A 54,380-nucleotide genomic window follows, 5' to 3' on the forward strand; every position below is an offset into this window, starting at 1 on the left:
TCGGCGTCGCCGTCCAGGGCGATGCCGATGTCGGCGCGGAGTTCCCGGACCTTGGCGGCCAGCGCCGCCGGCGCCGTCGAGCCGACATCCTGGTTGATGTTGAATCCGTCCGGCTCGACCCCGATGGCGATGACCTCGGCGCCGAGCTCCCACAGGGTCTCGGGCGCGACGCGGTAGGCCGCGCCGTTGGCGCAATCGACCACGATCCGCAGACCGTCGAGGGTGACGTTGCGGGGCAGCGAGCGCTTGGCGAACTCGATGTAGCGGGCATGCACGCTCTCGATGCGCTTTGCCCGGCCGAGATCGCGCGAGCCCGACAGCCGCTTGTGCATCTCGCCGTCGATGAGCGCCTCGATGGCGCGCTCCACGTCGTCGTTGAGCTTGAACCCGTCCGGACCGAACAGCTTGATGCCGTTGTCCTCGAACGGGTTGTGGGAAGCGGAGATCATCACGCCGAGGTCGGCCCGCATGGAGCGCGTCAGCATGGCGACCGCGGGCGTCGGCATCGGACCGAGCTGGAGCACATCCATGCCGACCGAAGTGAAACCGGCGATCAGGGCCGTCTCGATCATGTAGCCCGACAGGCGGGTATCCTTGCCGATCACCACCCGGTGACGATGGTCGCCGCGCTGGAACAGGAGCCCGGCGGCCTGGCCGACCTTGAGGGCGAGTTCGGGCGTGATCACGCCGTTGGCGCGCCCACGGATGCCGTCGGTGCCGAAATACTTGCGCGACATGGGTTCGCGATCCGTCTGCTGTCTGCTGCGGTGGGCCCGGAATCCGCCTCCGAGGCTATCCCGGCACGGTTAACGCGGCCCGGACATGCGTGAGCCCGCCGGGGGGCGGGCTCACGGGCTTATCCCAGGGGATTCGAGGCGTTCAGGCCTGGGGCTGTGGCTCCAGGCCGCCATCGGTCTCGCGCGGCCGGCCGCGACCGGCGGAGGGAACCGACGAGCCCCGGACGGTGCTTGAGGGACCATCGCCGGAATCGCGCACCGGCGGCTTGCCGGCGATGAGATTCTTGATCTCGTCGCCCGACAGGGTCTCGTATTCCAGTAGTCCCTGAGCGAGGGCTTCGAGGTCGTCCTTGTGCTCGCCGAGGATGCGGCGGGCCTCCTCCAGACCGGTCTCGACGAGGCGGCGGACCTCCGCGTCGATCTTCTGGGCGGTGGCTTCCGAGACCGTCTGCTGACGGCCCATGGACATGCCGAGGAACACTTCGTCGTTGTTCTCGCCGTACGCGACGGTGCCGAGTTCGGGGCTGAAGCCCCAGCGGGTCACCATCATGCGGGCGAGACGCGTCGCCTGCTCGATGTCGGACTGGGCGCCCGAGGTCACCTTGTCGGCGCCGAAGGTCATCTCCTCGGCGATGCGGCCGCCCATCATGATGGCGAGACGCGAGGTCATCTGCTCGAAGCTCATGGACAGCTTGTCGCGCTCGGGCAGCTGCATGACCATGCCGAGGGCCCGGCCGCGCGGGATGATCGTCGCCTTGTGGACGGGGTCGGTGGCCGGCACGTTGAAGGCGACGATGGCGTGGCCGCCCTCGTGGTAGGCGGTGAGACGCTTCTCATCCTCGGTCATGACCAGGGTGCGCCGCTCGGCGCCCATCATCACCTTGTCCTTGGCGTCCTCGAACTCGTGCATCGTGACGATGCGTTTTCCGCGACGCGCCGCCAGGAGCGCCGACTCGTTGACGAGGTTCATGAGGTCGGCGCCCGAGAAGCCCGGGGTTCCGCGCGCGATGACCTTGAGGTCGACGTCCGGTGCCAGCGGCACCTTGCGGACGTGGACGCGCAGGATGCGCTCACGGCCGACGACATCGGGATTCGGCACCATGATCTGGCGATCGAAGCGGCCCGGACGCAGGAGGGCGGGGTCGAGGACGTCGGGCCGGTTGGTGGCCGCGATGATGATCACGCCCTCGTTGGCCTCGAAGCCGTCCATCTCCACGAGGAGCTGGTTCAGGGTCTGCTCGCGCTCGTCGTTGCCGCCCCCCAAGCCGGCGCCGCGATGACGGCCCACCGCGTCGATCTCGTCGATGAAGATGATGCAGGGTGCGTTCTTCTTCGCCTGCTCGAACATGTCGCGGACGCGGCTTGCGCCGACGCCGACGAACATCTCGACGAAGTCAGAGCCCGAGATGGTGAAGAACGGCACGTTGGCCTCGCCCGCGACCGCCCGGGCGATCAGGGTCTTACCCGTGCCGGGAGGGCCGACGAGGAGAACGCCGCGCGGGATGCGGCCGCCGAGGCGCTGGAACTTCTGCGGGTCGCGCAGGAATTCCACGATCTCCTGCAGGTCCTCCTTGGCTTCCTCGACGCCGGCGACATCGTCGAAGCTCACGCGGCCCGACGCCTCGGTGAGGAGCTTGGCCTTCGACTTGCCGAAGCCCATGGCCCGGCCCGCGCCGGACTGCATCTGGCGGCTGAGGAAGATCCAGGCGCCGATGAACACGAGGATCGGCAGCCAGCTCACGAGCAACTGGATGAACCACGGCGTGTTGTCCGACGGCGGCCGCGCGGTGATCTGCACGCCCTTGCTCTGGAGCTTCGAGACCAGGCCGGGGTCGTTCGGCGCGTAGGAGGTGAAGTTGCCGCCGCCGACGTAGGAGCCGCTGACGTCCTGCCCGGAGATCACCACCGTCTGAATCTTGCCGGCATCGGCATCGTTCAAGAGCTGGCTGTAGGCGATCTCGGCGCCGCCGCCGCGATGTCCCGGATTCTGGAACAGCGTCACGAGGGCGAGCACGAGCAGGAAGATGACGACCCACAAGGCGAAATTGCGGAAGTTCGGGTTCATCGATCAATCCCTGGGGGGCATCCGGGCCCGCGACGCGAATGGGGCGGATATCAGTCCGGACACTCCGAGCCAATGTAGGCAGCCCCGCCCCCCTTGCCAAGTAAATCGCGTACTCCTGCGGCAAGGCGGTCCCCAGCCCCGTCGCCGCCGGTCCTGGCCGGTGCCGGCGCGAGGGTGAACCCCCTCCCCCGCGTCAGGGAAACCAGCAGGCCCGCCAGGGTCCGGCGCAGGGGCGCCCGATCCCGAAGAGCCGGGCGCAGGGCGTCGAGCACGAGGGATTCGATTCGCTCCAGGCGCGGCCGTCCCGCCCCGGCCTCCGCGAGGGCCAGGGCGACGACGCGGATGAGGACCGCGTCCGGCAGGTTCGCCAGCCCCGATGCGTCGAGGCGGACCAGGGTGGGAGCATCGGCCGGACGGTGCGCCGTGACGTAGGCGGCGCGGGCGGCCTCGGTGAGAGCTGCGTCGTCGCGGGCGCACCGCGCGGCAAGTCGCGTCAGGCGGGCGTCGCTCAAGCCCGCCTGGGCGAGGTCCGGCAGGAGGCGGCGCAGCCGGGCGCGGGCGAAGCGGGGATCGGCGTTCGACGCATCCTGGATGGGGGTGAGGCCATGGGCGATGCAATACGCCACGAGGCCGGCTTTCGGCAGGTCGAGGAACGGTCGTCCGAGGCGGACCCGACCGACGAGGGGACGCACGGCCCGCATGCCGGCGAGACCCGCCGGGCCGCTCCCGGCCAGCAGGCGCATCAGCACGGTCTCGGCCTGGTCGTCGCGGGTGTGTCCGGTGAGCACCCAATCGAGACCGAGCCGTTGCGCGTGGGCGCCCAGCAAGGCGTAGCGCGCCCCGCGCGCCGCCGCCTGGAGGCCGTGGGCCGGCTTCGGGCCGGTCCAGGCGAGGATGCGGTGCGGCAGTCCGAAGTCCCGCGCCAGGGTGGCGACGCCCTCCGCCTCGACGGCCGAGGCGGACCGCAACCCGTGATCGACGGTGGCGACGTGGAGCGGGATCGTGGGACCGACCCGCTCGAGGGCCTGCTTGGCGGCCTGCATCAGGGCCGTCGAATCGGGACCGCCCGAAACGGCGAGCAGCACGCCGCCATGCGGGATCGCGGGCGCGACGTAGGGAGCGAGCGCCGCCTCGATGGCGGCAGGGTCGAAGTCCGGCGCGGTCACGCCGCGCAGCGGGCGCGCTTCTGCTCGCGGGCCACACCCTGCCGCACGGAGGGGGCGGCACCGGGGAACTTGCGCTCGAGTTCGGCCAGCGTCGCGCAGGCCTGCTCACGGGCGCCGAGGGCGTTGAGCGAGGTCCCGAGCTTCAGCATCGCGTCCGGCGCCTGGGCCGAGCGGGCGTAATCCGTCGACACCTTCAGGAACTGCTCGGCCGCCTCGCGATTGCGATTGCGCTGGAGGTAGCTCTCTCCGAGCCAGTAGGTCGCCGCCGGCACCAGCCCGTCGCGCGGGTGGGATTGGATGAACTGGCGCAGGCCCATCTCGGCCTGCTCGTACTGCCGCTGCAGGATGTAGGCGTAGGCCGATTCGTAATCGGCGCGGGCGTCACCCGTGGCGGTGGCGGCGACGCCCGGGCGGGCCGGCGCCGCGATGGCGCCCGTGGTCGGTACACGCGACGGCGGCGTGAGATCGACGGGGCCGCCGAAGCCGGGCGGCGACAGGCCGGGCTCCTCGTCGTCGGCCTCCACCACCGTCGGCGGCACCGTGCGGGCGCGGGGCGCCTCGGCCAAAGGCGCCGCGGACATGGCGTTCGACGACATGGCGTTTGACGACATGGCGTTCGAGGGCGTCGTGGTGCCGAGCTGCATCGGTGCGCCCGGTCGGCCGGGGTTCTGGTCGGGATCGAAGGCGTCGCTGCGTTTGGCCGGCTTCTGCGGCGCCGGATTGCCGCTCGGGGATGCCGCACCGCGACCGCCCTTGGCCTCCTGCAGGCGGAACTCGACATCCTCCTGGAACTTGCGAAGCTGTTCCTTGAGCTGGCGGTTCTCGTGTTGGAGCGTCTCGATCTGCCCCGCCTGCTGGCGCGACTGGTTCTCCAGCCGGTTCAGGCGCACGACGAAATCGGACCCGTCCTGGGCCGCCGCGGGCGACAGGGCCGCGAGCGCGAGGCAGGTGACGACGAGGAGGCGACGGAGCATGGCGATCGGCACCGGTGAACGTGTCCCGCGAAGGCCATCGACTGGCCTCCCGCCCCATAACAGGTGTGCCGCATTGCGGCAAAACGCGGGCGCCCCGTTTCCGAAAGCGCCCGCCTCTCGCGTGATCAGGAACCGGCCCCGCGGTCGAGCACGGTGACAGCCCGCCGGTTCTGCGACCAGCACGAGATGTCGTTGCACACGGCGACCGGCCGCTCCTTGCCGTACGATACCGTGCGGATGCGGCCCGAGGCGATTCCGCGCGCGGCGAGGTAGTCGTTCACCGTCTGGGCGCGGCGGGCGCCGAGGGAGAAGTTGTACTCGCGGGTGCCGCGCTCGTCGGCATGGCCTTCGACGAGGAAGGTGTAGCGCGGGTAGCGCTGGAGCCAGGCCGCCTGTTTGTCGAGGGTGGCCGTCGCCGTGGACGTCAGGTCCGTCGAATCGGATTCGAAGAACACCCGGTCGCCGATGTTGACCACGAAGTCCTGGGCGCTGCCGGGCGTGCCCGCCCCGGCCCCGTAGGCCCCACCCGCGCCGGCGCCGAAGCCAGAGGCGTCGGCGAGATCCTTGTCGTTGCTGCAGGCGGCGACGCTGAGCGCGGCGCAGAGCGCCGTCGCGAGGCTGAACACGCGGGAGCGCGCGATCGTGGTCATGGTCCTGTTCTCCTCGAACGGCGCCGGCGCGCGGCGCGGCCCGATATCCGGGGCTGGTGCGGTGTCTTCAGCCCCGTTGTCTAAGCCGGGCAGGTTAAGCGAAGGTTCCGTCAACCTTGACGGAGCGTTTCCACCATCGATTCGCGGCAGATGACGTGCGAGCCCGCACGCCGATGCCGATGGGACTATCGTCATCCGACAATACGGCGGCGTCGGGACGGTTCGACCGAGCCCGATCTTTCGCGCAGTCGTGTCGCTTCACCGCAACGGTCGGCCTCGCGGCCGTGCGATCGCCCGGTCCGGATCTGCCGCGTTCGGTCAGGCGGCGCAGGCCGCCAACGGGGTCTCGGGCCGCGCGCCGGCTTCCATCGCGCAGATGGCCGCAATCGCCCCTTCAGCCGCGGCGCGGGCCGCCTTCAGAGGGGTGGCCAGATCGGCTCCAAGGAGGCAGGCCTGCTCCATCTCCAGGCAGCACCGCGACAGGTCGAAGAACCCGAGCGAACCGCTGACCGAGAGCAGCGTGTGAGCATCGTGGCGCAGGGCCAGGCGGTCGGTATCGGGCCAGCCAAGCCGCTGCGAGATCTCGATCCTGAGATGACCCAGGAGGTCCATCAGCCGCGCCTGGCCGAACACTCCTTCGAGCTCGGCCAGGGTCGCCGGATCGTAGACCGGCACCACGCCGGCGACCCGCGACGCGATGCCCGCTGCGAACGGAACATCGAGGGCCTGCGTGCTGTCGATCGGAGGCGCGGATGCGGGCACGGTCAAGCCACCGCTGGAGTTGAAAGAGGCTTAACCATTATCAGGATAGACGCGTCGTTGCAAAGAGTTGGGGCGAAGAGTTGGGACGGGTGATGGATTCCCACTGCCGGGTTCTGATCGTCGAGGATAACTACCTGCTGCTCGACATGCTCAGCCGTGTCTTCGATCAGGGTGGCCTGAGCGTCGTCGCGGTATCGAGCGGCGAAGCGGCGCTGACATCCATCCGCGAGACCGGCCCGACCATCGACTGGCTGTTCACCGACATCAACCTGCCCGGCCTCGTCGACGGCTGGAGCGTGGCCGACGCGTTCCGGGCGCTGCATCCCCGCCGTCCCGTGGTCTATGCCTCCAGCGGCACGTATCCGCGCAATCGCGCCGTCAGCGACAGCCTGTTCGTCGCCAAGCCGTTCCGGATGCAGCCCATCGCCGAACTCGCCCGGGGCATCGCCGCCGCATCGGGTCTGCGCGCCGCCGGATAGCCCGGGGCCGGGGATTCAGGTGAACAGAGCCCGCACCGCCGGGTCTGCCCGCCAGGCCGCGACGCGCGGACATACGAGGCGGTCCGCCGGATGCCGGGCGTAGGCGGAAAAGCTGCCGGCGACGAAGGCGGAGCGATCGAACAGAATCGGGGCCGCGCCCCATTTCCGCTCCCTGGGCTTGTAGTGCGTGGTTCCCGGGAGGCCGTAGCGCCGCGCGATCTCCGGATAGAGCGGCCAGACCGCATCCGACACGAGGTCGTCGGCGAGATAGTCCTCCGCCGCGACGGACAGGGGCGCGAGACCCGCCTCGCGGGCGAGGCGGTGGGCGATGTCGGCGAGCACGAACAGCTTCGGATGGTTGAGGACGTGCATGAAGCAGCCCCGCCGCGACCAGCGCGCGAGTTCCGCGTCCAGGGGAAACGCGAGGTCGCGCGCGCTGCCGAGGAGGTAGGTGCTGGCGTGGTCCCAGGCGTCGTAGTAGCCGAGCCGCGCGTAGACGTCGTCGCGGAACAGGCGGACGGTCTCCGCCACGGTGCGCCCTTCGAGGTACGCGCAGAGGGCGATGGCCGAGTGATACGGCCCCATGGGCGAACGCACGAGGTGGGTCGCCGACAGCGCGCCGACATCGCCGACATGGACCATGTCCGGGTGGAAGGCCGGAAACAGGATCGTGGGGAACAGGCGTAGGCGTGCATCCCCCTGTGCCAGGGCGTGAACGTTGCCGCCCGTGACGAAGCCCTCCGGGAAGAACTGAGAGAACACGTGGTCGAAGGGCGCGAGGTGGTCGCGCAGGTGCGTCAGGGTCGCATGGTCCCGCCGCAGGGTCGCCAGGGGGACGAGGCTGACGCGGGCCTCGGGCAGGAGCAGGCTGAGGGCGCGTGCGATGCCGTCGGCCTGGCAATTGCCCAGCACGGCGATACGGCGACCCGTTCGGTCCGGCTCTCCCGAAGCGACGGCCCGGCGCCATGGTCCCGCCCAGGATGGCGACCAAGAGCAGACGCGAGATCTGAACGATGAGACGGATCGCGCGAGGGTCTCGACCCGTGCGACGGCCCGGTGCGGCCAGCCTGTGAGCGAACGGATGAGAGGTGCCGCCGTGGTGATGAACCCTTACGCCGATCTACCGGCCGAGCGATTCTGGCGCAAGGCCGTGGCCGGAGTGCCGCCCTTCGCCCTGACGCCGGGGCCGAGCGGGGTGTTTCTCATCCCGCCGGGGGCCCGGGTCGCCACCGCGGGAAGCTGCTTCGCGCAGCACGTGGCGCGGGCGCTCACGGAGGCCGGCTTGGGCCGCTACCTCGCCGAGCCGGCGCCCCCCGGCCTGTCCGAGGCGGAGGCGGAGGCGCGCCAGTACGGCACCTATTGCGCCCGCACCGGCAACGTCTACACCGCGCGCCAACTGCTCCAGCTCTTCGACCGGGCCTACGGCACCTATCGCCCCGAGGTGACCGCGTGGACCCGGCCGGACGGACGCCTCGTCGATCCGTTCCGCCCCGCCGTCGAGCCCGATGGCTTCGCGGACGAAGTGGCCCTCCTGGCGTCGCGCGAAACGCACCTCGCGGCCGTGCGAACCATGTTCGCGGACCTCGACGTGTTCGTGTTCACCCTCGGGCTGACGGAGGGCTGGGAGCATCGCGCCGACGGGGCGGCCCTGCCCGTGGCGCCGGGCGTGATCGGCGACGCCTTCGATCCGGCGCGCTACGCCTTCGTCAACGCCCGTGCGGGCGCCGTGCGGGACGACATGCTGGCGTTCCTCGACCGGCTGTTCGCGGTGAATCCGGGCGCCCGGGTGATCCTCACGGTCTCGCCGGTGCCGCTTATCGCGTCCTACGCCGACCGGCACGTGCTCGTGTCCAACGCCTACAGCAAGGCGGCCCTGCGAGTGGCGGCGGAGGAGGTGGTCGAGGCCGCGCCGCGCGCGGTGTATTTCCCCGCCTACGAGATCGTCACCAGCACGGCCAATGCCGGCCGGTACTACGCCGAGGATCTGCGCTCGGTGACGCCCGAGGCCGTCGCCCACGTCATGCGGGTGTTCCTCGGCGCCTTCACGGATGCGGCGCCTGTGGCCCGGGTGCCCCACCCGCTCGGCCTCGAATACGCCCGCGCGGCCGGCGTGATCTGCGACGAGGAAGCCATCGAACGCAGCCTCGCCTGAGGCCGTCCGGCCCCTACTGCAGGTGCTTGAAATAGGTGTCGCCGGCCGCGCGCTTCAGTTCGGCGCCGGCCTCGGCGCCTATACGGGCGGCATCGGCGACGGAGCCCGCGCGCTGGACCGCCCAGTGCGCGCTGCCGTCGGGCAGGAACAGCAGGCCGTCGAGGGACAGGCTGTCGCCGTCGATGCGAGCCAGCGCCGCGATGGGGGTGCGGCACGAGCCGTCGAGTTCGGCGAGCAGGCCGCGCTCGGCGGCGAGTTCGGCCGTCGCCCGTGCGCTGACGAGGGGGGCGAGGAGGGCCCGCACGTCGGAATCATCCGCGCGGCACTCGATGCCGAGCGCGCCCTGCGCCACCGCCGGCAGCATCTCCTCGACGGCGAGCACGGAGCGGGCCATGTCGGCCATGCCGAGGCGCTCCAGCCCACACAGGGCCAGGAGGGTGGCGTCGCAAGTGCCCTCCTCCAGCTTGCGCATCCGGGTGTTGGCGTTGCCGCGTAGGGGGACGATGCGGAGATCCGGCCGCCGCATGAGCACCTGGGCGGCCCGGCGCAGGGACGAGGTGCCGATGCGGGCGCCGGACGGCAGGTCGGCGAAGCCGGATGCGCGCGGCGACAGGAACGCGTCGCGCGGGTCGTCGCGCTCGAGGATGCAGGCGATCACGAGCCCTTCGGGCAGCCAGGTCTCCACATCCTTCATGGAATGCACGGCGACGTCGACCACGTCGGCGAACAGCGCCTGTTCGAGTTCTTTGGTGAACAGCCCCTTGCCGCCGATCTCCGAGAGCGGCCGGTCCAGGATGCGATCGGCCACGGTGTTGACCACCACGATCTCGGTCTCGAGCCCCGGATTGGCGGCCACGATCTTGTCCCGCACCATCCCGGTCTGAGCGAGGGCCATAGGGCTGCCGCGCGTGCCGATGCGGAGGGGGCGCTGGGTCTTGGGCGAAGTCATCGGCGCGGATCGCTCCGGGTGGGTGTCCTGACACCGTGGTACGCAGTCCGCACGGCCCTGTCACCGGGCATCCGGGGGCCGCACGGCGCATGCGAAGCGGGTTTCGCACAAGCGGCCCCGGTTCCGCCTCGAACCCCGCTGGGGCGCGCGTGAGCAGGTCCGCTCGCGACGAGTCGATCGGTTGCGTTATCGCAAACTTAGCGATTCATGACGCCTCCTGGTTGCAAAGCTTGGCGGGGATGCGGCCGGATGAGAGTGAGCAAGCTGGAGCGCTACTATCAGGCCGAGTTCGGCCCGCGCGACGATCCCGGCGCGCCGGAGCCGGCGCCCGTGCGATCCCGCGCGCCCGAGCGGATGCGCGGTCGCCGCCGCGGGCCCGGCCCGGTCAAGCTCGTGCTGCTCCTCGGCGGGGTCGGCTTCCTCGGGGCGTCCCTGCTGATGCCCTGCGGCTCCGGCGCCAGGCCGGTTTTCCTGCCGCAGGGCCTCGTCGCCGCCGTCTGTGCCCGACAGGCGGTCATGGGCCACATCCGCGGACTGGACGATCGTTTCCGCTCCATCGCCGGCGCCCTGCGCTAGGGCTGCGCCCGACCACATTGGGTCGGGACACATGGTTAGGTCTTTGTTTTGCTGCGTTCTTTTCTACCGAACCGGTATCGGATCCGGCGGTGAGCGCTCCTGGGCCGTTCCGGCCGCTTGCCCGAATTCCATCGCGAGATCCCAGCCATGACACCCACGTCCGACGCCTCACGCCCACCCGGGCTCGCCGACCCGGCCCCGTTGCGACGCACCGACCGCGACGGAGCCGCGGCCTTCGCCGCGGAGCGCCGGCGCCTGCGGGAGGCGCACGCGACGGAGCCGAAACGGGGCGGGATCGGCTGGAAGTTCGGCCTCGCCGTCGATCTCGCCCTGCTGTCCCTGCCGATTCCGGCGGTGATCGTGGTGCCCCCGCTCCTCGAATGCCGGCACCGGTCGGTCCATGTCGGCTTCTTCGCGGGCGATTCGTTCGAGGCCTGCGCCAGGCGCCGGATCGCCGCCCGCTGGAACCACCTCGATGCGCGCATCAAGATGATCGTCCGCAACTCCGGGCAGTGAGGTCTCGCGTCAGCGGTCTCGCGTCAGAAGGCCTGAAGCGTCAGTTCCGTGTGCTCAACGCTCGGCGGCGCCTCGAAGAACGGCGAGACCATGGCGCGGTAATCCTGCCAGGCCTGGGAGCCGGTGAAATCCTTGGTGTGGTTCTCCAGGGTGTCCCACTCGATGAGGAGGCGATAGCGCTGCGGCTTCTCGATGGAGCGGCGCACGGCGAAGCTGCGGCAGCCCTTGGCGTCGCGAAAAATCTCGGCGGCCCGGGCGATGCCGGCCTCGAAGTCGGATTCCGTGCCGGGCTTGAGGTCGATCTGCGCGATTTCGAGGATCATGGCGGGTCCTTTGTTCGGGGAGGGGTCAGCGCAGGGGGCGGCCGAGGGTGCGGGCGAGGATGCGCTGCGGGCTGCGCTCGGGGTCGGCCTGGTCGGCGACCCGGAGGTAGGCGGTCTGTTCCAGCATGTAGCGGCCGCCCATTGCGCCGTGCATCACCAGGTCGGAGAACGTCACCCAGGTCTGGCCCGGCGCGAAGCGCACGTCGGCCTGCGGGGCATCGGCCTGATAGGCCATGTCCTGCTTCAAAGCGTCGTGCAGATGCAGCATCAGGTGGTCGTATTCCGAGCGCCGCGCCTTGGTGATCTTCAGAGCCGCGAGCAGCCGCGCCGAGAGCGGCGAATAACCCGGAAGCTTCGGCGCGAACTTCTGGGCCATCGAGGCGAAGTCTTCGCCCACCCGCCACAGGCGCGGCTGACCTTCGGGGTTGATGTTGCGGAAGATCCGAAGAATGCGCTTCTCGCCGATGGGGTTCGACGGGAACGCGTCGACGTGCAGGCGGGTGTCGTCGCGCCGCCAGCTCAGCTTGCGCTGGTCCACCTCGAACGGGCGGTAGGAGGTGCCGGCCAGGGCGATCTTGCCCGCATAGGTCGGGAGATACCGGGCGATGAGGGCGTCCGCGAAGTCGCGGTAGCGGATGAGAAGCTGGCGCAGTGCCTCCTGTTCCTCAGGGGTGCCGGCCGCGCCCCGCAGGCTCGCGGCCTCGCCCCGGATGTTCACGTTCTTCGCCTTGCCGTCGGCGAAGGGCCGTTCGACGAAGCGCTCCTCGAACGGGCTGAACGGAAAGTCGAGATCGGGGAACATCAGGACCGCCCCGCCCTCCAGGGCATCGACCAGGGATGGCGCACCGGGGGCCGAACCTTCTCGGGAGACGGAAACGATCGGGCTGATCATCGCGGGCGGCGTCCTGGGTTTCCGGCGGGTGGAGACGGGGTTTATCCGAAGGTGACGCCCGAGACCAACCCGGCCGTCGGGCGCGCGAATACCGGTGGATGACGGCTCTGGCCGGTTGTCAGGGTGCGGCAGGAGGCTCAACCATGCGGTTCCCGTTGCGCGCAACTTCACGGCGCGCGGCACGTTTGTATGGCGGTCCGAGATCCGAGCGCGGATCCGGCACCGGCAAGGAAGCCAGCATGGCGACGTTGAAGGAATTCGAGGAGTCGCTGCGCGAGCACGGGATGCTCATGGCGCTCGCCCTGCTGGAGCGCCTGCGCGAGCGTGACCGCGCCACCCGCACCATCAAGCCGGCGCGCCGCCTCACGGGGCAGAAGATGACGCCCGAACTCGCCCGCGTCATCCTCGACCTTCACGCCTCCACGGGCATGACCCAACAGGAGATCGCCTTCAAGGTCGGGGTCAACCAGGGCCGGGTCAACGAGGTGATCAAGCGCGGCAAGTGGCTCGATGACGATCCGAACGCCCCAGAGGCCATCGCCCGTGACAAGGCCAAGGCCCGCCTGCGGGCCGAGCCCGTGGCGAAACGTCCGCCAATCAAGCGCAGCGTGAAGCCTGCCGCGCGGCCGGGGGCCCCGGCGCGGCGTCCGAGCCCCCAGGGCCAGCTCATCTTCGGGGATCTCTAGGACGGCGCGGTGTCCCGCCGCAGGATCACGGGGCACGGCGAAGCGTTTTCCCATGTGCCGTGGACGGGTCCACGGCGTGAGGGATCGATCATGACGCGCATACTTCTCGCGCTGATCTGCGTCGGCGCGGTCAGCCCGGCTTTCGCACAGCGGCCGTCCACCACCACCATGAGCTGCGCCCAGGCGAAAGGCATCGTCGGGCGGGAGGGCGGCATCGTCCTTGGCACCGGCGGCCCGACCTACGACCGCTTCGTCCGAGACCGCAGCTTCTGCGAGATCACCGAGATCACGATTCCGGCTTTCGTCCCTGCGGGCGACACGCCGCGCTGTTTCGTCGGCTATCGCTGCAAGGAGCCGGGCCGCGGCGACCGCTTCGACGACGAATCCTGACGGTTCGAAATGAAAGCGCCCCGGCCCTTCGGCCGGGGCGCCCCGCTGGCTTTGAGAGCGGAGCGGCGTTTACGCCGCCTGCTGTACCGAACCCTCGATGGTCGGGGTCGCGGACGCGCGACCCGTTGCGATCTGGATCTGGCGCGGTTTCTTCGCCTCCGGGATCTCGCGGACGAGATCGATGTGGAGGAGGCCGTTCTCCAGCACCGCACCCGTCACCTGGACGTAGTCGGCGAGCTGAAAGCGGCGCTCGAAGGCGCGCGCGGCGATGCCCTGGTGCAGGAACGTAACCGGCTTGTCGGGATCGGTCGCACGCTCGCCCTTCAGCGTCAGCGCGTTCTCCTTGACCTCGATGGCGAGATCGGAGTCCGTGAACCCTGCGACCGCCACCGTGATCCGGTAGGCGTTCTCGCCGGTGCGTTCGATGTTGTAGGGCGGATAGGTCGGGGCCGGATCGGCGGCGACGTACTGGTCGAGGGCCGAGAACAGGCGGTCGAAGCCGACGGTTGAGCGATAGAGGGGAGCAAGATCGAACTGGCGCATGACATATTCTCCATAAGAAGCAACATGCTTAGATCGGGTCCGCCCGAGGGCCGGACCTGTCGCACCGCCGTAACGGCCGGTGCCTCCGTGATATTGGCGGAGTCGTTTGTCTTCGCAAGAGCCTGAAACCCGCGCGTCGCGGTGTTTTTCGCAATTTTTTCGATGTGGTGACAGGCCGGAAGGGATGGCATGGCACAAGAGGCGCACCGGTGGGGTAAGGCCTGCCGCACGAGGATCGGCCGATGCTGACGCTGGGTTCAACACCCGACAATCCTGTCCCGCCCGGCGGCGCCCTGAAGGCGGTCCGCACCGAGGACGGCGTCGAGCTGCGGGTCGCGCATTGGCGCCCCACCACCCGTCTCGTGAAGGGCACCGTGTGCCTGCTGCAGGGCCGGGCCGAGTTCATCGAGAAATACTACGAGACGGTCGGTGATCTGCGCGGACGCGGCTTCGCCGTCGTGGCGTTCGATTGGCGCGGCCAGGGCGAATCGCAGCGCCAGGTCGCCAACGCGCACAAGGGCCACGTCGCCCGGTTCGACGATTATCGACGCGACCTCAAGGCCGTCGAGGAGGCGGTCCTGCGGCCCCTGATGCCGCATCCGCATATCGGTCTCGCGCATTCCATGGGCGGCGCCGTGGCCTTTACCGGGGCCTACGAGGGCTGGCTGCCGTTCAGCCGGATCGTCACCGTGGCGCCGATGCTCGCCCTGCGCATGGTGCGCTGGCCGGCCGGCGCCTCGGCGCTCGCGCGCATCCTCCACCGCCTCGGCCTCGGCCGGCGCTACATCCCGTTCGGAACGCCGACCTCCATCGCCACGAAGCCGTTCGCCCGCAACCGCCTCTCGAGCGACCCGGTGCGCTATGCCCGCAACGCCGCGGCGGCGCGGGCCGTCGGGGCCGGGGCCGTGGGCGATCCGACCATCGCGTGGCTCGCGGGCGCCTTCCGCACCATGCGGCGCCTGCGCGACCGTCGGGTGGCCGCATCCATCGCGATCCCGGCCCTCGTCGTCGGCGCGGGGGCGGACCCTGTCTGCGAGACGCGGGCGACGGAGCGGTTCGCCCGGCTGGTGCGCGGGGCGCACATCCTGGTCCTACCCGGCGCCCGCCACGAGATCCTGTCGGAGACCGACGCGATCCGGGACGATTTCTGGGCGGCGTTCGACGCGTTCGTGCCTGGCACCGTCGTCGAGTCGACCATGACCGCCGGGGCCTACACCGATGCCTGAGACTGTTTCCGGATGATCCATTCGGAGACAGTCTCAGGCAGCCCGCGCGGCGCCTGAGCGAAGCTCAAATCCGCATCGCGAAGCGATCAGCCGGATTTGATATGAGCCCTACGGGTTGAGGAGACGAAGGGCCTCGGCGTGCAGTGCCCGGTCGCCAGCGGCGACGATGCGGCCGCCGGCGGCGGCCGGTCCGCCGTCCCAGGCGGTGATGACGCCGCCCGCCCCCTCGACGATGGGGATGAGGGCGACGATGTCGTAGGGCTTGAGCCCGGCTTCCACCACGAGATCGACCTGGCCCGCCGCCAGCATGCAATAGGCGTAGCAATCCGTGCCGTAGCGCGACATCCGCACGGCCGCCTCGATGGCTGTGAAGCCATCGCGCTCGGGGCCGTCGGCGAACAGGCGCGGATCGGTGGTGGCCAGCAGCGCGTGCTTCAGGACCGTACCGCGCCGGGCGCGCAGGATCCGCTCGCCCCGGGAAGAGCGCATCCGCGCCGTGGCGCCGTCGCCGGAGAAGCGTTCCCCGAGGAACGGCTGGTGCATCAGGCCGCGGACAGGCACGCCGTGCCGGGTGAGGCCGATGAGGGTGCCCCAGGTCGGCAGGCCGGCGATGAACGCACGGGTGCCGTCGATGGGGTCGAGCACCCAGACGCATTCGGCGTCGAGGTTCTCCGAACCGAACTCCTCCCCCAGGATGCCGTGGGTCGGGAAGCTGCGGCGGATCAGGCCGCGCAGGATCACCTCCGCCGCGCGGTCGGCCTCCGTCACGGGGTCGAAGGTCCCGCCATGGCCCTTGTCGTCCATGCCGAAGGCGGCGCGGAAGAACGGCAGGATCGCCTGCCCGGACTCGGTGGCGAGATCGTCCATGAACCGCGCGAGATCGACGACGCTCATCGAAACTTCCTGTCCGGGACCCTGACGGCAGCGAAGCGGACGCGACGCCTCGCCGTCAAGTCCCGACGGACACGCGACCCGCGATCGGACGGGCGCCCGGCACCTAGACGGGCACGGGCGCACCGACGGGATGCGCGGCCGGACGCTCCGCCGCCACGGGGTCCGGGGTGGCCGGATCGGCGGCGGCCACGATGGCGTCGATGGCCCCGCGCAGGGAGGTGACGTGCATGTCCGCCGGGATCGCCCGGCGCTGGGCCGCCTCGTCGAGACCGTTCTCGTCCGCCTGCCACAGGCCGACGACCAGGCGGGCCCGGGGCAGCTTGCGCCGCAGGCGTTCGGCCAGCCGCCGGAGGTGGGTCGGCTCGCCGCTGATCGCCGTCGAGACGATGCAGGCGAGGCGCGCCGGGCCTGGATCGAAGGTGTCGATCCGCGCCCGTGCCAGCTCGGCGAACGGTACCGTGCGGGCGCCGATCCCGCGCGTCCGCAGGAGCTGGGCCAGGATCGCGCAGGCGGATTCGTCGACGAAGCTGCGCCCCGACACGCACAGGACGGTTCCGGGCTCGGCCCAGGCCGCGGTGATGCCGGTCCGGGCCTCCTCGGCGTCAGAAGGCTCGGCCCCCTCGTCCTCGCGCTCCGCGAGATCCTCCACGAGGCCGGCCAGACTCTGGCGGATGTCGGCTTTCTGCTCGGTGGTGAGCACGCCGCGCGCCGCGTCGCGGGCGGCGAGTTCGAGGCCCCGGATCACCACCTCGTCGTAATAGGCCGCGAGCGAGCAGGACTTGAGGATGAGTTCGGCGTGCTCTTGCACCTCGTCGGCATCGCCCGCGAGGATGCGCTGGTAGAAGTTCTCCACCGGCGTCAGGGCGGGCCGGTCGCCGAACAGCACGTCGAGGAATTCGAGCTTGTCGACGTGGCGCCCTAGCACCACGAGGCAGACGGTGAGCGGCGTCGACAGCAGCAGGCCGACGGGCCCCCACAGCCAGGTCCAGAACAGGGCCGAGACGAGGACGGCGAACGGCGACATGCCGGTGGAGTGGCCGTACAGCATCGGCTCGATGAAGTGGCCGACGAGGGGCTCGAGGATCGCGAACAGGATCAGCGTCTCGACCACCATGGTCCAGCCCGGATCGACGGCCGCGGCCAGGGCCAGGGGAAACACCGCCGACAGCACGGCGCCGATATAGGGCACGAACCGCATCAGGGCCGAGAAGATGCCCCACAGCACCGGGCTCGGCACGCCGATGACGTAGAGGCCGACGCCGACCACGAGGCCGAACGAGGCGTTGAGGGCGAGCTGCACGAGGAAGTAGCGGCTGAGCCGCTTGGCGGCGTCGTCCATGGCGACGGTGGTGCGGTGCAGGTCGCTCGATCCGGCGAGGCGGATCATGCGGTCGCGCAGGTCCTCGCGTTGCATCAGCAGGAACAGCAGCACCACGAAGACGATGCCGATGGTGGCGAGGGGATGCAGGATCGGCGACAGCAGGGTGCCCGCCATGGTCAGCGCGTCGGGTGCGCGGTCCTTTACCTCGACGAGGATCGCTTTCTCGGGCGGCGGGGCGGCCGGGGCCGCGTCGGGCTTGGGTTCGGGTTTCGGCTCCGGCTTCGGGCCGTCCTGATGCATGGTCCGGCCGATGCCGGCGACATACTCGGCCATGCGGCCGGCCGGGGTGTCCTTGAGGCCCTCGACCTTGCGCTCGATGGTGGTGCGGTAGCGCGGGACATCGCCGGCGATGTCGGCGAGCTGGACCCCGATGAGGGCGCCGAGGGCACCCACGACGCTGAGCGTCATCAGCACCGAGGCGGCCACCGACAGGAAGCGCCCGAGGTGCCAGCGCCGCAGCAGGTTCACCAGGGGGCCGAGGACGAAGGACAGCAGGATCGCGATGGCGATGGGAATCAGCACGTCGCGGCCGAGATAGAGGCCGGTCACGATGAGCGCGGCGACGATGAGGGGCGAGCTCATGGTCGGGGCCGGCGTCTCGGCAGCGGCGATCCGGGTCGGGCGCGGCGGAATCAGCGGGGGTTTCGTGGTGGGTCTCGTCGCCATGCCGGTTCCGTCTCGACGCTACGCCGGCCGCCCTCGGATCGGGCGCCGCGTCTGGGGAACGGTGCGGCGCCGCAAAACGATCCCTCCGCGGGATGCTCTGGATCGCGGCTCCGTGATCAGGCGACGAACGGCGCCAGGGTGAAGCCGGCCTCCTCCAGGGTCCGGCGCACGGCGCCGGCGGTCGCCACCGCATGCGGATCGTCGCCGTGGACGCAGACCGTGTCGATGGCGACGGGAATGCGGCGGCCGGACAGGGTGAGGAGCGCGCCCTCCTCCACCATGCGGCGGGTTCGCTCGGCCACCTCGACCGGGTCGGTGATGACGGCGCCGGCCTGGCTGCGGGGCGCGAGCTGCCCGTCCTCCGCATAGGCGCGATCGGCGTAGATCTCGCGCGCCACGGTCAAGCCCGCCGCCTCGGCCGCCCGTTCGGCTTCGAGGCCCGGCATCACCATCACGACGAGGCCGGGATCGACGCCGCGCACCGCCCGGACGATGGCTTGCGCGACGCCGGCTTCGGCGTTGGACAGGTTGGCGAGCGCCCCGTGCGCCTTCACGTGTGTGACGCGATGGCCGGCGAGCGCGGCGCAGGCCTGCAGCGCACCGATCTGATAGGCGACATCCGCTTCGATCTCGCCGGGCGTGGCGCGGATCACCCGCCGTCCGAAGCCGCGCAGGTCGTCGAAGCCCGGATGGGCGCCGAGCGCCACCCCGCGCGCCTTCGCGGCCCTAGCGGTGGCGACCATGATGGACGGATCGCCGGCGTGGAAGCCGCAGGCGACGTTGGCCGAGGTGACGATGTCGAGGAGCGCGGGATCGTCGCCCAGGGTGTAGGCGCCGTAACCCTCGCCGAGATCCGCGTTGAGATCGATCCGCATGCAGGTCTCCGTTCGAGGGCTGCCCTGGAATGCTCGGGGCGACGCGGGGTTGCGGATGCCCGAACCCTCATTCGCACCGGCGCTCGCGAGACTCTGTCTTCGGGATTTTTCACGGAAGTATCGTCCCGTTCTATAAGACCTTCGGACGCCGAGAATACAAATACAAGTCGCCGCGAGCGGCGGATTTAACACGATCTTAGGCGTTTTCCCGCAACCTGACGCTGCGTGTCGAAGACCAGCGAGAGATGGATGTCGGGTTTGAGCCTCCTGCACGGAGCCGTGGCGTCCCCCTCCGGGACCGGGCTGCGCGGCGTCGCGGCGGAGATCGCGGAACTCAAGCGCATCTCGTCGGAGAAGAGTCGCCGCATCCAGGGCATCACCGGCCAGGTCAAGATCCTGGCCCTCAACGCCCTCATCGAGGCGGCGCGGGCGGGCGAGATGGGACGCGGGTTCGCCGTGGTCGCCCAGGAAGTCCGGGCCATCGGCGGCGAGGTCGAGGGCATCGCCCGAGCACTCGAGGCCGAGCTGTCCGACCGGATCGCCGGGCTGCAGGCCCAGGTCGAGGATCTGTCGACCCGCACCCGCGACGACCGCCTCATCGATCTCGCCCTGAACGCCGTCGAACTCATCGACCGCAACCTCTACGAGCGCACCTGCGACGTGCGCTGGTGGGCCACCGATGCGGCCATGGTGGCGTGCGCCACTGCCCCGACGCCCGACAGGGTGGCGCACGCGACGGCGCGCCTCGGCGTGATCCTCGACGCCTACACGGTCTACCTCGACCTGTGGCTGTGCTCGCCGGAGGGTATCGTCGTCGCCCATGGCCGCCCGGAGCGGTTCCACGACGTGGTCGGCCGGGACGTCTCGGCCGAGTCGTGGTTCCGCGAGGCCGCCGGCCTGCGGGACTGCGATTCCTACGTCGCCGCCGATGTCGCGCGGCAGCCGCGTCTCGGCAACGCCCAGGTGGCGACCTACTGCGCCGGTATTCGGGCGGGCGGCGTGAGCGATGGGCGGCCCGTCGGCGTGCTGGCCATCCATTTCGACTGGGAGGCGCAGGCGCGCGCCATCGTCGAGGGTGTGCGGGTGGCGCCGGAGGATCGGGGCCGGACCCGGGTGCTCCTCGTCGATGCCCGGTGCCGGGTTCTTGCGGCCTCCGACGGGCGCGGCGTCCTCGAAGAAGTCCTGCCCCTCCAGAAGGCGGGCCGTGCGAGCGGCGCGGACCGTGATCCGCGCTCGGGCGCCGTCACGGCGTTTCACCGGACGCCTGGCTACGAAACCTATGCGGGCCTCGGCTGGTACGGCGTCATCGTCCAGGGGGCGGAGCCGTGAACCCGGCTCATACAAGAACAGGCATCGCCGGCCCGTCCGCGACCGCGAACACCCGGCGATAGCGCGCGATCTGGTCCGCCGGCCCGATGGCCTTCGATGGGTTGTCGGAGATCTTCACCGTGGGCCGCCCATCCGCCGTGATGACCTTGCAGACGATGGAGATCGGATCGAGGCGCCCATCCGGCACGAGGCCGCGGAAGTCGTTGGTCAGCAGGGTGCCCCAGCCGTAGCCGATGCGCATCCGCCCGTGGAAATGCGCGTGGATGGCCTCGATGGTCTCGACGTCGAGGCCGTCGGAGAAGATCGCCAGCTTCTCGCGGGGGTCGCAGCCCCGCGACCGCCACCACGCGATGGCCTCCTCTCCGCCCGCGATGGGCTCCTTCGAATCGATTCGGATGCCCGTCCAGGCGTTCATCCATTCGGGGGCGTGCGCGAGGAAGCCGCTGGTGCCGTAGGTGTCCGGCAACATGACCAGGAGATTGCCGGCGTAATCCTGCTGCCAGTCCGCCAGCACGTCGTAGGGGGCCCGCGCCAGGGCCTCGTCGCCGTCGGCCAGCGCCGAATACACCATGGGCAGTTCGTGGGCGTTGGTGCCCACGGCCTCGACCTCGCGGCGAAGCGCGATGAGGCAGTTCGAGGTTCCGAGGAACCGGTCGCCGAGGCCGGCCCGCATGGCCTCGACGCACCAGTCCTGCCACAGGAAGCCGTGGCGGCGGCGCGTGCCGAAATCGGCGATGGACAGGTCCGGCAGGGCGCGGAGGCGCTCGATCTTCTCCCACACCCGGGTCATCGCCCGGGCGTAGAGCACCTGGAGTTCGAGCTTGCCCATGTGGCGTACGACGCCCCGGCTCCGCAGCTCGTTGAGGATGGAGAGGGCCGGTACCTCCCACATCGACGTTTCGATCCACGGGCCGTGGAAGGTAAGCACGTACTGCCCGTCGCGGGCCTCGAGTTCGTATTCGGGCAGCCGGAACGTCTCGAGCCAGTCCATGAAGTCGGGGGCGAACATCTGGCGCTGGCCGTAGAAGGTGTTGCCGCGCAGCCAGGTCGATTCCCCCCGGCTCAGCGTGAGGGTGCGGGCGTGATCGAGCTGCTCGCGCAGTTCCCCGGCATCGAGGAAGTCGGCGAGCCGCACGCTCTTCGACCGGTTCTGGATGCCGAAGGTGACCCGGGCGTCGCGACGGCGGCGGAAGATCGATTGCGCCATCAGTAGCTTATAGAAATCGGTGTCGAGCAGCGACCGGACGATGGGATCGATCTGGAAGTTGTGGTTGTACACCCGCGTCGCGAGGTCGATCATGGTCGGGCACCGTCCGGCGCGGGACCGAGACGCCCGCTCAGCCGCGAAAGGCGCATAGGCCTCGCCTCCGAGTCAATCGGCCGACCGGATGCCGGAACGCGAAAGGGCGGCCCACCCTCCGGTAAGCCGCCCCTCGCAAAACGCGACGTGTGAGACGATCAGGCCAGATCGACCTTCTTGGTCTCGGTCTTGGGCGACTCGCCGGTCAACGCGGCCTTCACGTAGCCGTAGATGTGCAGGGCGGTGGCGTTGGGGCTGTCCCAGTACTCGCCATTCTCCGGGTGGACGCGGATCAGCGCGACCTCGGGGTCGTCCTTGCCGTTGGGGAACCAAGTCTTCAGGCTCTCGGTCCACTTGTCGTCGATGACCTTCTGGTCGGTCACGATCTCGGCCTTGCCCGCCACGGACACATAGGTCTGGCTCGACGGGTCGGAATAGGCGAGGTTGATCTGGTTGTCCTTGCTGATCTCGGCGGTCTTGGGCGAGTGCAGCTTGGAGAAGAACCACAGGTCGCCGTTCTCGTCCGCCTCCTGGCACCACATCGGGCGGCTGTAGAGCTTCCCGTCGGGGTCCGCGGTGGTCATCATCGCGACCTTGATGTCCTTGATGAGGGCGAAGAGCTTCTTGGCGCCCTCGTGATCGCGGTGGTTGCCCTGGTGCATGGGGTTGGAATCTCCGACTCGGTCTCGACGCATCCGGACGCCGCACCTCGAAGGGCGCCGGCGATCGGTTCGAGGGCACAACGGGCGAGCTTCGCTTTTGTTTCGGCCCTTCACCGTTTCGCCAAGCCTCGTTTCCGGCGGTCGTCCGCGTCCCGATTCGAGCCCGCGATTCACGGATTCGCGATAAAGGGCCGCGCGGCCCGGGGTTGCGCTCGCCGCGTCCCCATGCTGTCCCCTTGCGGGCATCCGCGCGCGAAACCCCAGTCCGGGGCGGAGGGCGCCGCCCGTTTCTGCGTCCGGCCCGGGCCCGCCCGCCCGTAGCGCCAAGGAGCCCGAGTGTTGGCGATCACCCGCGACGATGTCCTGAAGATCCTGTCGGCCGTCACCATCGACGCCGGGGGCACCACCCTGCCCGCGTCCGGGCGCCTGTCGCAGGTGATCGTCGATCCGACGGGCCGGGTGATGTTCTCGATCCTCATCGATCCGAGCGAGGCCGAGCGCTTCGAACCGATCCGCCGCCAAGCCGAGGGCGCGATCCTGGCAACGCCGGGCGTCTCGGGCGTGTTCGCCAGCCTGACCTCGGAGCGCGGCCCCAATCATTCGGCGCAAGGCCCGCACCCGGCGCAAGGCTCGCATCCGGCGCAAGGTCAGGCCGCGCCGCAGCCGCCCGCCCCCGGTCGGCCCCCCGCCCCGCAGCCGCCCCGCACCGGGCCGGCCCTGCCGGGGGTCCGCCACATCGTCGCCGTGGCCTCGGGCAAGGGCGGCGTCGGCAAGTCCACCACCGCCTGCAACCTCGCCCTCGCGCTCTCCGCCCAGGGCCTCAAGGTCGGGCTGCTCGATGCCGACATCTACGGCCCATCGGTGCCGAAGCTGTTCGGCCTGTCGGGCAAGCCCAAGGTGATCGAGGAGCGTCTGCTCGCTCCCATGGAGGGCTACGGCATCAAGGTGATGTCCATCGGCTTCCTCATCGAGGCCGAGACGGCGATGATCTGGCGCGGACCCATGGTCCAGTCGGCCATCACCCAGATGCTGCGCGAGGTCGCCTGGGGCGATCTCGACATCCTCGTGGTCGACATGCCCCCCGGCACCGGCGACGCCCAGCTGACCATGGCGCAGGCGACACCGCTGTCCGGCGCCGTCATCGTCTCGACCCCGCAGGATCTCGCCCTCATCGATGCCCGGCGCGGCGTCACCATGTTCCGCAAGGTCGCCGTGCCGATCCTCGGCGTCATCGAAAACATGGCGACCTTCGTCTGCCCGAATTGCGGCCACGCCTCGCACATCTTCGGCCATGGCGGCGCCCGCGACGAGGCCGCCCGCCTCGACGTGCCGTTCCTCGGCGAGGTGCCCCTGGACATGACGATCCGCGAGAGCTCGGATGCCGGGCGGCCCGTGGTGGCCGTCGATCCCGACGGGCCGCACGCCAAGGTCTATCGCGCCATCGCCGCCAAGCTTTGGGCGAACCTCAACGGCGCCTCGGCCCCCCGCGCGGCCCCCCGCATCGTCATCGAATGAGGCCCGATCCCGGCGCCGTGCTGGGCGTCGTCCTGGCCGGCGGCCTGTCTCGGCGCATGGGCGGGGGCGACAAGGCCCTGCGCACCCTTTGCGGCCGAACCCTCCTCGACCGGGTGGTGGAGCGGTTCGCGCCCCAATGCGCGGCCGGGCTGATCCTCAACGCCAACGGCGATCCCGCCCGGTTTTCGGAGTTCCCCGGTCCGGTCGTGCCCGACGGCGTGCCGGGCAACCCCGGCCCCCTGGCGGGAATCCTCGCCGCCCTCGATCACGCCGCCCGCCTGCATCCGGGGGTGAGTCACGTGGCGAGCGTCACCGGCGACGCGCCGTTCCTGCCGGTCGATCTCGTCGCCCGCCTGTCGGCGGCTTTGGGCGACGCGTCCATCACTAGCGCCCCGATCGCCGGTTCCCCCATCGCGATGGCGGCCTCGAACGGGCGGGAGCATTTCACCGTGGCGCTCTGGCCCGTCGCCCTGCGGGCGGCGCTTCACGACGCCCTCGTGGTCCGGGAGGAACGCCGGGTCGGCGCCTTCCTGCGCGCCCACGGCGCCGTCCCGGTGGACTGGCCGGCCGAGCCCCTCGATCCGTTCTGGAACATCAACACGCCCGAGGATCTGGCAGCGGCGGAGGCGCGCTTGTCGGATCGGCCGTCGATCTAGGGCTGCCGCCAGCGCGGATACAGCACGCCGATGGCAAGCCCCGTCATGACGAGGGCGGCGGCGCCGATCTTCCAGGCCGGCAGGGGCTCGCCGAGCCAGAGGGCGGAGGCGCCCATGCCGAAGATCGGGACCAGCAGGGCCATGGGGGTGATCAGGGCGGCGGGGTGCCGCGCCAGGAGCCAGCCCCACACGGCGTAGCCGAACAGGGCGTTGCCGACGGATTGCCACAGCACGGCGGCCCAGGTGGCGGCATCGGCCCGCACAAGGCCATCCCGGATGGCGTCCCAGCCTTCGAGGACGAGGGAGAGGGCAAGCAGCGGCGGCGCCGAGAACAGGCCGCCCCAGATCACGTAGGGCAGCATGTTGCGCACCCCGCTCGCCCGCGCCACCATGTTGCCGCCGGCCCAGCTCAGGCCCGCGAGGATCACGAGGCCGAGGCCCAGCGGCGTGGTGGTAGCGTCGGTGTGGCCGGCGATGACCCCGATGCCGGCGACGGCGAGGGCCAGGGCGGCCCATTGGTAGCCGCGCACCCGCTCGCCGGTCAGCCAGATGGACAGGCCGATGGTGAAGAACACCTGCACCTGCACCACCAGGGAGGCGAGACCCGGCGCGATCTCGCTCTGCAGGGCGATGAACAGCAGGCCGAATTGCCCGGCGCCGATGAGCAGGCCGTAGGCGGCGAGATTCTTCAAGGACGCCGTGGGCCGGGCCACGAGGAACACGCCCGGCAGGGCGGCGAGCACGAAGCGCAGGCCGGCGAACAGCAGGGGCGGCAGGTGATCGAGCCCGATGCGGATGACCACGAAGTTCGTGCCCCACACCGCCACGACGGCGAGGGCCAGCAGCAGGTCGCGCGGGGGAAGCGTGGCGGCGTGCATGATCGACTCGCTTCCGACGCGCCGGAATACCCGGACGGCGCGCGACTCCGAAACGCGAAGGAGGGCCCGCACGCCTGGCGCGCGGACCCTCCCCGATGCGGAACCCGTCGGGTTCAGGCGGCCGAGACGGTCGCCTTGACGATCTTGTCGGGGGAACGCGGCGGCTCGCCCTTGTTGAGGGTATCGACGATGTCCATGCCCTCCGTCACCTTGCCCCAGACGGTGTACTGCTTGTCGAGGAAGCGGGCGTCGCCGAAGCAGATGAAGAACTGCGAATTGGCCGAGTGCGGGAAGTTGGTGCGGGCCATGGAGCAGGTGCCGCGCACGTGCGGCTCGGCGTTGAACTCGGCGTTGAGGTCCGGGAGGTCCGAGCCGCCCGAGCCCGTGCCCGTGGGATCGCCGGTCTGGGCCATGAAGCCGTCGATGACGCGGTGGAACGGCACGCCGTCGTAGAAGCCCTGGGCCGCGAGGGTCTTGAGGCGCTCGACGTGGTTGGGGGCGAGGTCGGGGCGGAGCCCGATGACGACGCGGCCCTTGGTGGTCTCGAGGGTGAGGGTCTCGGTGTCTGCCATGGGTCTAGATTCCTTGTCCTCTGGGTCCGTGATGGATGAAGCGGAGCGCGATGGGGCGCCCCGCGATGGCCGCCCCGAGGGCGGCCGTGACCCGCGCGGGCGTGCAGCGCCGGATCGCCGAAACGGCGGCCTCCGCCAGCAGGGCACGCGCCCGCCCGTCGCCAGCTTCCGTCGCGAAGGTGACGCGCGGGGTTCCGATGACCGATCCGTCCCGGCGAAGGGCGAACCGGGCGGTGATCTCCGTGCGCTCGAAGCGGGCGAGGCCTTCCGGCACGATCCAGCAGGCGGCGAGCGCGGGATAGAGATCCTTGAGAGTGTCGAGGCGCTTGCCGCCGGGGGCCTGCGCCATTCCATTCTCGGTCATGCCGTTCGAGGTTGTGCCGTGCCGGGACGGGACCTGCACGGTGCCCCGCAGGGTCTCGGGCAGGGTGAGCGGGCCCATCGAGGGCGCCGATTCCGCCCCGACAGTGCCGAGCGGCAGCGCGAACGCGAGGCTACAGAACCCCCAGGCCCGGCCGACGCCCGCCATGCCCCGCGCCCCCCGGATTACTTCGCGCCCTGGGCCAACTGCATCTTCACGATCTTGTCGGGATCCTGCACGGCGCCGCCGGCGGCACCGGGGGCCGCCTTCTTGATCTTGTCGACGGCGTCCATGCCGGACGAGACGAGGCCCACGACGGTGTACTGGCCGTTGAGGAACGGCGCATCGCCGAGGCAGATGAAGAACTGCGAATTGGCCGAATTCGGCTCGGACGAACGCGCCATGCCGAGGGTGCCGCGGCGGAACGGGGTCTGCGAGAACTCTGCCGGGATGTTGGGCAGGCTCGAACCGCCGGTGCCGTTGCCCTTCGGGTCGCCGGTCTGGGCCATGAAGCCGTCCATGACGCGGTGGAACTTGAGGCCGTTGTAGAAGCCCTGCTTGATCAGGGTCTTGATCTGCGCGACGTGCTTCGGCGCCAGATCCGGGCGCAACTCGATGGTGACGCGACCGTCCTTGGTGTCGAGGAACACGGTGTTCTCGTCCGCCGCCAGCGCCGCGGGCGCCGTGCCGAGGAGGGCGGCGACGGCCAGGAGGGCGATCCGGCGATTGATTCCGAAGTTCATGAGCGGGTGTTCTCTCTTCAGGCGAAACAGGATCAGGATCCGGCGAAACGTCGTGCCAGGCGCTCGGCCACCAGGGCCGGTACGAAGGGCGAGACGTCGCCGCCCATGGCGGCGATCTGGCGGACCAGGGTCGCGGTGATGGGGCGGACGCCGGTGGAGGCCGGCAGGAACACCGTCTGGACTTCCGGCGCCATCGCGCCGTTCATGCCGGCGAGCTGCATCTCGTAGTCGAGGTCGGTGCCATCGCGCAGGCCCCGGATGAACAGGGTGGCGCCGTGGCGCCGGGCGGCGGTGACGGCGAGGTCGTCGAAGGCGACGATCTCCAGGCGCGCATTCTCCGCCTCCGCCAGCGGCGTGCAGGTGTCGCGCAGGAGGTCGGCCCGCTCTTCGGCGGTGAACATCGGGGCCTTGCCCGGATGCACCCCGATGGCGATGACGAGGTGCTGCACGAGCCGGCACGCCTGACGAATCACGTCGAGGTGTCCGTTGGTGACCGGGTCGAAGGAGCCGGCGTAGAGCGCGGTGCGGATCATCGCGGCCCGGGGTAGAGCATTTTTCGCCCGAACGGAACCGGGGCCCGGTCGATCGGTGGGCGAGGCCGTCCAAGCGGGTGCGGTTCAACCGGATCGGCCGTGACCAAGACCTCGTCGGATGTTCGCGAACCGCCGATGGATGTCGGATGGCTATCGGGTGCGACCCGGTCGCGGATCAGCCTATTGCCCCATGCCGGTGCGCCGGTCTCGCATGCGAACGGCATGATCAGGCCGCCGCATTCGTCTTCGCAGACGTTCCGACGCGCGGGATCGACTGCCGAGGGTGCGAATCCGCACGATCGTCTATACCTCGTGGTGTGAATGTTAACCCAACGCATGCGAGCGGTCGAAGGGCGGCCAGCACCCGGTGAGCCGCAGGAGAGTCGTGGACGGCGAACCCCGGTTTCGCCGCCCGCGGGCCGTCCCACCGCCGCCGAGTCGCTCCATGCGCAACGATCTCCTGCTGTTCAGCCTGCCCCGTTGGCGCGTCACGCGGTGGCTCACCGATGCGGGGCGCGACGTTCCGGACGAGATCCGCGCCGCCCTCATCGCGAGCCTGTTCGGCACGCTTCCGATCTTCGCCGGGGGCGTCCTGAACACCCTGACGGTGTCGATGCTGGTCGCCGTCCGGATCCCGCAGCCGCACTTCGTGGTCTGGTGCGTTCTCGAATGCGTCATCTGCCTCGTGCGGCTCGTCGTGTTGGTTCAGGCCCGGCGGGCGGCGGCCAGGGGGGGCGAAACCCCCACGGACCTCTACATCCTCCTCGGCCTCGCCTGGGCGGCGAGCGTCGGCTACGGCACCCTGATCAGCCTCACCAGCGGGGATTGGGTGGTGGCGACCCTCGCGTGCCTCTCGGCCGCCGCCATGGTCGGCGGCATCTCGTTCCGCAACTTCGGCGCGCCCCGCCTCGCCGGCGCGATGATTGTGCTGACCCTCGGCTCGTGCTGCCTCGGCGCGCCGTTCACCGGCGAGCCGGTCCTGCTGATCACCTTCCTGCAGATTCCGTTCTATCTCGCCAGCATGAGTGCGGCCGGCTTCCGGCTCAACAAGATGCTGGTCGCCACCATGCGGGCCGAACGCGAGAACGCGTTCCGGGCGCAGCACGACAGCCTGACGGGGTTGGCGAACCGGTTCGGCCTCGCGGACGCCATGGCGGGGCGGCAGGATCGCCCGACGGCCCTGTTCTACCTCGACCTCGACGGGTTCAAGGCCGTCAACGACACCTACGGCCACGGCATGGGCGACCAGCTCCTGCAAGCCGTCGCCGATCGCCTGCGACAAGCGGTGGGACCGCACGACGTCATCGCGCGGCTCGGCGGCGACGAGTTCGTGGTCCTCGCCGATGCGCTCGCCCCGGAGGCGCTGATCACGTTCGGCGAGCGGCTCGCGGCGCGCATCTCGGTGCCGTACGGCCTCGGGCGCGACCGCACGGCGACCATCGGGGTCAGCATCGGCATCGCCGCGTCGCCCCAGGACGGCGCCGGTCTCGCGAGCCTGGTCTCCGCCGCCGACGCGGCGCTCTACGAGGCGAAGGCGCGGGGCAAGGCCCGCTGCACCCTCGCCTCCCCGCGCAGGGCGGCTTGAACCGGCGCGGATGACGGCTCTCCCGCAAGCGAGGCCGCATCCCCGCCATCCCGACGGGGCCCGAACCCGTCCCGGACCCCCGTCGCCGTGACGACGGGGGTCCGGGCGATCACAGTGCGGCTTCGCCCGTGATCTCGCCGGGGGCGTCGCCCGCCTCGTCCTCGCCCTCGATGTGCTCCACCGAGACCACGCGCTCGGTCTTCTCGGTGTTGAACACCGTGACGCCCTGCGAGGCGCGCCCGACGATGCGGATGTCGTCCACGGGCACGCGGATGAGCTGGCCCGCATCGGTGACCAGCATGATCTGGTCCGAGGGCTGCACCGGGAAGGAGGCCACCAGGGTGCCGTTGCGGGCGTTGACCCGCATGGCCGTGATGCCTTTGCCGCCGCGTCCGGAGGTACGGTACTCGAACGACGAGCTACGCTTGCCGAAGCCGCGCTCGGACAGTGTCAGCACGAACTGCTCGTGGGCGCCCATCTCGTTGTAGCGCTCGAGGGAGATCGCACTCGCCTCCTGGACGCCTTCTTCTGCCTCCGTGCTCGCCTCTTCCCCTTCCGTGCCGTCGCCGATGACGGCCCGGCGCATCTTGAGGTAGCCGGCTCGCTCCTCGGGGCTGGCCTCGAAGGAGTTGAGGATCGTCATGGAGATGACGCGATCGTCCTTGGCGAGGCTGATGCCGCGCACGCCGGTGGAATCGCGCCCCTTGAACACCCGCACGTCCTCCACGGGGAAGCGGATGCACTGCCCGTCCTTGGAGGTGAGGAGCACGTTCTGGTCGGCCCGGCAGATCTCCACGTGGACGATGTGGTCGCCCTCATCGAGCTTCATGGCGATCTTGCCGGCGCGGTTCACCTGCACGAAGTCCGAGAGCTTGTTGCGCCGCACTCCGCCGCTGGCGGTGGCGAACATCACGTCGAGGGTCTCCCACGACGCCTCGTCCTCGGGCAGCGGCATGATGGTGGTGATGCGCTCGGTGCCCGCATCCATGGCGAGGATGTTGACGAGGGCCTTGCCGCGGGCGTTCGGCGCCGCCATGGGCAGGCGCCAGACCTTTTCCTTGTAGACCTGACCCATGTTCGAGAAGAACAGGATCGGCGTGTGGGTGTTGGCGACGAACAGGCGGGTGACGAAATCTTCGTCGCGGGTCGCCATCCCTGAGCGTCCCTTGCCGCCCCGACGCTGGGCCCGGTAGGTCGAGAGCGGCACGCGCTTGACGTAGCCCGCATGGGACACGGTCACCACCATGTCCTCGCGCTGGATCAGGTCCTCGTCCTCGACGTTGGAATCCCAATCGAGGATCACCGTCCGGCGCGGCGTGGCGAAGGATTCGCGGACCTCGGCGAGCTCGTCCTTGACGATGCCCATGATGCGCGGGCGCGAGCGCAGGATGTCGAGGTAGTCGGCGATCTCGTCGGCGAGCTTCTGCAACTCGTCGCCGATCTCGTCGCGGCCGAGCGCCGTGAGGCGCTGCAGGCGCAGGTCGAGGATGGCGCGGGCCTGCACGTCGGACAGGCGGTAGCTGTCGTCGTCGTTGATGCGATGGCGCGGGTCGTCCACCAGCGCGATGAGGGGCGCGATGTCCTTCGCCGGCCAGTCGCGGCCCATGAGGGCCTCGCGGGCGGAGTTCGGATCGGGCGAGGTCCGGATGAGGCGGATCACCTCGTCGATGTTGGCGACCGCGATGGCGAGGCCGCACAGGACGTGGGCGCGCTCGCGGGCCTTATTGAGCAGGAACTTGGTCCGCCGGGACACCACCTCTTCGCGAAAGTCCACGAAGGCCTGGAGCAGGTCCTTGAGGTTCATCAGCTCGGGGCGGCCGCCGTTGAGGGCGACCATGTTGCAGCCGAACGACGATTGCAGGGGCGTGAACCGGTAGAGCTGGTTCAGCACCACGTCCGCCATGGCATCGCGCTTGATCTCGACGACGATGCGCATGCCGTCGCGGTCGGACTCGTCGCGCAGATCCGAGATGCCCTCGACGCGCTTCTCCTTCACCAGTTCGGCGATCTTCTCCATCAAGGTCGCCTTGTTCACCTGATACGGGATCTCGGTGAAGATCAGCGCCTCGCGCTCCTTGCGCAGCTCCTCGACGTGGGATTTCGCCCGCATGATGATGGAGCCGCGCCCCGTGGCGTAGGCCTGACGCGTGCCGGCCCGGCCGAGGATCGAGCCGCCGGTGGGGAAGTCGGGGCCGGGGACGATCTCGGTCAGTCCCTCGATGGACAGGCCCGGATCGTCGATGAGGGCGACGCAGGCGTCGATGAGTTCGCCGAGGTTGTGCGGCGGGATGTTGGTGGCCATGCCCACGGCGATGCCGCCCGCGCCGTTGGCGAGCAGGTTCGGGAAGCGGGCGGGAAGAACCGTCGGCTCTTCACGCGACTCGTCGTAGTTCGGCTGGAAATCGACGGTGTTCTTGTCGATATCGGCCAGGAGCGCGTTGGCGGGCTTGGCGAGACGCGATTCGGTGTAGCGCATGGCCGCCGGCGGATCGCCGTCGACGGAGCCGAAATTGCCCTGCCCGTCGATGAGCATGAGCCGCATCGAGAAGTCCTGCGCCATGCGCACCAGGGCGTCGTAGATCGATTGGTCGCCGTGCGGGTGATAGAGACCGATGACGTCGCCGACGATGCGGGCCGACTTGACGTATTTGCGCTCGGGCAAGTGCCCGCTCTCGTAGGCCGAGTACAGGATGCGCCGGTGCACGGGCTTGAGCCCGTCGCGGGCATCGGGCAGCGCCCGGCTCACGATCACGCTCATGGCGTAATCGAGATAGGACCGGCGCATCTCGTCGACGATGGATACGGGCTTGATGTCGGAGGCGGGGGGCGCTCCGGCGCCGGGAATGTCGTTCTCTGCCAAGGCTCTGGATCTCTGCCGGGTGGGCGCCCGAAGCGCGGGGCGTCGATGGACGACGACCCCTCACGGGGAACTTTTGGGGTGCCGGATCGTCGTCTCGGCTCGCCTGGGCGAACCGGCCTCGACCGGCCTCACCGTCCCGTATACCCGATCCACCCGGCCCTCGCCACAGAGCGTCGCCTTGCGCGCACGGGAAAGCCGAAGACCCGCAACGGCTTGTGGTGCACGGGCGCGGCCTCGTCCCGGGCCCCGACGGTGTCGCCCGGGCGAAGGGGTTTCCACCCGTGGAATCGAAGACAGCGCGGCCCCGTTCGGTGCCGCGCCCTCTTCGTAAAGGACCTAGAACGGGATGTCGTCGTCGAGGTCGTAGTTCGGCTTGGAGCCGCCACCGCCGCTCGACGGGGCCGGGCGGCGGTCGCCGCCGCCGGAGGGACGAGCGCCGCCGGAGGCGCGGCCACCGCCGCCACCGCCGCCGTAATCTCCGCCGCCGCCGCCGTAATCGCCGCCGCGGCTGATCTGGCCGCCGCCCTCCTCGTCGGCGCCCATCTCGCCGCCGGCGCCGCCGGAGCGGCCGTCCAGCAGGGTGAGTTCACCGCGGAAGCGCTGCAGCACCACCTCGGTGGTGTACTTCTCGACGCCGGACTGGTCGGCCCACTTGCGGGTCTGGAGCTGGCCCTCAATGTAGACCTTGGAGCCCTTGCGCAGGTACTGCTCGGCGACGCGGGCGAGGTTCTCGTTGTAGATCACCACCGCGTGCCACTCGGTCTTTTCCTTGCGCTCGCCCGACATCTTGTCCTTCCAGGACTCCGATGTGGCGATGCGCAGGTTGACTACGGGATCGCCGGAAGCGAGGCGTCGCGTCTCGGGATCGCGCCCGAGATTGCCCACCAGAATCACCTTGTTCACGCTGCCGGCCATGCCGCTCTCTCCTCTCGATCGATCTCACCGCGCGCCGAAGCGCTGTCCGGCCCGGTGACGGGCCGACCCGCCATCGACAGCGTCTGTCATGGGCCGTCCCGAAGGCCCCGGCAATCATCGCGGGCGGGTTGTCCCCGTGACTCACGGGGGTTCCGCCGCGTCACCGGTGTTCTACATTCGTTCTCAAGCGTCGGCAAGATTCGGAGGGACCGACTCAGGCGATTCGCACCAGCAGCTTACCGAAGTTGCGGCCCTTCAGAAGTCCCGCGAAGGCGGTCGGGGCGTTCTCCAGGCCATCGACGATGTCCTCCCGGTGGACGATGCTCCCCTCGCGGAGCCAGCCGCCGACCTCGCGCAGGAACTCGGCCTCCTGATCGGCGAAGTCCCAGACGATGAAGCCCTGGAGGTGCAGACGCTTCGACAGCACCGCCCGCATGAGGAGCGGGATGCGGTCGGGGCCGGGCGGCAGGTCTGTGGCGCTGTAGCCCGAGACGAGGCCGCAGACGGGAATGCGCGCGAAGGTGTTGAGCAAGGGCAGCACCGCGTCGAACACCGCGCCGCCGACATTCTCGAAATACACGTCGATGCCGTCCGGGCAGGCCGCCGCGAGGGCGTCGGGAAAGTCATCGGCGCGGTGGTCGAGGGCCGCGTCGAAGCCGAGAACGTCGCGCAGGTAGGCGCATTTCTCGGGTCCTCCGGCGATGCCGATGGCGCACGCGCCCTTGCGCTTGGCGATCTGCCCGACGAGGGAGCCGACGGGCCCCGTGGCTGCGGCCACCACCACGGTCTCGCCGGGCTTCGGGGCGCCGACCTTGAGAAGGCCCGTATAGGCGGTCATGCCCGGCATGCCGAGAACGCCGAGCGCGGTGCTCACGGGTGCCGCGGCGGGGGCGAGCTTGCGCAGGCCCCTGCCGTCCGAGGTGGTGAAATCCTGCCAGCCGCCGAAGCCCACCACGGTCTCGCCGACGGAAAAATCGGGATGGTGCGAGGCGACCACCTCCGCCACCGTGGCGCCCACCATGGTGTCGCCGATGGCCACCGGCTCGGCGTAGGATTTGGCCGCGCTCATGCGCCCGCGCATGTACGGATCGAGGGACAGGATACGGTTGGCAAGCAGCACCTCGCCGTCGCACGGCGTCGGCACCCGGCCCTCCTCCAGGCGGAAATGGCTCTCGTTCGGCTCGCCGTGCGGACGGGCGGCCAGGACGATGCGGCGGTTGACGGTGCCGGCGGTCGGGTTCGTCGCTTGGGTCATGGGCAATCTCCGATCGTGAACGCTGTCCCGAGGTTCGGCAGATGGGGCCCCGGGCGGGGAAGGCAAATCGGGTCCTCGCGCGTTGACGGACGTGCAGGTACGGACGTGCAGACGAGGAACGCGCGATGGTTCGGGGGCTGTTGCTGATAGGAATGGTGCTGATGGGCGGCGGGGCGAGGGCGGCCGAGAATCCCCTGGCGGCCCATCGCTGGAAAGCCCGCGTGGTGGTGATGTCGGCCCCCGGGCCGGACGATCCGCACCTCCTGCGCCAGCGCGCGCTCCTGGCGGCGGTGCCGGACGGGGTGCGCGACCGCGATCTCGTGGTGCTGGAGGCGGTCGGCACCACCGCCGAGGCACGGGGCCTGCGCGCCCGTCTGAGCCTCCCCGATGCGTCGTTCCGGGTGGTGCTCGTCGGCAAGGACGGGGGGACGAAGCTCGACGCCGCCGCGCCGCTGCCCGCCGAGACCCTGTTCTCTACCATCGACGCCATGCCGATGCGGCGGGACGAGATGGGGCGCTGAAACGAAGAAGGGGACTGCCCGCAGGCAGCCCCCCTGAGTCGCGACCGGGTCTCTGTGCTCAGTAGCAGCGTTCGACCAGCACCCGGCGGTAGCCGTAGGGCGTCCAGCGCACGCGCGGGACCGTGTAGCAGCCGCCGCCGTAGCCGACGTCGTAGGCACCGTAGCCCACCGGGGCGTATCCGCCACCGTAGCCGTAACCCGGGCCGTAGCCGCCGTAGAGACCGCCCGCCGCGAGGCCGAGGCCCACACCGAGGCCAAGGCCCCCGAGCCCGTAGCCGTAGCCGCGTCCGAACCCGCGACCGCCGTAGAAGCCGCCGCGATGCCCGTAGAACCCGCCGCGATAACCGCCGAAGCCACCGCGGTAGCCGCCGAAACCGACGCCGCGATACCCACCGAACCCGCCCCGGAAGCCACCGCCTCCGAAACCGCCGCGGAAGCCACCGCCGCCGAAACCGCCACCGTGGAACCCGCCGCCGTGGAAGCCGCGCGCCTCCGCCGTCGCCGGGATCATCGCGAGGGCGCCGATCATCGCCGCCGAGGCCAGAACAACTCGTTTCATCTCACACTCTCCGAGAGATACCGTTGCGTCCCCCAACGGCACAGGAACGCGGAACGCCCTGCAACGGTTCAGCGAGCGATCCGTTTTGCCGCAATCGTGAAGGCGCACGCCCCGCCTGGCCAATCGGCGCGCCGGGCGACTTGAAAACCGTGCCGCTTTCGGGCGAGGAAGCGCGTCCCGGCTCTCCTCCCGGCCGCAAGGGTTTCGCGATGCACGGTCTCGCCCTTCAGGATGCCGCCGTCCGGACGCGGCGATGGCTCGCCCCGGCACTCGCCGCATTCCTGGCCTGCACGGCTCCGGTCTCCGCCGCCCCTGCCCCCGCTTCGACCCCCGCCGCCGCACCGTGCAGGCCGGTCCAGGCCGAGGGCGAGACCTACACGGTCTGCACCGTTGATCTGCGCCGCGAGAAGGTTCGGCTGTTCTGGCGCGGCGCCGACGGCCAGCCCTACTCGTCGCTCTCGACCCTCGGCGACAGACAGGGCCCGTCCCTGCGCTTCGCCATGAATGCCGGCATGTACGACAAGGATCAGGCCCCGGTCGGCCTCTACGTCGAGGAGGGGCGCGAGCTGAAGGGCGTGTCCACCGCCAATGGCCCGGGCAACTTCCACCTCAAGCCCAACGGCATCTTCTACGTGAAGGGTGACCGCGCCGGCGTCCTCGACACCACCCGCTATCTGCGCGTCAACCCGAAGCCCGATTTCGCCACGCAATCGGGGCCGATGCTGGTGGTGGACGGCCACATCCACCCCAAGATCTCCAGCGACGGGCCGAGTCAGAAGATCCGCAACGGCGTCGGCGTGCGGGACGACGGCCGCACTGCCGTGTTCGCCATCTCCGAGCGCCCCGTGAGCTTCGGCGCCTTCGCGCGCCTGTTCAAGGATGCGCTCGGCTGCCGCAACGCCCTGTTCCTCGACGGCAGCGTGTCGAGCCTCTACGCGCCGTCCATGAACCGCTCCGACCTCAGCCGGCCCCTCGGGCCGATGGTCGGCGCCGTGACGCGGTAGGCGGGCGGAGACGCGATCCGTCGTGCCGAGCCTCGCCGCCCACGCCCTCGCGCTGCTCATCCGTCTCACGGGCGGGCGCCGCAAGTTCGCCCGCGCCGACGTGACGCCGCGGGAATTCCTCGGCCCCGATCCGAAGCCCGCCCTCCCCCCGCGCGCCCTGCGCCGCCGCCTCGACGTCGGGCAGACGCTGCAGGACGGCCACGCCGTCTACACCGTCATGCCGCGCGGGCGGGCGCCGTCCTGCACGGTGATCTACTTCCACGGCGGCGCCTACGCCGCGCCGATCACCCGAATTCATTGGTGGTTCGTCGCCCGCCTCGCCGAGCGCCTCGGAGTGCGGGTGGTGGTGCCGCTCTATCCCCTCGCGCCCGCCCACACCTGCGCCGAGACGATCCCGTTCGCCCTCGCACTCTACCGCAACCTGGTCGCCGGTGACTCTATGGGCCGGGTGATCGTCATGGGGGATTCGGCCGGCGGCGGCCTGGCCCTGGCGCTAGCCCAGCAGGCGGTGGCGGCGGGCCTGCCCGCGCCGGGCGGCCTCGTCCTCATCTCACCATGGCTCGACGTCACCCTGAGCGATCCGGAGCAGGCCGCGATCGAACCCCGCGACGTGATGCTGATGCGCCCCGGCGCCCGCGCGGCCGGCCTCTGGTACGCCGGCGCCCTGCCCGTCACCGACCCCCGCGTCAGCCCGCTCTTCGGCTCCTTTGCGGGCGTGCCGCCGATCCTGATGTTCTGCGGCGGTCACGACATCCTCGTCACCGACGCCCGCCGCCTCGCCGCACGCACGGGCTGCGAGGTGATCTATCACGAGGAGCCGGGGTTGATGCACGTGTACCCGATCCTCAGCGTTCTGCCGGAAGCGCGGGCGGCGCAGGATTGGATCGCCGGCTTCGTCGAGCGGGTGCTGTGGGATTGAGCGCCGGCCGGGTCCAGTCGGCCTCAGGCTTCTCTCTCGGCCACGGCGAGCCGCACCTGGAGGAACGCGCTGATCTTCTTCAGGTAGGAGGCGAGCCCCTGCTCCCGAAGTTCGGCGTCGACGGCCCGGGCTTCGGCGTCGACGGCCCGGGTCTCGGCCTCCCGCGCCGCCACCTGGGCTTCCCGCCGCCCGAGTTCGGCTTCCCGCAGGCGCAGGTTCGCCCGCGCCAGGGCTTGCTCGGCGTCCCGCATCTGCCGCTCGACGGCCGCCTTGTCCTCGCGCACCTTGCGCAATTCGGTCTCGACCTGTGCCCGTTCGAGGTTCGTCAGCCGGATCAGATCGTGGGCCTGGGCCGTGATGTAGTCCGCCCGCTCACGCAGGGCCTGCATGGATTCGACGGCCTGCTCGACCAGGCGCAGGGTTCTGGCCCCGTCGCACTCGGCCTCTTGCGCGGGCTCGTAGAGGACCAGCGCATGGGACACACATCGGCCGCCCACGGGGAACGGCTGGGAATGCGGTGCGGGTTCGATCAGCCGCGAGGAGGACGCCATGGCACGGGCTACGCGACGGACGAGCGTTGGACATCGGGCTGCGCGGATTCCGACGACGCCCGGGTGAATCCGCTGACCACCGCCTCGTGAAGCCGGTTCAGCCACTCCTCGGCCTCTTTCGCCCGACCTTCGGCGAGTTCGGCGCGCGCCTCCGTGGCGGCGATCTTCTGCTCGAGGAAGCGCTCGCGCTCGATGGCCTGCGTCACGGTGCGCTGCAGTTCGAGTTCCAGCTCCGTCGCACGCTCCTCGCTGATGCGGATCGCCGTGGTCGCCTCGTGGATGAGGTCGAGGGTCGACGACCAGTTGCGCTTGTCCGGCTTCGCCACCTCGTCCATCGGTACTGCCTCGTGGGTCGGATGCGACGGGATGAAGTTCTGCGGGACCACGTCCTGAACCAGGACGGGCATGCTCTCCGCCCGTCCCCGCATGAGCCAGGCGGCGGCAGCGGCGGACGAGGTCTCTCGGTCGCGCAGGGCGTTCTCGGTCATCGTCCGCTTTCCACCGAATGTCGTGTCGTTGTCCGCCGCACGGTGACGGCACCGATCGTTCCGATTCGCAGGGGGGTCAGGTCGACTTCTCGACCGGCATGAACGGCCGGACGTTGTTCGCTTCCTGCGGTGCCGCCGGCGCCGTCTCGGCCCGTGATCCCGTTTCGTCCGCCCCATACGAACGCGTCGCGCGCTTCAGCATGTCGTGCTGTTTCTGAAGGGAGACGCGGCTTTCGCGGGCGATGTCGAGGGCCCCCTGCGCCATCTTGCGCTCGGAGCGCTCGTGCTGGAGTTCCTCGACGAGGCGGTGATTGACGGTCTCGAAATCCGCACGCTCGGCCTCCTGGCGATGCACGAGCTGCTCGATGCGCTCCATGAGGCTCGCGACCCGACCGGTCGCCTGATCGAGGGCCGCGTCCTTCGCCGCGATGGCCTTGGCGAACATCTCGCACCGGTGATCGAGTTCGGAGCGCAGGCGCTGCATCTCCAGGAAGCGCTCGGTCTGTCGTGCGAGGTCGGCCTGCGTACTCTCCAGGCGGCGCTCCAGGGTCAGCCGCTCGATGGACGATTCCTTGAGACCCCGCTCCGCCACCCGGCCGGTCTCGTCACGGTCGCGCAATTGATTGCGGACCTGCTGAAGCATCTGGTCCGTGGTTCCGAGGCGGCTCGTGGCGGCTTCGAGCCGCATCGCCAGGGTGGTGCGCTCGGTCCGGTGGGCGGCGATCTCGGTCTCGTACTGGACATCGGCCTTCTGCGCCGCCGCGACGGCATTCGACAGCTGCTGTTCGAGGTTTCGAAGCCCCGTCCGCGACAGTTCGAGCTGCGTTTCGGAGTCCTGGGCGCGAACCGCGAGCTCCTCGATGCGAACGACTTGGTTCTCGCTCAGGGCCTGCAGGCGCTGATTGTCCTGCTCCAGCAGGCTGCGCGTCTCGCGGATATCCTGGAGTTCGCTCTCGGAACGGGCCAGTGCCTGATCGAGAGCCTTCGCCTCGCTCCGCAGGGCCTTGCTTTCACCCTGGAGCGCCCGGGTCTGCTCGGTTTCGGCATGGAGTTGCCGCTCGAGATTCTCGGCGACGAGCGTCTTGTCGCGCAAGCCGACGCGCAATTCCTCGCCCGTCGTATCCCGGTCCCGCAGGCTGACCTCGAGGTGCTGCAACTGGATGGTGGCCGCGGAGAAGTTGTTGGTGACATCGACGAGCCGTTCCGCCCTGTCGGCCAACTCGCGCCGCATCCCGGAGGTGTTCGCCTGTTCGAGGGCGAGAAGCGCTTCGATCTCGGAGATTCGAATCTTCGCCTTGGGCAGTTCATCCGTGATCTCGATGATCGGCTCGAGGATCGAGGCGAAATCGTCCTTCAGGGACCGGAGATCTTCGAGGCGGTCCGACATCTCGGAAATCCGGAACCGAATGATTTCCGATTTCTGTCCGACGGAGTCGATGGAAAATTCTTTATCGTTCTTCATCAGAAAAGGGATGGGCTGAGCCGATCGCTGCGAAGTCTCGTGCGAGGCGTCCTCGACATCCTCTATCTCGGAATCGCTGGCGCTACGAAAATCGATGGTTCTGCCATCGTTCTTCAAAGCTTTGGATTTTCCAAAGAGCGACCAGTTCATTTTCGATGGTCCGTCGTCATGTCTGTGTGCAGATGCATACAACTCGAAGGTGCCGTCAACGTGATATCGGCGTTTGAATTAACGAAATTTTTAGGTGTGTCCTCAGAGCCGACAGTTCACTTCGCGTGTGTTCCTCATTACGGAACATCACGAAAAGTTGTTGGCGATACTTCCTGCCGGCGATGAACTGTTTCGACTCAGCGCGCCACGGATCTGTCGAGGGGGGAGCTCGCGAGGTGAAAGCTCGGCGTCGGGTGCGTGGCCGGAGCGGGGCGCCCACGACGAAGGCATGGTGCCACCCTCACATGGCTGGCCGCAGGGCGCGGGAGGACTGGTCTGCCGCGCGCGAACGCCTTTCGTTCCGAACGTATGACGAACGCTTCCCAGGAATTCGGTTTGGTCGCGGCAACGGACGCCCGTTGCCTGCGCGTTTCAAAATCGCTTGCGGTCTTTCCAATCCTCGATCCTGACGGCGAACCATCCAAATTCGGTCGGTCGCTTGCGGACTGCGCCGCCGAGGACGTACCAGAGGAGACGCGGGCCTCGCCTCGAACGCCCCGCCTGTGCGCCGGCGCGTGGTTTTCTGCCTACAACAAGGACGGTCTCTTCACGCGACCGACGAGCGCGGCCCGGTCCCTGACCGGTGCCATCGCGTTTCTCCTGCGCGGCCGTCTTGCAAAACCGATTCGCCGAAACCCGGCTCACGCCCGCTTGGCGCGCTTGCCGAACGCCACCGCCAACCGCGTCCGCGCCCGTTCGGGAATCTCGGTCTGCGACTCGATACGCACCATCGGCATCTCCGCACCGATGAGGCTTTTCGGGTCGAAGGTGAACTGCAGGGAGCGCAGGCCGATTTCCAAGGCTTCGACGCCGTCCGCCTGGGTCAGGTCCTCGCCGAAGATCTCGATGAGGGGACCGTCGGGGTCGCCCTTCTCGATCTGGATGATGAAGTAGCCCGCCGGCTCCTCCTCGTCGTCGGCGCCGGAGATGAGGCAGATGCCGTTCTCCTCGTCGTAGCGGACGCGCTGGACCGAGAAGGTGGTGATGTCGTCGTCCATGCTCAGCGTTGTCCGTGACGGGTCTCGTGGAACAGGTCTTTGTACTGGCGCGGCTGGGAGCGCCAATATTGCTTGGGCGCCCGCACCTTCGCGCCGAGTTCGGCCGCCGCGTGCCAGGGCCAGCGCGGGTTGTAGAGCAACGCGCGGGCGAGCGAGACGGCGTCGGCCTGGCCCGCGGCGAGGATCGATTCGGCGTGGGCCGCCTCGGTGATCAGGCCGACCGCGATGGTGGTCAGCCCGGTCTCGGCCTTGATCCGCTCGGCGAACGGCACCTGATAGCCAGCCGACAGGGGGATCTTCTGCTCCGTCGAGAGGCCGCCCGTGGAGACGTGGATGGCGGCCGCACCCCGGCGCTTGAGGGCGTGGGTGAGTTCCACGGTCTCCTCCACGGTCCAGCCGCCCTCGACCCAGTCGGTGGCCGAGACGCGCATCCACACGGGTTTGCCCGCCGGCACGGCGTCGCGCACGGCCTCGAAGCATTCCAGTGGAAACCGCATCCGGTTGGCCAGATCGCCGCCGTACTGGTCGGTCCGCCGGTTCGATAGGGGCGAGAGGAACTGGTGCAGCAGGTAGCCGTGCGCCCCGTGCAGCTCGAACCCGTCGATCCCGAGCCTGAGCGCGCGCCGCGCGGTGGCGACGAAGCCGTCGCGGATGCGCTTCAGCCCCTCGGCATCGAGGGCGTGTGGCGGCACCTCGTCGGCGCCGTGGGCCACCGCCGAGGGTGCTTCCGTACGCCAGCCGTCGGGGGCGTCCGGTGCGATCTGGGCGCCGCCCTCCCAGGGGGCGTGGCTCGAGGCCTTGCGGCCGGCGTGGTTGATCTGGATCGCCAGGGGGATCGGCGCGGAGGCCCGGATGGAATCGAGGACGCGTCCCAGCGCCAGTTCCGTCGCATCGGAGTAGAGGCCGAGGTCGGTCGGCGAGATCCTCGCCTCGGGGGAGATTGCCGTCGCCTCCAGGGTCAGGAGCCCGGCGCCGGACTGCGCCATCTGCCCCAGATGCATGAGGTGCCAGTCGCCCGCCTGACCGGCATGGGCCGAGTACTGGCACATGGGCGCCACGATGATGCGGTTCTCGATTTCGAGGTCATCGAGGCGCAGGGGCTCGAACAGGCGGACGGTCATGCGTGGCTCTCCCGGGCGGTCCCGTGCTTTTGGCCGAACCCCGCGGCGCCCGCTAGGGTTCCGCGCCCGGAAGGGCCCCGTATCCCCCGGGGCATCTGCCCGTCAGGGTGTCTGCCCGTCGGACACCAAGCCACGCTCCCGGAGGCTCGCGTCGATCTCGTCGAGGGTGCCGGCGTCGTCGATGGTCGGCGGCAGGGTCCAGGGTTCGCCGTCGGCGATGCGCTTCATGGTGCCGCGCAGGATCTTTCCGGAGCGCGTCTTGGGGAGGCGCGCGACCGTCAGCGCCAGCTTGAAGGCGGCGACGGGGCCTATGCGCTCGCGCACCAGGGCGACGAGCTCCGTCTCGATGACACCGGGGTCGCGGTCGACGCCGGATTTCAGCACCACGAAGCCGCAGGGCTGCTCGCCCTTCAGGGCGTCGCGGATGCCGATGACGGCGCATTCGGCCACATCGGGGTGCGCGGCCAGCACCGCCTCCATCCCGCCCGTGGACAGGCGGTGGCCGGCGACGTTGATGATGTCGTCCGTGCGCCCCAGCACCGTGACGTAGCCGTCGGCATCGACCACGCCCGCGTCCGAGGTGTCGTACCAGCCCGGATAGGTGGTGAGGTAGCTCGTGCGGAAGCGGTCGTCCGCTCCCCACAGGGTCGGCAGGCAGCCGGGCGGCAGGGGGAGCTTCAGCGCGATGGTGCCCATGGTGCCCTCCGGCACCGGACGTCCCGCCTCGTCAAGCACGGCGAGGTCGTAGCCCGGCATCGGCACGCAGGCGCTGCCGTGCTTGACCGGCAGCAGGCCGACACCCAGCGGATTGCCCGCGATGGCCCAGCCCGTCTCCGTCTGCCACCAATGGTCGATGACGGGGCGATCGAGCGCCCGCTCGGCCCAGGCGACGGAATCCGGGTCGGCCCGCTCGCCGGCGAGGAACAGGCTGCGGAAGCGGGAGAGGTCGTGGTCCCGCACGCGCTCGGCCCGCGGATCGTCCTTCTTGATCGCCCGGAGGGCCGTGGGCGCCGTGAACAGGCAGGCGGCGCCGTATTCCGACACCACCCGCCACAGGGCGCCGGCATCGGGGGTGCCGACGGGCTTGCCCTCGTACAGGATCGTGGTGCAGCCGTGCAGCAGCGGGCCGTAGACGATGTAGGAATGCCCCACCACCCAGCCGATGTCGGAGGCGCAGAAATAGGTCTCGCCGGGCGCCACGTCGTAGAGGTTGGGCATGGTCCAGGCCAGCGCCGTGCAGTAGCCGCCGGTGTCCCGCACCACGCCCTTCGGCTTGCCCGTCGTGCCCGAGGTGTAGAGGATGTAGAGCGGGTCCGTGGCCGCCACCGGCATGCAGGCCGCCCGGAGACCCGCCGCCCTGGCGGTCGCGACGGCCTCGGCCCAGTCCCGGTCGCGCCCCGGCACCAGGGTCGCCTCCGCTTGCGGGCGCTGCAGGATCAGGCAGGCATGCGGCGTGTGCGACGACGCCGCGATGGCGGCATCGAGCAGCGGCTTGTAGGCGACGACGCGGTTCGGCTCGATCCCACACGAGGCCGCGAGCACCACCTTGGGCGTGGCGTCGGTGATGCGGATGGCGAGTTCGTTGGCGGCGAATCCCCCGAACACCACGGAATGGACGGCCCCGAGGCGGGCGCAGGCGAGCATACCGAATAGCGCTTCGGGCACCATCGGCATGTAGATCACCACACGGTCGCCGGGGCCCACCCCGCACGCGGCCAGGAGCCCGGCGAGGGTCGCCACCTCGTCGAGCAAGTCCGCGTACGTAATGGTGCGGCGGGTGCCGGTGACGGGCGAGTCGTACCGGATCGCCGCCTGCGTGCCGCGACCGGCCGCGACGTGGCGGTCCACGGCGTTGTGGCAGGCGTTGAGGCGTCCGTCGCGGAACCAACGGCCGCAGGCCCCGGCCGATGCGTCGAAGGCACGGGTCGGCGGGCTCGCCCAGTCGAGGGCCTGCGCCGCAGCGAGCCAGAACGCCTCGGGGTCGGCGAGGGAGGCGGCGTGGATCTCGGAATAGGCGGCGTTGCCGGGCCGGGCGTTGGCGGGGGCGTCCATCGAATCCTCCGGTCGTCGGACCGGTCGTGGTCGCCGGCTTGAGCCGGACCTTATGCGGGACGGCGGGCTTCCCGCAAACGAGAACCGCCGCCCTGGAGACCAGGGGCGGCGGCGAACGCTCAGAGAAAAATTTGGGCCTGTACGGGCTCAGTGCAGCGAATCGGTGTCGCTTCGAAGCCGGTTCATCTCGTCCTTGAGAAGGAGTTTCTTTCTCTTGAGTTCTGCGATGCGCAGGTCGTTCGCCGAGGGACTGTGCTTGGCGTCGTGGATCTCCCGCTCGAGGGCTTCGTGCTTCCGGGCGAGCTGGGTCAGGTGCGTCTGCAGTGACATGAGTGTCTTCTCCTGTCTCGTTTCGACGAATCGGAGACTGACATATGTGAAGCCGGCTGTCGAAGGCTATTGGCGGCCAGGCTTGCGGGTTTTTCCGGACCGGCCTCGGGCGTGGTTAACCGGCTCCTGTGAGACCTTGCCTGTGCAGGCCGCGCCGGGGGTTCTTGCCGTCGGCGGAGCGGTGCCGCATGGTCGGAGCACGGGGATCCCGGGGCTACAGGGTGCGATGGCGAGTGCGTTGAACGACGACGAACCGACGGCGTTCGCCGACGAGCTGGAGCGGCTCAAGCAGGAGCACCGCGACCTCGACGGCGCCATCGACGCCCTCGAACTGAGCGTCGCCGGCGACCAGCTCCAGATCCAGCGCCTCAAGAAGCGCAAGCTCTCCTTGCGCGACCGGATCTCCTACATCGAAGACCAGATCACGCCGGACATCATCGCCTGACCCAGGCCGGCCGGTTTCGCCGAACCGGGATGACGCGAGGGCTATGCAGGGCCCGCGAGATCCACGCGCGGAGAACGGGAAGGCCAAGCGTCGCCGGTTGGACGTGCGCCTCGACCGGCTGCCTCGCAGACTGTTGGCCCCAGAGCGTCGAAGTTTGGAAGCGGACGATCCAAGAAGGCACGCTGCGGACCGAATTTCTCCTGACCGTCCTCTCAACGCAACTGACGATCGCCATCCCCCCGGGCACCCATGGGTGGGTTTCTGGGGACGGACGATCCTAAGACCCGAGGGTTCGCGTGGTCGCCCGAGACGCCGACGCCGAGCTTCGCGATTTCCCAGCAGGGGGACGCGCTCTACACGGATCGCGTTCTCACGACGCTCGCTGATCCGGCCTGAAAGGGACTCGGATCATCGATCACCCATGCCGCAGACCGAGGGTGGGATCGCAGTGCGTTCGCGAGCACCCTGTCACGCTATCTCGCCCGCGAAGTACGCTACCAACGCCAGATACGATTTGTCCGATTGCAAAGGATGATCAGGATCGTCTCGCGCAAGCATCCAGGCACCCTCAAAGCACATCAACCATTCCCCGACCTCGAAGAAGCGTTCCATATTGGAAGTGAGCAGTTCCAGTTCCCGCAATCTCTGCATGACCGCCTCAAGCTCGGCGATCAGTTCGTTGTCGGTTCGGATCATAGCCGCCACCACCTATGACCAAATTCAGTCGCAAATCGTCTAGGCTGACGGTCCGCGCTTGAGCGACATTCTGTTCGAGGCACTAGGCCGTCATCGAGCCGCGAGCCAACGGAGCCGAACGGCGGTGACGGCCACGTCCCTCCGACCGCTCGACCCTTCTATGAAGTCGATCGCGACGACTCCACCCCGGCGGCCTCGCAGACGATCTGGAGGCAGCGCGAGCGGTCCTGCGGGTCCTGGATCCGGCGAAAGGCGTCGACCAAGGCCGCGCATTGCTCGATCAGGACGGCCTGTTCGGTCCTCACGGCCGCGTTTGGCCGCGCGCCGTCCATCGCGGGTTGGCCTGCCCCTGGGAGGGCGGGGGTCTCACCCAGCTGCGCCGTGGTGATCCCGAGCGTGTCCGCGATCCGCGCGAGGTAGTGCTGCCGGATCTGGAGAGGGCCCTGCCGTCGCTCGGCGTCGGGATCCGCGAGGTTGGCCTGGAGTTCTTCGAGGGCATTCAATCTACGGCCCATCGTAGGTCTCCCGGTTGAACGAGCATCCGTCCTGGATGTGCAGCGGCGCATATGATTTTATTGCCATATCTTATCATGGATTAATATGCGAAAATTTACATTTGTTATTCGGAACTCTGTTTGGTATCTCTAGCATCGGCTATGTTGCTTAACGACAACTATCTGAGGGAGCTGCGGGGCGCAGTGGAACAACGCACATCATACGAAGACGCAGCGATGCAGATTTTATTGCAGGATGCCCTCGATGCCTCCGATGTGATCGGCCGTTGGGAGTACGACGTTCCGAACGACCGGGCGTACGCGGACGCGCTCGTGGCCCGGGTGTTCAACCTCGACCCCATCGCGGCCAAGAGCGGTGCTCCCCTGAAGGCCTTCCTGGCCGGCATTCATCCCCATGATCGCGAACGCGCGGCCCAGACCATCGCTCGCAGCGCCGAGGACGGCCTCGTATGTACCTTGGAGTATCGCGTTCGCTCCGCCGATGGGGTGACGCGCCGGGTCCTTGATCGCGGCCGCTTCGCCCATGATCGTGCAGGACGCCCGACCCGGGGCAGCGGTATCCTCGTCGACATCACCCAGACGAAGCCGGATACGGTCTCGGGCCTCTCCGCATCCGATCTGAGAACCTCCGATCTGAGACCCTCCAATCTCAGAGGATCCCTGGAACGCGCGGCCGAGCATGGCCTCGTCGTTCGCGCGGCGATCCATGAACTTCCGCCCTCCGTGCTGCACCAGATGAGCGACATGCTCCTGCTGGAGATCGGACGGCGGCTGGCGCAGATCACGGACGTCCGGCATCAGGGCGGATGATCTGACCCTGGACGCGGCATTCCCGTTCCGAACGGCAAATTCGGTTCGAGGACAGCCCGCCCGCCGATAGGCTCGTGACCAACCGTGAACCGAATCGATCATCCGGCCTCCCACCGTCGGGCCGACCCGCAATCCGCAGGGGACGGCCCCCCGCCGCCACCCGCCTCGTCCCGGGCCCCGCCTTGCGGCTCGGCCACCGCCCGCGTATGCGGCTGGATTGGGGTGCCGCAGGCCCCCGCCCCCTTGAATCAATAGGGATGGGACGACGATGGCGGGAGCCGCTCCGGTCGCGATCATTATGGGCAGCCAGTCCGACTGGGCGACCATGCGGCATGCAGCCGAAACCCTCGATGCCCTCAGGGTCGCCCACAGCGATCGCATCGTCTCGGCCCACCGCACCCCGGACCGCCTCGTCGCCTTCGCCAAGGGCGCCAAGGCCGAAGGCTTCCAGGTGGTGATCGCCGGGGCCGGCGGCGCCGCCCACCTCCCCGGCATGACCGCCGCCATGACCCCCCTCCCCGTGCTCGGCGTTCCGGTGGAATCGAAGGCCCTGTCGGGCCAGGACAGCCTGCTGTCCATCGTCCAGATGCCCGCCGGCATCCCCGTGGGCACCCTCGCCATCGGCCGTGCCGGCGCCGTCAACGCGGCGCTCCTCGCCGCCGCCATCCTGGCCCTGACCGACCCGGACCTCGCCGCCCGCCTCGAAGCCTGGCGCGCCGCGCAGACCGCGAGCGTCGCCGACCATCCGCAAAGCGATCTCCCTTGAGCGTGCCGTTTGTCGTGAACACCTTGCCCGAAGTCCAGCCCGGCTTGCCCGAAGTCCAGCCCGGCTCCACCCTCGGCATCGTCGGGGGCGGCCAGCTCGGCCGCATGATCGCGCTCGCCGCCGCGAATTACGGCCTCAAGGTCCACGTTTTCGCCCCCGATGCCGACAGCCCGGCCTTCGACGTCTGCGCGCACCAGACCGTGGCGGCCTACGACGACGTGGAAGCCCTCGCGCGGTTCGCCGCCAGCGTCGACGTCGTGACCTACGAGTTCGAGAACATCCCGGCCGCCGCCGCCGAGGCGCTGGCCGCCAAGGCCCCCCTGCACCCCAATGCCGGCGCCCTCGCCACGACGCAGGACCGGCTGACGGAAAAGAGCTTCATCAACGGCCTCGGCATCGAGACCGCCCCGTATCGGGCCGTCGACACCGCCGAGGACCTCGTGCGGGCGCTCGAAGAGATCGGCCGCCCGGCGATCCTGAAGACCCGGCGCTTCGGCTACGACGGCAAGGGGCAGCGCATGATCCGCGCCGAGGGCGCGATCGACGCCGCCGCGATCCTGGGCGAATTCGACGGCGCGCCCTGCATCCTCGAAGGCTTCGTGCCCTTCGAGACCGAGGTGTCCGTGGTGGCCGCACGCGGCCCCGACGGGGCGTTCGCCGCCTACGAGCCCTGCGCCAACGAGCACCGCGACCACATCCTCGCGGTCACCCGCGTGCCAGCCCCCGGCATCGCGCCCCAGACAGAGGCCGCCGCCATCGCCATGGCCCGCCGCATCGCCGAGGCGCTGGACTATGTCGGCATCCTCGCCGTCGAGATGTTCCTGGTGCCCCAGGCCGACGGCCCCGCCCGGGTGGTGGTCAACGAGATCGCCCCGCGGGTCCACAATTCCGGCCACTGGACCATCGAGGGCGCGACCACCTCGCAATTCGCCCAGCATGTCCGGGCCGTCTGCGGCTGGCCTCTCGGAGACCCCGCCCGCGTCGGCGGCATGGCCGTCGAGATGCACAACCTCATCGGCGACGAGGTCTCGGACTGGACCGCGCTCCTGGCCCAGTCGAGCGCGCACCTGCACCTCTACGGCAAGGGCGAGGCCCGGCCCGGCCGCAAGATGGGCCACGTCACCCGGCTCCTCCCCAAACCCTGATCGTCCCGCGAGCGCCCCATGTCCGAACTCAGTCTTGCCGCCGCCCAGACCCTCGTCGCCAAGGCCCTCGAGGCCGGCCGCGCCCATGGGCTGAAGCCCCTCGTGGTGGCGGTGTTCGACGCCCGCGGCGCCCTGAAGGCCCTGGCCGCCGAAGACGGCACGTCCCTGCGCCGGGCCGAGATCGCCATGGGCAAGGCCAACGGCGCCCTCGCGCTCGGGCTGGGGTCCCGCGCCATCGCCAAGCGGGCCGAGGCCGACCCGACCTTCATCGCCGCAATGAGCCACCTCGTCGGCCCCGCTGCCTTGGTGCCGGTGCCGGGCGGCGTCCTCATCCGCCACGGCGACACGCTGCTGGGCGCCGTCGGCATCTCGGGCGACACCTCGGACAACGACGAACTCTGCGCCGTCGCCGGCATCGAGGCGGCGGGGTTTTCGGCGCAGACCGGCGCTTGAGATCGTACGACGATACGCCCTGTGCCTCGCCGTACGATCCTCATCGAGCGGCCTGGAATTCGCATTCCTAACCTGTCGCGGCGAGCGCCGGGCTTCTTTCCTGTCAGGGAGGGCGATCGTCGATGCGGGTGGCGGTCTATCTTCGTCAGAGGTGCAGTGTCGAAGACGCGAAGCGCCCGTTGCGCATCCCCGCCCCGCCTGCGGGGAGAGGGGGATGCGCCCAAGCGCTCCGCGCGACGGGCCGAGGGCTGATGAAGGCGCGATCCTCCGTCTGTACCGGCATTGCCTGGAAGGATTGGAGGCCTGGCGCGCTCCACGCCATCGGTTCGGCGAAGGCGGCATGAGACCCGCCCCGCACCGCCGCCAGTGCCTCGCGGGACTCGCCGCCGCCGCCCTCGCGCGCCCGGCCGAGGCCGCGCCGGCCGGTCTCTACCGGCGCGGGAACGACGCCGATCCCGGCACCCTCGATCCGCACAAATCCTCGACGGTGGCCGAGGCACACATCCTGCGCGACCTCTACGAGGGCCTGCTCACCTACGACAACCACGGCCGCATCATCCCCGGATGCGCCGAGGCCTGGACCGTGTCGGGCGATGGCCTCACCTACACCTTCACCCTGCGGGAGCGCGCGCGCTGGTCGAACGGCGATCCGGTGGTGGCGAACGATTTCGTGTTCAGCCTGCGCCGCATCCTCGATCCGGCCCTTGCGGCGAAATACGCCGAGGTGCTGTTTCCGATCCGGGGCGCGGCGGCCGTCAATCGCGGTGCGGCAGCGCCCGAGTCGATCGGGGTGGACGCGCCGTCGGCCCGGACCCTCGTCCTTACCCTCGAGCGGCCGACGCCGTACGTCCTCGAACTCCTCACCCATTCCACCGCCCTGCCGGTCCATCCGGCCACGGTGACGCGCTTCGGCGCGGCGTTCACCCGGCCGGAGAACCTCGTCTCCAACGGGGCCTACGCGTTGCGCGAGGCGGCACCGAACGACCGGGTCATCCTCGTCCGCAACCCGCATTTCCACGCGGCGGCCGATGTCGCGATCCCCAGCGTGGCGTTCCTGCCGACGCCGGACCTCGCCAGCGCCGTGCGGCGCTACGCCGGCGGCGAGATCGATTCCCTGGCCGACCTCCCCGCCGATCAGATGGCCTCCCTCCGGGCGCGGTTCGGCGGGCAGGTGGTGCTCGGACCATCGCTCGGGCTCTACGCCCTCGCCCTCGACACCCGCCGGGCGCCCTTCGACGACGTCCGGGTGCGCCGCGCCCTGTCCCTCGTCATCGACCGCGAGTTCCTGGCCCAGCGCCTGTGGGGCGAGACCATGGACCCGGCTTATTCCATGTGTCCGCCCGGCCTCGACCATTACCGGGCGCCGCCGGAACTCGCCGGCCGCGACGCCCTGCCCATCGACCGCGAGGACGAGGCCCGGGCCCTCCTCGCGGCCGCCGGCTTCGGACCGGGCCGCCCCCTCGCCCTCGAGTATCGCTTCAACGCGAGCGACAACAACCGCAACACCGCGGTGGCCCTGGCGGAGATGTGGCGCGGCATCGGCGTCGCCACGCGCTTCACCTACACGGACGCCAAGACCCACTTCGCCTATCTGCGCGAGGGCCGGCCCTTCGACGTGGCGCGGGTCTCGTGGATCGCGGATTATTCTGACCCGCAGAACTTCCTCTTCCTGCTCCAGAGCGGCAACGACACCCTCAACCCCGGCCATTACGCCGACGCCGCCTACGACGGCCTGATGCGGGACGCCGCCGGGGAGACCGACCTCGCCCGCCGGGCCGACCTGCTGTTCCGGGCCGAGACCATCGTGGTGACGGATCTGCCCTGGATCCCCGTGATGCACACCCGTTCGAAGGCCCTGATCAGCCCGCGCCTCTCGGGCTACCATCCGAACCTCCGCAACGCCGCGCCGACCCGCTTCCTGAGGCTCGAGGCGTGATCGGCTTCGTCCTGCGCCGCCTGCTCCAGGCGGTGCCGACCCTGCTCGCCGTGGTGACCGTGAGCTTCTTCCTCATCCGCCTCGCCCCCGGCGGGCCGTTCGACCTCGAACGCCCCCTGGCGCCGGCCGCCATGGCGGCGCTACAGGAGACCTACGGCCTCGATCAGCCCCTCGCCGTGCAGTACCTGCGCTACCTCGGCGCCCTGGCGAGCGGCGATTTCGGGCCGTCCTTCTCGTTTCGCGACCGCGGCGTCGCCGAACTCTTAGGCCACGGCCTGCCCGTCTCCATGACCGTCGGCGGCCTCGCCCTGGGGTTGGCCCTCGCGCTCGGCATCGGCCTCGGCGCCGGGGCGGCCTTCCGTCCGGGCCGCCTCCTCGATCGCGTCATCGGCCTCGGCGCCGGCCTCGGGGTCGCGGTGCCGACCTTCGTCGTCGCCCCCCTCCTGCAGATCGTGTTCGGCCTCGGCCTCGGCTGGCTCCCCGTCGGAAGCTGGGAGGGCGGTACCCCCGCCCACCTCGTCCTGCCGGTGCTGACCCTGGCCCTGCCCCAGGCCGGCCTCCTGGCCCGCCTCACCCGGGCGTCGCTGCGCGAGACCCTCGCCCTGCCGCACATCCGCACCCAGCGCGCCATGGGCCTGCCGCGCCTGCGCATCGCCCGCCACGCCCTGCGCGGCGCCCTCCTGCCCATCGTGGCGATCCTCGGCTCCACCGCCGCCGCGCTCCTCACCGGGTCCGTGGTGGTCGAGACCCTGTTCGGCCTGCCCGGCCTCGGCCGCACCTTCGTGGATGGCGCGCTCAACCGCGACTATACGCTGGTGATGGGCACCGTGGTGCTGGTCGGCGTGTTCGTCATCGGCCTCAACCTCGTCGCCGATATCCTCTGCGCCCTCCTCGACCCGCGCCTGCGGATCGCTCGATGAGGGGCTTCGTCCGGCGCCTGTTCCGCCACCGCTCGGCCATCGTCGCGCTCGGGTTCCTCGCGGCCGTGGCGCTGGCCTGTCTCGTGGGTCCCGAACTCACGGGCCACGACCCGGGTCGAATCTATCCCGACCTCGTCGGCACGCCGCCGGGCCTCGCGGCGCATCCCCGGCCCGGAACGGTGCGCCCGGCCCTGGAACGGCTCGCGTTCCGCATGCGCGTGACGGTGCGCGCCATTACAATCCGGGATGGAACGGCGCACCTGACTGTGGACGCGCCGCGCTCGATCGACCCGCGCGTGCTGACCTACCTGCCCCGCTCCGACCTGTTCGGGCCGGCGACGATCCTCGAGCGGGCGGAGGACGGGCGCCGCCTCGTGGTCTCCGTGCCGGTGCTGGAACAGCGCTTTCTCCTCGGCACCGACGTCCTGGGGCGCGATCTCCTCACCCGCACCCTCGTCGCCGGCCGCGTCTCCCTCGTCATCGGCCTCGTCGCCACCGGCGTCGCCCTCCTCATCGGGCTCACCTACGGGGCGGTGGCGGGCTACGCCGGCGGGCGCCTCGATGCCGTGATGATGCGCCTCGTCGACGTGCTCTACGCCCTGCCGTTCGTGTTCTTCGTTATCATGCTGCTGGTGTTCTTCCGCGCCGGTCTCGGGCTCATCCTGGTCGCCATCGGCGCCGTCGAATGGCTCGACATGGCCCGGATGGTCCGGGCCCAGACCCTGTCGCTCCGCCAGCGAGACTTCGTCCGCGCCGCCGAGGCCCTGGGCCTGTCCTCGGCGCGGATCCTCGTCCGTCACATCGTGCCGAACACCCTCGGGCCCGTCACCGTCGCCGCTACGGTGTTGGTTCCAAAGGTCATTCTCTTGGAGAGCTTCCTGTCGTTCCTCGGCCTCGGGGTGCAGGAACCGCAGACGAGCTGGGGCGCCCTCATCGCGGAGGGCGCGCGGGCCATCGAATCCGCCCCGTGGATGCTCGCCGCCCCCGCCGCCCTCCTTGTGACGACGCTGCTGGCCCTGAACGTGCTGGGGGATGCCCTTGGCGAAGCCCTCGACCCGCGCCGCGACGCCCTCACCGCCCCGCGGTGAGCCCTGGATAGACCACCCGGACGGAGCGTCGCTCCCGCGACGGTTCTGCGACGGCAGGCTTGGCGTTGGCAGGCTTGGCGACGGCAGGCTTGGCGTTGCGCCGCTCGGGCTCCGCCGCGCCCGTCGACCCGGTCGTGATCACATCGGTCGGCCGCAGGTGCCACCACGCGAAGCCGGATCGTGCAGGATCCTCCGCAGCGACGGATCGAGAACAGACGATGATCAGGAGGGCCGCGAGGCCGGCGCGGGACAGCATGAGAAGGGTACATCCGGAACCAAGATGCTATTCCACCCGACGAACGATGAAAGCTTGGCGGAACCGTTGCCGAGTCCGGCGGATTGCCCACACTTCAGTCCCAATACGCTTAACGAGGTATCGATGGCGACCAAGGCAGAGACCGCGTCCGGCCCTACGCCGGAGCGGGTGCCCATGGGCACCGTCATCGACACCGACATCGCCGCCCGCCTCGACCGCCTGCCCTGGGGACGATTCCACGTCCTCGTCATCGTGGCGCTGGGGATCACGTGGGTTCTCGACGGGCTCGAAGTGACCCTGGCCGGCTCCCTCGTCGGCGCACTCCGCGCCGCGCCCATGAGTTTTACGGAGTTCGACATCGGCTTGGCGGCGAGTTCCTACCTCGTGGGTGCCGTCGTCGGCGCCCTCGGGTTCGGCTGGCTCACGGACCGCATCGGGCGCAAGAAACTCTTCTTCATCACCCTGGCCCTCTACCTCGCAGCCACCGCCGCCACGGGCCTCTCCTGGAACATCTGGAGTTTCTGCATCTTCCGCTTCCTCACCGGGGCGGGCATCGGTGGCGAGTACACGGCCATCAACTCGACGATCCAGGAACTCGTCCCCGCCCGCGTGCGCGGCTGGACCGACCTCGTCATCAACGGGTCGTTCTGGATCGGCGCCGCCCTCGGCTCCTTCCTGTCCATCGCCGTCCTGCGCCCGGGCATGATCGACCCGGCCTGGGGCTGGCGCATCGCCTTCTTCGTCGGCGGCGGCATCGGCCTCGTGATCCTGCTCCTGCGGACCTGGATTCCCGAAAGCCCGCGCTGGCTCGCCACCCACGGCTACGTGGCGGAAGCCGACCGGGTCGTCACCGGTATCGAGAAGCGCTTCATCGACGAGGGTCTGACCCTGCCGCCCGTCGATCCGGCCAAGCGCATGAAGTTGAGGACCCGCAGCCACACCCCCTTGGGTGAAGTGTTCGGCACCATGCTGGGCGGCCACCGCAAGCAGACCCTCGTCGGCCTCGCCCTGATGGTGGCGCAGGCGTTCTTCTACAACGCTCTGTTCTTCACCTACGCCCTCGTGCTCC

General features: G+C 69.8%; 58 protein-coding genes (2 of these 58 only partly in view). 23 read left to right on the plus strand and 35 right to left on the minus strand.

From position 1 onward, the window contains the following. From glmM to ASF22_RS02165, 6 genes are all read right to left on the minus strand, one after another. Nucleotides 1-737, minus strand: partial view of a phosphoglucosamine mutase gene (gene glmM, locus ASF22_RS02140; RefSeq protein ID WP_056173296.1) — the 5' portion only. Its footprint begins 607 nt before the window's first position; the window shows 737 of its 1,344 coding nt (coding positions 1-737); it begins with the start codon at nt 735-737; its stop codon lies off the left edge, out of view. Nucleotides 738-879: 142 nt separating this feature from the next. Further along, on the minus strand, nt 880-2,802 hold the full coding sequence (gene ftsH, locus ASF22_RS02145; RefSeq protein ID WP_056173293.1) for an ATP-dependent zinc metalloprotease FtsH: 1,923 nt from the start codon (nt 2,800-2,802) through the stop codon (nt 880-882). Nucleotides 2,803-2,852: 50 nt separating this feature from the next. After that, nucleotides 2,853-3,968 (minus strand): tRNA lysidine(34) synthetase TilS, encoded by a 1,116-nt coding sequence (gene tilS / locus ASF22_RS02150; RefSeq protein WP_244474183.1) that lies wholly within the window; start codon nt 3,966-3,968, stop codon nt 2,853-2,855. Next, a complete protein-coding gene (gene ybgF / locus ASF22_RS02155; RefSeq protein WP_056261240.1) occupies nt 3,965-4,942 on the minus strand; it encodes a tol-pal system protein YbgF in 978 nt (325 codons plus the stop codon). Before ybgF ends, tilS begins: the two co-directional genes overlap by 4 nt. 125 nt (nt 4,943-5,067) lie before the next feature. After that, complete coding sequence (gene pal, locus ASF22_RS02160) at nt 5,068-5,592, minus strand: peptidoglycan-associated lipoprotein Pal (protein WP_056261003.1); 525 nt, start codon at nt 5,590-5,592, stop codon at nt 5,068-5,070. A 318-nt stretch (nt 5,593-5,910) separates the two neighbouring features. Then, nucleotides 5,911-6,354 (minus strand): Hpt domain-containing protein, encoded by a 444-nt coding sequence (locus tag ASF22_RS02165; RefSeq protein WP_244474184.1) that lies wholly within the window; start codon nt 6,352-6,354, stop codon nt 5,911-5,913. Nucleotides 6,355-6,446: 92 nt separating this feature from the next. Here ASF22_RS02165 and ASF22_RS02170 point away from each other — a divergent pair, with 92 nt between their 5' ends. After that, on the plus strand, nt 6,447-6,833 hold the full coding sequence (locus ASF22_RS02170) for a response regulator (protein ID WP_056173286.1): 387 nt from the start codon (nt 6,447-6,449) through the stop codon (nt 6,831-6,833). Nucleotides 6,834-6,848: 15 nt separating this feature from the next. Here ASF22_RS02170 and ASF22_RS02175 read toward each other — a convergent pair whose 3' ends face one another. Further along, a complete protein-coding gene (locus ASF22_RS02175) occupies nt 6,849-7,745 on the minus strand; it encodes a WcbI family polysaccharide biosynthesis putative acetyltransferase (RefSeq protein WP_056261004.1) in 897 nt (298 codons plus the stop codon). Nucleotides 7,746-7,935: 190 nt separating this feature from the next. On the opposite strand from ASF22_RS02175, the gene ASF22_RS02180 reads away from it, so the two are divergent. After that, nucleotides 7,936-8,985 (plus strand): GSCFA domain-containing protein, encoded by a 1,050-nt coding sequence (locus ASF22_RS02180; RefSeq protein ID WP_056261007.1) that lies wholly within the window; start codon nt 7,936-7,938, stop codon nt 8,983-8,985. A gap of 13 nt (nt 8,986-8,998) precedes the next feature. On the opposite strand, the gene hemC is transcribed toward ASF22_RS02180, so the two are convergent. After that, a complete protein-coding gene (gene hemC / locus ASF22_RS02185; protein WP_082479229.1) occupies nt 8,999-9,934 on the minus strand; it encodes a hydroxymethylbilane synthase in 936 nt (311 codons plus the stop codon). Between the two features lie 249 nt (nt 9,935-10,183). Between hemC and ASF22_RS02190 the strand changes: the two genes are divergently transcribed. Together ASF22_RS02190 and ASF22_RS02195 are read left to right on the plus strand one after the other, a co-directional pair. Further along, nucleotides 10,184-10,510 carry a hypothetical protein gene (locus ASF22_RS02190; protein WP_156647588.1) on the plus strand — a complete coding sequence of 109 codons (327 nt, stop codon included), beginning with the start codon at nt 10,184-10,186 and terminating at the stop codon, nt 10,508-10,510. A 147-nt stretch (nt 10,511-10,657) separates the two neighbouring features. After that, entirely contained in the window at nt 10,658-11,026 is a 369-nt protein-coding gene (locus ASF22_RS02195) for a hypothetical protein (RefSeq protein ID WP_156647589.1), read from the plus strand. Nucleotides 11,027-11,049: 23 nt separating this feature from the next. Here ASF22_RS02195 and ASF22_RS02200 read toward each other — a convergent pair whose 3' ends face one another. After that, nucleotides 11,050-11,349: an antibiotic biosynthesis monooxygenase family protein gene (locus ASF22_RS02200; RefSeq protein WP_056173271.1), complete on the minus strand. Its 300-nt coding sequence runs from the start codon at nt 11,347-11,349 to the stop codon at nt 11,050-11,052. Nucleotides 11,350-11,374: 25 nt separating this feature from the next. Further along, nucleotides 11,375-12,241, minus strand: a complete 867-nt coding sequence (locus tag ASF22_RS02205; protein WP_056261012.1) for a Kdo hydroxylase family protein — start codon at nt 12,239-12,241, stop codon at nt 11,375-11,377. 239 nt (nt 12,242-12,480) lie between these two features. On the opposite strand from ASF22_RS02205, the gene ASF22_RS02210 reads away from it, so the two are divergent. Both ASF22_RS02210 and ASF22_RS02215 read left to right on the plus strand, forming a co-directional pair. Then, complete coding sequence (locus ASF22_RS02210) at nt 12,481-12,927, plus strand: hypothetical protein (protein ID WP_056261013.1); 447 nt, start codon at nt 12,481-12,483, stop codon at nt 12,925-12,927. Nucleotides 12,928-13,017: 90 nt separating this feature from the next. Continuing rightward, complete coding sequence (locus ASF22_RS02215) at nt 13,018-13,317, plus strand: hypothetical protein (protein ID WP_056173260.1); 300 nt, start codon at nt 13,018-13,020, stop codon at nt 13,315-13,317. Nucleotides 13,318-13,386: 69 nt separating this feature from the next. On the opposite strand, the gene ASF22_RS02220 is transcribed toward ASF22_RS02215, so the two are convergent. Continuing rightward, nucleotides 13,387-13,860 carry an Hsp20 family protein gene (locus ASF22_RS02220; RefSeq protein WP_056261015.1) on the minus strand — a complete coding sequence of 158 codons (474 nt, stop codon included), beginning with the start codon at nt 13,858-13,860 and terminating at the stop codon, nt 13,387-13,389. 242 nt (nt 13,861-14,102) lie between these two features. Between ASF22_RS02220 and ASF22_RS02225 the strand changes: the two genes are divergently transcribed. Next, nucleotides 14,103-15,086, plus strand: a complete 984-nt coding sequence (locus tag ASF22_RS02225) for an alpha/beta hydrolase (protein WP_056261017.1) — start codon at nt 14,103-14,105, stop codon at nt 15,084-15,086. Between the two features lie 108 nt (nt 15,087-15,194). Here the strand turns inward: ASF22_RS02225 and hisN are convergent, their stop codons facing one another. The 3 genes from hisN to ASF22_RS02240 form a co-directional block, all read right to left on the minus strand. Beyond that, nucleotides 15,195-15,980 carry a histidinol-phosphatase gene (gene hisN, locus ASF22_RS02230; RefSeq protein WP_056261018.1) on the minus strand — a complete coding sequence of 262 codons (786 nt, stop codon included), beginning with the start codon at nt 15,978-15,980 and terminating at the stop codon, nt 15,195-15,197. Nucleotides 15,981-16,083: 103 nt separating this feature from the next. Further along, nucleotides 16,084-18,027, minus strand: coding sequence for an AI-2E family transporter (locus tag ASF22_RS02235; RefSeq protein WP_056261020.1), 1,944 nt, complete (start codon nt 18,025-18,027; stop codon nt 16,084-16,086). 116 nt (nt 18,028-18,143) lie between these two features. Continuing rightward, a complete protein-coding gene (locus ASF22_RS02240; protein WP_056261022.1) occupies nt 18,144-18,902 on the minus strand; it encodes a 5-oxoprolinase subunit PxpA in 759 nt (252 codons plus the stop codon). A 249-nt stretch (nt 18,903-19,151) separates the two neighbouring features. On the opposite strand from ASF22_RS02240, the gene ASF22_RS25155 reads away from it, so the two are divergent. Next, nucleotides 19,152-20,231 (plus strand): methyl-accepting chemotaxis protein, encoded by a 1,080-nt coding sequence (locus tag ASF22_RS25155; protein ID WP_082483463.1) that lies wholly within the window; start codon nt 19,152-19,154, stop codon nt 20,229-20,231. A 7-nt stretch (nt 20,232-20,238) separates the two neighbouring features. Here ASF22_RS25155 and ASF22_RS02250 read toward each other — a convergent pair whose 3' ends face one another. Together ASF22_RS02250 and ASF22_RS02255 are read right to left on the minus strand one after the other, a co-directional pair. After that, a complete protein-coding gene (locus ASF22_RS02250) occupies nt 20,239-21,531 on the minus strand; it encodes a nicotinate phosphoribosyltransferase (protein WP_056261024.1) in 1,293 nt (430 codons plus the stop codon). Between the two features lie 158 nt (nt 21,532-21,689). Then, nucleotides 21,690-22,193, minus strand: a complete 504-nt coding sequence (locus ASF22_RS02255; protein WP_056261027.1) for a pyridoxamine 5'-phosphate oxidase family protein — start codon at nt 22,191-22,193, stop codon at nt 21,690-21,692. 339 nt (nt 22,194-22,532) lie between these two features. On the opposite strand from ASF22_RS02255, the gene ASF22_RS02260 reads away from it, so the two are divergent. Beyond that, the gene (locus ASF22_RS02260; RefSeq protein ID WP_056261028.1) at nt 22,533-23,708 is read left to right on the plus strand and encodes an Mrp/NBP35 family ATP-binding protein; all 1,176 of its coding nucleotides are present in this window, start codon (nt 22,533-22,535) and stop codon (nt 23,706-23,708) included. Continuing rightward, nucleotides 23,705-24,364, plus strand: coding sequence for a molybdenum cofactor guanylyltransferase MobA (gene mobA, locus ASF22_RS02265; RefSeq protein ID WP_056261030.1), 660 nt, complete (start codon nt 23,705-23,707; stop codon nt 24,362-24,364). Before ASF22_RS02260 ends, mobA begins: the two co-directional genes overlap by 4 nt. Here mobA and ASF22_RS02270 read toward each other — a convergent pair. The 5 genes from ASF22_RS02270 to coaD all read right to left on the minus strand — a co-directional run bounded on the left by ASF22_RS02270 (nt 24,361) and on the right by coaD (nt 27,451). Continuing rightward, nucleotides 24,361-25,242 (minus strand): EamA family transporter, encoded by an 882-nt coding sequence (locus ASF22_RS02270; RefSeq protein ID WP_056261031.1) that lies wholly within the window; start codon nt 25,240-25,242, stop codon nt 24,361-24,363. The genes mobA and ASF22_RS02270 overlap by 4 nt on opposite strands. Nucleotides 25,243-25,355: 113 nt before the next feature. Next, nucleotides 25,356-25,814, minus strand: a complete 459-nt coding sequence (locus ASF22_RS02275) for a peptidylprolyl isomerase (RefSeq protein ID WP_056173222.1) — start codon at nt 25,812-25,814, stop codon at nt 25,356-25,358. Between the two features lie 4 nt (nt 25,815-25,818). Then, nucleotides 25,819-26,256: a hypothetical protein gene (locus ASF22_RS02280; protein WP_056261249.1), complete on the minus strand. Its 438-nt coding sequence runs from the start codon at nt 26,254-26,256 to the stop codon at nt 25,819-25,821. A gap of 104 nt (nt 26,257-26,360) precedes the next feature. Continuing rightward, entirely contained in the window at nt 26,361-26,906 is a 546-nt protein-coding gene (locus ASF22_RS02285; RefSeq protein WP_056174096.1) for a peptidylprolyl isomerase, read from the minus strand. Between the two features lie 44 nt (nt 26,907-26,950). Further along, nucleotides 26,951-27,451, minus strand: coding sequence for a pantetheine-phosphate adenylyltransferase (gene coaD / locus ASF22_RS02290; RefSeq protein WP_056261033.1), 501 nt, complete (start codon nt 27,449-27,451; stop codon nt 26,951-26,953). A gap of 445 nt (nt 27,452-27,896) precedes the next feature. Between coaD and ASF22_RS02295 the strand changes: the two genes are divergently transcribed. After that, on the plus strand, nt 27,897-29,036 hold the full coding sequence (locus tag ASF22_RS02295) for a GGDEF domain-containing protein (RefSeq protein ID WP_056261035.1): 1,140 nt from the start codon (nt 27,897-27,899) through the stop codon (nt 29,034-29,036). A gap of 109 nt (nt 29,037-29,145) precedes the next feature. Here the strand turns inward: ASF22_RS02295 and gyrA are convergent, their stop codons facing one another. From gyrA to ASF22_RS02310, 3 genes are all read right to left on the minus strand, one after another. Beyond that, nucleotides 29,146-31,896: a DNA gyrase subunit A gene (gene gyrA / locus ASF22_RS02300; RefSeq protein WP_056261037.1), complete on the minus strand. Its 2,751-nt coding sequence runs from the start codon at nt 31,894-31,896 to the stop codon at nt 29,146-29,148. Nucleotides 31,897-32,232: 336 nt separating this feature from the next. Beyond that, nucleotides 32,233-32,811: a single-stranded DNA-binding protein gene (ssb, locus tag ASF22_RS02305; protein WP_056261039.1), complete on the minus strand. Its 579-nt coding sequence runs from the start codon at nt 32,809-32,811 to the stop codon at nt 32,233-32,235. A 214-nt stretch (nt 32,812-33,025) separates the two neighbouring features. After that, entirely contained in the window at nt 33,026-34,066 is a 1,041-nt protein-coding gene (locus ASF22_RS02310; RefSeq protein WP_056261040.1) for an NADP-dependent oxidoreductase, read from the minus strand. Between the two features lie 125 nt (nt 34,067-34,191). On the opposite strand from ASF22_RS02310, the gene ASF22_RS02315 reads away from it, so the two are divergent. Next, the gene (locus tag ASF22_RS02315) at nt 34,192-34,587 is read left to right on the plus strand and encodes a DUF4174 domain-containing protein (protein ID WP_056261042.1); all 396 of its coding nucleotides are present in this window, start codon (nt 34,192-34,194) and stop codon (nt 34,585-34,587) included. Between the two features lie 58 nt (nt 34,588-34,645). Here ASF22_RS02315 and ASF22_RS02320 read toward each other — a convergent pair whose 3' ends face one another. Beyond that, nucleotides 34,646-35,146, minus strand: a complete 501-nt coding sequence (locus ASF22_RS02320) for a hypothetical protein (protein WP_056261044.1) — start codon at nt 35,144-35,146, stop codon at nt 34,646-34,648. Nucleotides 35,147-35,355: 209 nt separating this feature from the next. Between ASF22_RS02320 and ASF22_RS02325 the strand changes: the two genes are divergently transcribed. Then, a complete protein-coding gene (locus tag ASF22_RS02325) occupies nt 35,356-36,150 on the plus strand; it encodes a phosphodiester glycosidase family protein (RefSeq protein WP_082483478.1) in 795 nt (264 codons plus the stop codon). A gap of 22 nt (nt 36,151-36,172) precedes the next feature. Next, nucleotides 36,173-37,069 (plus strand): alpha/beta hydrolase, encoded by an 897-nt coding sequence (locus ASF22_RS02330; RefSeq protein WP_056261046.1) that lies wholly within the window; start codon nt 36,173-36,175, stop codon nt 37,067-37,069. Between the two features lie 23 nt (nt 37,070-37,092). Here the strand turns inward: ASF22_RS02330 and ASF22_RS02335 are convergent, their stop codons facing one another. The 7 genes from ASF22_RS02335 to ASF22_RS02365 form a co-directional block, all read right to left on the minus strand. Continuing rightward, nucleotides 37,093-37,620 (minus strand): hypothetical protein, encoded by a 528-nt coding sequence (locus tag ASF22_RS02335; protein ID WP_056261047.1) that lies wholly within the window; start codon nt 37,618-37,620, stop codon nt 37,093-37,095. A gap of 8 nt (nt 37,621-37,628) precedes the next feature. Continuing rightward, nucleotides 37,629-38,108, minus strand: coding sequence for a hypothetical protein (locus ASF22_RS02340; RefSeq protein WP_056173188.1), 480 nt, complete (start codon nt 38,106-38,108; stop codon nt 37,629-37,631). Nucleotides 38,109-38,184: 76 nt separating this feature from the next. Beyond that, nucleotides 38,185-39,720 carry a chromosome partitioning protein ParA gene (locus ASF22_RS02345; RefSeq protein WP_348271117.1) on the minus strand — a complete coding sequence of 512 codons (1,536 nt, stop codon included), beginning with the start codon at nt 39,718-39,720 and terminating at the stop codon, nt 38,185-38,187. A gap of 701 nt (nt 39,721-40,421) precedes the next feature. Then, nucleotides 40,422-40,778 carry a hypothetical protein gene (locus ASF22_RS02350; protein WP_056173181.1) on the minus strand — a complete coding sequence of 119 codons (357 nt, stop codon included), beginning with the start codon at nt 40,776-40,778 and terminating at the stop codon, nt 40,422-40,424. A gap of 2 nt (nt 40,779-40,780) precedes the next feature. Continuing rightward, a complete protein-coding gene (locus tag ASF22_RS02355) occupies nt 40,781-41,899 on the minus strand; it encodes an NADH:flavin oxidoreductase/NADH oxidase (protein ID WP_056261050.1) in 1,119 nt (372 codons plus the stop codon). A gap of 102 nt (nt 41,900-42,001) precedes the next feature. Further along, a complete protein-coding gene (locus ASF22_RS02360) occupies nt 42,002-43,951 on the minus strand; it encodes a propionyl-CoA synthetase (protein ID WP_056261052.1) in 1,950 nt (649 codons plus the stop codon). Nucleotides 43,952-44,098: 147 nt separating this feature from the next. Next, entirely contained in the window at nt 44,099-44,281 is a 183-nt protein-coding gene (locus tag ASF22_RS02365) for a DUF465 domain-containing protein (RefSeq protein ID WP_056261054.1), read from the minus strand. Nucleotides 44,282-44,507: 226 nt separating this feature from the next. Here ASF22_RS02365 and ASF22_RS02370 point away from each other — a divergent pair, with 226 nt between their 5' ends. Further along, complete coding sequence (locus ASF22_RS02370) at nt 44,508-44,726, plus strand: DUF465 domain-containing protein (RefSeq protein ID WP_056173172.1); 219 nt, start codon at nt 44,508-44,510, stop codon at nt 44,724-44,726. Between the two features lie 468 nt (nt 44,727-45,194). Here the strand turns inward: ASF22_RS02370 and ASF22_RS02375 are convergent, their stop codons facing one another. Together ASF22_RS02375 and ASF22_RS02380 are read right to left on the minus strand one after the other, a co-directional pair. Continuing rightward, complete coding sequence (locus ASF22_RS02375) at nt 45,195-45,422, minus strand: hypothetical protein (RefSeq protein WP_056261056.1); 228 nt, start codon at nt 45,420-45,422, stop codon at nt 45,195-45,197. A gap of 158 nt (nt 45,423-45,580) precedes the next feature. Further along, complete coding sequence (locus tag ASF22_RS02380) at nt 45,581-45,925, minus strand: hypothetical protein (protein WP_056167577.1); 345 nt, start codon at nt 45,923-45,925, stop codon at nt 45,581-45,583. 228 nt (nt 45,926-46,153) lie between these two features. Between ASF22_RS02380 and ASF22_RS02385 the strand changes: the two genes are divergently transcribed. From ASF22_RS02385 to ASF22_RS02415, 7 genes are all read left to right on the plus strand, one after another. Beyond that, the gene (locus ASF22_RS02385) at nt 46,154-46,747 is read left to right on the plus strand and encodes a PAS domain-containing protein (RefSeq protein ID WP_056261058.1); all 594 of its coding nucleotides are present in this window, start codon (nt 46,154-46,156) and stop codon (nt 46,745-46,747) included. A 268-nt stretch (nt 46,748-47,015) separates the two neighbouring features. Next, entirely contained in the window at nt 47,016-47,513 is a 498-nt protein-coding gene (gene purE, locus ASF22_RS02390; RefSeq protein ID WP_056261061.1) for a 5-(carboxyamino)imidazole ribonucleotide mutase, read from the plus strand. A gap of 2 nt (nt 47,514-47,515) precedes the next feature. After that, nucleotides 47,516-48,658, plus strand: a complete 1,143-nt coding sequence (locus tag ASF22_RS02395; protein WP_274533777.1) for a 5-(carboxyamino)imidazole ribonucleotide synthase — start codon at nt 47,516-47,518, stop codon at nt 48,656-48,658. Nucleotides 48,659-48,676: 18 nt separating this feature from the next. Then, the gene (locus tag ASF22_RS02400; RefSeq protein WP_056167568.1) at nt 48,677-49,111 is read left to right on the plus strand and encodes a heme-binding protein; all 435 of its coding nucleotides are present in this window, start codon (nt 48,677-48,679) and stop codon (nt 49,109-49,111) included. A gap of 340 nt (nt 49,112-49,451) precedes the next feature. After that, nucleotides 49,452-51,047 carry a peptide ABC transporter substrate-binding protein gene (locus tag ASF22_RS02405; RefSeq protein WP_056261256.1) on the plus strand — a complete coding sequence of 532 codons (1,596 nt, stop codon included), beginning with the start codon at nt 49,452-49,454 and terminating at the stop codon, nt 51,045-51,047. Further along, the gene (locus ASF22_RS02410) at nt 51,044-51,967 is read left to right on the plus strand and encodes an ABC transporter permease subunit (protein WP_056261063.1); all 924 of its coding nucleotides are present in this window, start codon (nt 51,044-51,046) and stop codon (nt 51,965-51,967) included. The genes ASF22_RS02405 and ASF22_RS02410 overlap by 4 nt, the downstream gene beginning before the upstream one ends. Then, the gene (locus ASF22_RS02415) at nt 51,964-53,055 is read left to right on the plus strand and encodes an ABC transporter permease (RefSeq protein WP_056261068.1); all 1,092 of its coding nucleotides are present in this window, start codon (nt 51,964-51,966) and stop codon (nt 53,053-53,055) included. The genes ASF22_RS02410 and ASF22_RS02415 overlap by 4 nt, the downstream gene beginning before the upstream one ends. Here ASF22_RS02415 and ASF22_RS02420 read toward each other — a convergent pair. Further along, nucleotides 53,039-53,311 carry a hypothetical protein gene (locus ASF22_RS02420; RefSeq protein WP_056261071.1) on the minus strand — a complete coding sequence of 91 codons (273 nt, stop codon included), beginning with the start codon at nt 53,309-53,311 and terminating at the stop codon, nt 53,039-53,041. The genes ASF22_RS02415 and ASF22_RS02420 overlap by 17 nt on opposite strands. Before the next feature lie 123 nt (nt 53,312-53,434). On the opposite strand from ASF22_RS02420, the gene ASF22_RS02425 reads away from it, so the two are divergent. Beyond that, nucleotides 53,435-54,380, plus strand: the 5' portion of a protein-coding gene (locus ASF22_RS02425) for an MFS transporter (RefSeq protein WP_056167557.1). The gene runs 530 nt beyond the window's last position; 946 of the gene's 1,476 nt are visible here — the first part of the coding sequence; its start codon is at nt 53,435-53,437; the stop codon falls past the right edge of the window.

Source organism: Methylobacterium sp. Leaf87 (assembly GCF_001422775.1).
Classification (GTDB): domain Bacteria; phylum Pseudomonadota; class Alphaproteobacteria; order Rhizobiales; family Beijerinckiaceae; genus Methylobacterium.

Excerpts from the sequence above, each read along its gene's own strand:
- ftsH (WP_056173293.1), bottom strand. The coding sequence starts at position 2,802 with ATGAACCCGAACTTCCGCAATTTCGCCTTGTGGGTCGTCATCTTCCTG.
- ybgF (WP_056261240.1), bottom strand. The coding sequence starts at position 4,942 with ATGCTCCGTCGCCTCCTCGTCGTCACCTGCCTCGCGCTCGCGGCCCTG.
- pal (WP_056261003.1), bottom strand. The coding sequence starts at position 5,592 with ATGACCACGATCGCGCGCTCCCGCGTGTTCAGCCTCGCGACGGCGCTC.
- ASF22_RS02170 (WP_056173286.1), top strand. The coding sequence starts at position 6,447 with ATGGATTCCCACTGCCGGGTTCTGATCGTCGAGGATAACTACCTGCTG.
- ASF22_RS02180 (WP_056261007.1), top strand. The coding sequence starts at position 7,936 with ATGAACCCTTACGCCGATCTACCGGCCGAGCGATTCTGGCGCAAGGCC.
- hemC (WP_082479229.1), bottom strand. The coding sequence starts at position 9,934 with ATGACTTCGCCCAAGACCCAGCGCCCCCTCCGCATCGGCACGCGCGGC.
- ASF22_RS02190 (WP_156647588.1), top strand. The coding sequence starts at position 10,184 with ATGAGAGTGAGCAAGCTGGAGCGCTACTATCAGGCCGAGTTCGGCCCG.
- ASF22_RS02195 (WP_156647589.1), top strand. The coding sequence starts at position 10,658 with ATGACACCCACGTCCGACGCCTCACGCCCACCCGGGCTCGCCGACCCG.
- ASF22_RS02200 (WP_056173271.1), bottom strand. The coding sequence starts at position 11,349 with ATGATCCTCGAAATCGCGCAGATCGACCTCAAGCCCGGCACGGAATCC.
- ASF22_RS02205 (WP_056261012.1), bottom strand. The coding sequence starts at position 12,241 with ATGATCAGCCCGATCGTTTCCGTCTCCCGAGAAGGTTCGGCCCCCGGT.
- ASF22_RS02210 (WP_056261013.1), top strand. The coding sequence starts at position 12,481 with ATGGCGACGTTGAAGGAATTCGAGGAGTCGCTGCGCGAGCACGGGATG.
- ASF22_RS02215 (WP_056173260.1), top strand. The coding sequence starts at position 13,018 with ATGACGCGCATACTTCTCGCGCTGATCTGCGTCGGCGCGGTCAGCCCG.
- ASF22_RS02220 (WP_056261015.1), bottom strand. The coding sequence starts at position 13,860 with ATGCGCCAGTTCGATCTTGCTCCCCTCTATCGCTCAACCGTCGGCTTC.
- ASF22_RS02225 (WP_056261017.1), top strand. The coding sequence starts at position 14,103 with ATGCTGACGCTGGGTTCAACACCCGACAATCCTGTCCCGCCCGGCGGC.
- hisN (WP_056261018.1), bottom strand. The coding sequence starts at position 15,980 with ATGAGCGTCGTCGATCTCGCGCGGTTCATGGACGATCTCGCCACCGAG.
- ASF22_RS02235 (WP_056261020.1), bottom strand. The coding sequence starts at position 18,027 with ATGGCGACGAGACCCACCACGAAACCCCCGCTGATTCCGCCGCGCCCG.
- ASF22_RS02240 (WP_056261022.1), bottom strand. The coding sequence starts at position 18,902 with ATGCGGATCGATCTCAACGCGGATCTCGGCGAGGGTTACGGCGCCTAC.
- ASF22_RS25155 (WP_082483463.1), top strand. The coding sequence starts at position 19,152 with ATGTCGGGTTTGAGCCTCCTGCACGGAGCCGTGGCGTCCCCCTCCGGG.
- ASF22_RS02250 (WP_056261024.1), bottom strand. The coding sequence starts at position 21,531 with ATGATCGACCTCGCGACGCGGGTGTACAACCACAACTTCCAGATCGAT.
- ASF22_RS02255 (WP_056261027.1), bottom strand. The coding sequence starts at position 22,193 with ATGCACCAGGGCAACCACCGCGATCACGAGGGCGCCAAGAAGCTCTTC.
- mobA (WP_056261030.1), top strand. The coding sequence starts at position 23,705 with ATGAGGCCCGATCCCGGCGCCGTGCTGGGCGTCGTCCTGGCCGGCGGC.
- ASF22_RS02270 (WP_056261031.1), bottom strand. The coding sequence starts at position 25,242 with ATGCACGCCGCCACGCTTCCCCCGCGCGACCTGCTGCTGGCCCTCGCC.
- ASF22_RS02275 (WP_056173222.1), bottom strand. The coding sequence starts at position 25,814 with ATGGCAGACACCGAGACCCTCACCCTCGAGACCACCAAGGGCCGCGTC.
- ASF22_RS02280 (WP_056261249.1), bottom strand. The coding sequence starts at position 26,256 with ATGGGCCCGCTCACCCTGCCCGAGACCCTGCGGGGCACCGTGCAGGTC.
- coaD (WP_056261033.1), bottom strand. The coding sequence starts at position 27,451 with ATGATCCGCACCGCGCTCTACGCCGGCTCCTTCGACCCGGTCACCAAC.
- ASF22_RS02295 (WP_056261035.1), top strand. The coding sequence starts at position 27,897 with ATGCGCAACGATCTCCTGCTGTTCAGCCTGCCCCGTTGGCGCGTCACG.
- ssb (WP_056261039.1), bottom strand. The coding sequence starts at position 32,811 with ATGGCCGGCAGCGTGAACAAGGTGATTCTGGTGGGCAATCTCGGGCGC.
- ASF22_RS02310 (WP_056261040.1), bottom strand. The coding sequence starts at position 34,066 with ATGACCCAAGCGACGAACCCGACCGCCGGCACCGTCAACCGCCGCATC.
- ASF22_RS02315 (WP_056261042.1), top strand. The coding sequence starts at position 34,192 with ATGGTTCGGGGGCTGTTGCTGATAGGAATGGTGCTGATGGGCGGCGGG.
- ASF22_RS02320 (WP_056261044.1), bottom strand. The coding sequence starts at position 35,146 with ATGAAACGAGTTGTTCTGGCCTCGGCGGCGATGATCGGCGCCCTCGCG.
- ASF22_RS02325 (WP_082483478.1), top strand. The coding sequence starts at position 35,356 with ATGCACGGTCTCGCCCTTCAGGATGCCGCCGTCCGGACGCGGCGATGG.
- ASF22_RS02335 (WP_056261047.1), bottom strand. The coding sequence starts at position 37,620 with ATGGCGTCCTCCTCGCGGCTGATCGAACCCGCACCGCATTCCCAGCCG.
- ASF22_RS02340 (WP_056173188.1), bottom strand. The coding sequence starts at position 38,108 with ATGACCGAGAACGCCCTGCGCGACCGAGAGACCTCGTCCGCCGCTGCC.
- ASF22_RS02345 (WP_348271117.1), bottom strand. The coding sequence starts at position 39,720 with ATGAACTGGTCGCTCTTTGGAAAATCCAAAGCTTTGAAGAACGATGGC.
- ASF22_RS02350 (WP_056173181.1), bottom strand. The coding sequence starts at position 40,778 with ATGGACGACGACATCACCACCTTCTCGGTCCAGCGCGTCCGCTACGAC.
- ASF22_RS02355 (WP_056261050.1), bottom strand. The coding sequence starts at position 41,899 with ATGACCGTCCGCCTGTTCGAGCCCCTGCGCCTCGATGACCTCGAAATC.
- ASF22_RS02360 (WP_056261052.1), bottom strand. The coding sequence starts at position 43,951 with ATGGACGCCCCCGCCAACGCCCGGCCCGGCAACGCCGCCTATTCCGAG.
- ASF22_RS02365 (WP_056261054.1), bottom strand. The coding sequence starts at position 44,281 with ATGTCACTGCAGACGCACCTGACCCAGCTCGCCCGGAAGCACGAAGCC.
- ASF22_RS02370 (WP_056173172.1), top strand. The coding sequence starts at position 44,508 with ATGGCGAGTGCGTTGAACGACGACGAACCGACGGCGTTCGCCGACGAG.
- ASF22_RS02375 (WP_056261056.1), bottom strand. The coding sequence starts at position 45,422 with ATGATCCGAACCGACAACGAACTGATCGCCGAGCTTGAGGCGGTCATG.
- ASF22_RS02385 (WP_056261058.1), top strand. The coding sequence starts at position 46,154 with ATGCAGATTTTATTGCAGGATGCCCTCGATGCCTCCGATGTGATCGGC.
- purE (WP_056261061.1), top strand. The coding sequence starts at position 47,016 with ATGGCGGGAGCCGCTCCGGTCGCGATCATTATGGGCAGCCAGTCCGAC.
- ASF22_RS02400 (WP_056167568.1), top strand. The coding sequence starts at position 48,677 with ATGTCCGAACTCAGTCTTGCCGCCGCCCAGACCCTCGTCGCCAAGGCC.
- ASF22_RS02405 (WP_056261256.1), top strand. The coding sequence starts at position 49,452 with ATGAGACCCGCCCCGCACCGCCGCCAGTGCCTCGCGGGACTCGCCGCC.
- ASF22_RS02415 (WP_056261068.1), top strand. The coding sequence starts at position 51,964 with ATGAGGGGCTTCGTCCGGCGCCTGTTCCGCCACCGCTCGGCCATCGTC.
- ASF22_RS02420 (WP_056261071.1), bottom strand. The coding sequence starts at position 53,311 with ATGCTGTCCCGCGCCGGCCTCGCGGCCCTCCTGATCATCGTCTGTTCT.